Annotated in this window: 61 protein-coding genes, 2 pseudogenes and 1 riboswitch (2 of these 64 cut by a window edge); of the genes and pseudogenes, 52 read left to right on the forward strand and 11 right to left on the reverse strand. The window is 54.3% G+C overall.

Annotated elements, in window-relative coordinates:
- Positions 1-461: the 3' portion of an acetamidase/formamidase family protein gene (locus EL294_RS02285; protein WP_126464891.1), read on the forward strand. It extends 442 nt beyond the left edge of the window; the window shows 461 of its 903 coding nt (coding positions 443-903); its start codon lies off the left edge, out of view; it ends in the stop codon at positions 459-461.
- Positions 462-522: 61 nt separating this feature from the next.
- Here the strand turns inward: EL294_RS02285 and EL294_RS02290 are convergent, their stop codons facing one another.
- A complete protein-coding gene (locus tag EL294_RS02290; RefSeq protein ID WP_126464892.1) occupies positions 523-1,329 on the reverse strand; it encodes a hypothetical protein in 807 nt (268 codons plus the stop codon).
- Positions 1,330-1,376: 47 nt separating this feature from the next.
- Between EL294_RS02290 and EL294_RS02295 the strand changes: the two genes are divergently transcribed.
- The 11 genes from EL294_RS02295 (at position 1,377) to EL294_RS02345 (ending at position 10,172) form a co-directional block, all read left to right on the forward strand.
- A complete protein-coding gene (locus EL294_RS02295; RefSeq protein ID WP_126464893.1) occupies positions 1,377-2,504 on the forward strand; it encodes a cysteine desulfurase family protein in 1,128 nt (375 codons plus the stop codon).
- Between the two features lies 1 nt (position 2,505).
- On the forward strand, positions 2,506-3,693 hold the full coding sequence (thiI, locus tag EL294_RS02300; RefSeq protein ID WP_126464894.1) for a tRNA uracil 4-sulfurtransferase ThiI: 1,188 nt from the start codon (positions 2,506-2,508) through the stop codon (positions 3,691-3,693).
- Positions 3,690-4,241, forward strand: coding sequence for a LemA family protein (locus EL294_RS02305; RefSeq protein ID WP_126464895.1), 552 nt, complete (start codon positions 3,690-3,692; stop codon positions 4,239-4,241). The genes thiI and EL294_RS02305 overlap by 4 nt, the downstream gene beginning before the upstream one ends.
- A 9-nt stretch (positions 4,242-4,250) precedes the next feature.
- A complete protein-coding gene (locus EL294_RS08105; RefSeq protein WP_126464896.1) occupies positions 4,251-5,036 on the forward strand; it encodes a TPM domain-containing protein in 786 nt (261 codons plus the stop codon).
- A gap of 215 nt (positions 5,037-5,251) precedes the next feature.
- A complete protein-coding gene (locus EL294_RS02315) occupies positions 5,252-5,599 on the forward strand; it encodes an ArsR/SmtB family transcription factor (protein ID WP_126464897.1) in 348 nt (115 codons plus the stop codon).
- A gap of 155 nt (positions 5,600-5,754) precedes the next feature.
- Positions 5,755-6,858, forward strand: a complete 1,104-nt coding sequence (locus EL294_RS02320) for an FAD:protein FMN transferase (RefSeq protein ID WP_164715180.1) — start codon at positions 5,755-5,757, stop codon at positions 6,856-6,858.
- The gene (locus tag EL294_RS02325) at positions 6,848-7,348 is read left to right on the forward strand and encodes a hypothetical protein (protein ID WP_126464899.1); all 501 of its coding nucleotides are present in this window, start codon (positions 6,848-6,850) and stop codon (positions 7,346-7,348) included. Before EL294_RS02320 ends, EL294_RS02325 begins: the two co-directional genes overlap by 11 nt.
- Before the next feature lie 13 nt (positions 7,349-7,361).
- The gene (locus EL294_RS02330) at positions 7,362-7,877 is read left to right on the forward strand and encodes a phosphatidylglycerophosphatase A (protein ID WP_126464900.1); all 516 of its coding nucleotides are present in this window, start codon (positions 7,362-7,364) and stop codon (positions 7,875-7,877) included.
- On the forward strand, positions 7,870-8,361 hold the full coding sequence (locus EL294_RS02335) for a QueT transporter family protein (protein WP_126464901.1): 492 nt from the start codon (positions 7,870-7,872) through the stop codon (positions 8,359-8,361). Before EL294_RS02330 ends, EL294_RS02335 begins: the two co-directional genes overlap by 8 nt.
- Before the next feature lie 29 nt (positions 8,362-8,390).
- Positions 8,391-8,648 (forward strand): (2Fe-2S) ferredoxin domain-containing protein, encoded by a 258-nt coding sequence (locus tag EL294_RS02340; RefSeq protein WP_126464902.1) that lies wholly within the window; start codon positions 8,391-8,393, stop codon positions 8,646-8,648.
- Positions 8,649-8,660: 12 nt separating this feature from the next.
- The gene (locus EL294_RS02345; RefSeq protein ID WP_126464903.1) at positions 8,661-10,172 is read left to right on the forward strand and encodes a 4Fe-4S dicluster domain-containing protein; all 1,512 of its coding nucleotides are present in this window, start codon (positions 8,661-8,663) and stop codon (positions 10,170-10,172) included.
- Between the two features lie 45 nt (positions 10,173-10,217).
- Here EL294_RS02345 and EL294_RS02350 read toward each other — a convergent pair whose 3' ends face one another.
- Positions 10,218-11,192: a hypothetical protein gene (locus tag EL294_RS02350; protein ID WP_126464904.1), complete on the reverse strand. Its 975-nt coding sequence runs from the start codon at positions 11,190-11,192 to the stop codon at positions 10,218-10,220.
- Positions 11,193-11,386: 194 nt separating this feature from the next.
- Between EL294_RS02350 and rplM the strand changes: the two genes are divergently transcribed.
- Together rplM and rpsI are read left to right on the forward strand one after the other, a co-directional pair.
- Positions 11,387-11,815 (forward strand): 50S ribosomal protein L13, encoded by a 429-nt coding sequence (rplM, locus tag EL294_RS02355; RefSeq protein ID WP_126464905.1) that lies wholly within the window; start codon positions 11,387-11,389, stop codon positions 11,813-11,815.
- Positions 11,816-11,831: 16 nt separating this feature from the next.
- Entirely contained in the window at positions 11,832-12,221 is a 390-nt protein-coding gene (gene rpsI / locus EL294_RS02360; protein WP_126464906.1) for a 30S ribosomal protein S9, read from the forward strand.
- Between the two features lie 117 nt (positions 12,222-12,338).
- Here rpsI and EL294_RS02365 read toward each other — a convergent pair whose 3' ends face one another.
- The 3 genes from EL294_RS02365 to EL294_RS02375 form a co-directional block, all read right to left on the reverse strand.
- Positions 12,339-13,202, reverse strand: coding sequence for a hypothetical protein (locus EL294_RS02365; protein WP_126464907.1), 864 nt, complete (start codon positions 13,200-13,202; stop codon positions 12,339-12,341).
- On the reverse strand, positions 13,189-13,740 hold the full coding sequence (locus tag EL294_RS02370) for an RNA polymerase sigma factor (RefSeq protein WP_164715181.1): 552 nt from the start codon (positions 13,738-13,740) through the stop codon (positions 13,189-13,191). Before EL294_RS02370 ends, EL294_RS02365 begins: the two co-directional genes overlap by 14 nt.
- 72 nt (positions 13,741-13,812) lie before the next feature.
- Positions 13,813-14,688: a GIY-YIG nuclease family protein gene (locus EL294_RS02375; RefSeq protein WP_126464909.1), complete on the reverse strand. Its 876-nt coding sequence runs from the start codon at positions 14,686-14,688 to the stop codon at positions 13,813-13,815.
- Between the two features lie 99 nt (positions 14,689-14,787).
- Positions 14,788-14,902, forward strand: a riboswitch (FMN riboswitch).
- Between the two features lie 74 nt (positions 14,903-14,976).
- On the opposite strand from EL294_RS02375, the gene ribD reads away from it, so the two are divergent.
- The 9 genes and pseudogenes from ribD (at position 14,977) to EL294_RS02415 (ending at position 21,929) form a co-directional block, all read left to right on the forward strand.
- Positions 14,977-16,062 carry a bifunctional diaminohydroxyphosphoribosylaminopyrimidine deaminase/5-amino-6-(5-phosphoribosylamino)uracil reductase RibD gene (gene ribD, locus EL294_RS02380; protein WP_164715182.1) on the forward strand — a complete coding sequence of 362 codons (1,086 nt, stop codon included), beginning with the start codon at positions 14,977-14,979 and terminating at the stop codon, positions 16,060-16,062.
- Positions 16,044-16,682: a riboflavin synthase gene (locus EL294_RS02385; RefSeq protein WP_126464911.1), complete on the forward strand. Its 639-nt coding sequence runs from the start codon at positions 16,044-16,046 to the stop codon at positions 16,680-16,682. Before ribD ends, EL294_RS02385 begins: the two co-directional genes overlap by 19 nt.
- Positions 16,683-16,691: 9 nt before the next feature.
- Positions 16,692-17,921: a bifunctional 3,4-dihydroxy-2-butanone-4-phosphate synthase/GTP cyclohydrolase II gene (locus tag EL294_RS02390; protein ID WP_126464912.1), complete on the forward strand. Its 1,230-nt coding sequence runs from the start codon at positions 16,692-16,694 to the stop codon at positions 17,919-17,921.
- Positions 17,918-18,379 (forward strand): 6,7-dimethyl-8-ribityllumazine synthase, encoded by a 462-nt coding sequence (gene ribH, locus EL294_RS02395; protein ID WP_126464913.1) that lies wholly within the window; start codon positions 17,918-17,920, stop codon positions 18,377-18,379. Before EL294_RS02390 ends, ribH begins: the two co-directional genes overlap by 4 nt.
- Before the next feature lie 196 nt (positions 18,380-18,575).
- A complete protein-coding gene (locus EL294_RS02400; RefSeq protein WP_126464914.1) occupies positions 18,576-18,845 on the forward strand; it encodes an ACT domain-containing protein in 270 nt (89 codons plus the stop codon).
- A 13-nt stretch (positions 18,846-18,858) separates the two neighbouring features.
- Positions 18,859-20,214 carry a PFL family protein gene (locus EL294_RS02405; protein ID WP_126464915.1) on the forward strand — a complete coding sequence of 452 codons (1,356 nt, stop codon included), beginning with the start codon at positions 18,859-18,861 and terminating at the stop codon, positions 20,212-20,214.
- Positions 20,215-20,271: 57 nt separating this feature from the next.
- Positions 20,272-21,015: pseudogene (locus EL294_RS02410) on the forward strand (inorganic phosphate transporter); the annotation flags it as partial.
- Between the two features lie 56 nt (positions 21,016-21,071).
- Positions 21,072-21,293, forward strand: a complete 222-nt coding sequence (locus EL294_RS08175) for an inorganic phosphate transporter (RefSeq protein ID WP_369698084.1) — start codon at positions 21,072-21,074, stop codon at positions 21,291-21,293.
- A 9-nt stretch (positions 21,294-21,302) separates the two neighbouring features.
- Positions 21,303-21,929 carry a DUF47 domain-containing protein gene (locus EL294_RS02415; RefSeq protein ID WP_126464916.1) on the forward strand — a complete coding sequence of 209 codons (627 nt, stop codon included), beginning with the start codon at positions 21,303-21,305 and terminating at the stop codon, positions 21,927-21,929.
- Between the two features lie 23 nt (positions 21,930-21,952).
- Here the strand turns inward: EL294_RS02415 and EL294_RS02420 are convergent, their stop codons facing one another.
- A complete protein-coding gene (locus EL294_RS02420) occupies positions 21,953-23,818 on the reverse strand; it encodes an ATP-dependent helicase (protein ID WP_126464917.1) in 1,866 nt (621 codons plus the stop codon).
- 104 nt (positions 23,819-23,922) lie between these two features.
- Between EL294_RS02420 and EL294_RS02425 the strand changes: the two genes are divergently transcribed.
- From EL294_RS02425 to EL294_RS02475, 11 genes are all read left to right on the forward strand, one after another.
- Positions 23,923-24,462 (forward strand): phosphatase PAP2 family protein, encoded by a 540-nt coding sequence (locus EL294_RS02425; RefSeq protein ID WP_126464918.1) that lies wholly within the window; start codon positions 23,923-23,925, stop codon positions 24,460-24,462.
- Positions 24,463-24,486: 24 nt separating this feature from the next.
- Complete coding sequence (locus tag EL294_RS02430) at positions 24,487-25,284, forward strand: nitroreductase family protein (protein ID WP_164715183.1); 798 nt, start codon at positions 24,487-24,489, stop codon at positions 25,282-25,284.
- 110 nt (positions 25,285-25,394) lie between these two features.
- Positions 25,395-27,467, forward strand: coding sequence for a heavy metal translocating P-type ATPase (locus EL294_RS02435; RefSeq protein WP_164715184.1), 2,073 nt, complete (start codon positions 25,395-25,397; stop codon positions 27,465-27,467).
- 18 nt (positions 27,468-27,485) lie between these two features.
- Positions 27,486-28,379 (forward strand): tetratricopeptide repeat protein, encoded by an 894-nt coding sequence (locus tag EL294_RS02440; RefSeq protein WP_126464921.1) that lies wholly within the window; start codon positions 27,486-27,488, stop codon positions 28,377-28,379.
- Positions 28,376-29,128, forward strand: coding sequence for a type I methionyl aminopeptidase (map, locus tag EL294_RS02445; protein ID WP_126464922.1), 753 nt, complete (start codon positions 28,376-28,378; stop codon positions 29,126-29,128). Before EL294_RS02440 ends, map begins: the two co-directional genes overlap by 4 nt.
- 1 nt (position 29,129) lies before the next feature.
- Positions 29,130-29,735, forward strand: a complete 606-nt coding sequence (locus EL294_RS02450) for a peptidylprolyl isomerase (RefSeq protein ID WP_126464923.1) — start codon at positions 29,130-29,132, stop codon at positions 29,733-29,735.
- Between the two features lie 111 nt (positions 29,736-29,846).
- The gene (locus EL294_RS02455; protein ID WP_126464924.1) at positions 29,847-30,785 is read left to right on the forward strand and encodes a D-alanyl-D-alanine carboxypeptidase family protein; all 939 of its coding nucleotides are present in this window, start codon (positions 29,847-29,849) and stop codon (positions 30,783-30,785) included.
- A 253-nt stretch (positions 30,786-31,038) separates the two neighbouring features.
- Positions 31,039-31,716, forward strand: a complete 678-nt coding sequence (locus tag EL294_RS02460) for a ZinT/AdcA family metal-binding protein (protein WP_164715185.1) — start codon at positions 31,039-31,041, stop codon at positions 31,714-31,716.
- Positions 31,717-31,791: 75 nt separating this feature from the next.
- A complete protein-coding gene (locus tag EL294_RS02465; protein ID WP_164715186.1) occupies positions 31,792-33,111 on the forward strand; it encodes a metal ABC transporter solute-binding protein, Zn/Mn family in 1,320 nt (439 codons plus the stop codon).
- Positions 33,108-33,779, forward strand: coding sequence for a metal ABC transporter ATP-binding protein (locus EL294_RS02470; RefSeq protein WP_126464931.1), 672 nt, complete (start codon positions 33,108-33,110; stop codon positions 33,777-33,779). The genes EL294_RS02465 and EL294_RS02470 overlap by 4 nt, the downstream gene beginning before the upstream one ends.
- Entirely contained in the window at positions 33,773-34,615 is an 843-nt protein-coding gene (locus EL294_RS02475; RefSeq protein ID WP_126464933.1) for a metal ABC transporter permease, read from the forward strand. Before EL294_RS02470 ends, EL294_RS02475 begins: the two co-directional genes overlap by 7 nt.
- A gap of 71 nt (positions 34,616-34,686) precedes the next feature.
- Here the strand turns inward: EL294_RS02475 and EL294_RS02480 are convergent, their stop codons facing one another.
- The 3 genes from EL294_RS02480 to EL294_RS02490 are packed head-to-tail and all read right to left on the reverse strand — an operon-like array spanning position 34,687 to position 37,882.
- The gene (locus tag EL294_RS02480) at positions 34,687-35,565 is read right to left on the reverse strand and encodes a DMT family transporter (RefSeq protein ID WP_126464935.1); all 879 of its coding nucleotides are present in this window, start codon (positions 35,563-35,565) and stop codon (positions 34,687-34,689) included.
- A 9-nt stretch (positions 35,566-35,574) separates the two neighbouring features.
- Entirely contained in the window at positions 35,575-37,173 is a 1,599-nt protein-coding gene (locus EL294_RS02485; protein ID WP_126464937.1) for a permease-like membrane multi-spanning protein, read from the reverse strand.
- On the reverse strand, positions 37,160-37,882 hold the full coding sequence (locus tag EL294_RS02490) for an ABC transporter ATP-binding protein (protein WP_126464939.1): 723 nt from the start codon (positions 37,880-37,882) through the stop codon (positions 37,160-37,162). The genes EL294_RS02485 and EL294_RS02490 overlap by 14 nt, the downstream gene beginning before the upstream one ends.
- Before the next feature lie 165 nt (positions 37,883-38,047).
- Here EL294_RS02490 and EL294_RS02495 point away from each other — a divergent pair, with 165 nt between their 5' ends.
- The 9 genes from EL294_RS02495 to EL294_RS02535 all read left to right on the forward strand — a co-directional run bounded on the left by EL294_RS02495 (position 38,048) and on the right by EL294_RS02535 (position 46,093).
- Positions 38,048-38,626, forward strand: a complete 579-nt coding sequence (locus EL294_RS02495; RefSeq protein WP_126464941.1) for a thymidine kinase — start codon at positions 38,048-38,050, stop codon at positions 38,624-38,626.
- Positions 38,623-39,546: a carbohydrate kinase family protein gene (locus tag EL294_RS02500; protein WP_126464942.1), complete on the forward strand. Its 924-nt coding sequence runs from the start codon at positions 38,623-38,625 to the stop codon at positions 39,544-39,546. Before EL294_RS02495 ends, EL294_RS02500 begins: the two co-directional genes overlap by 4 nt.
- Positions 39,533-40,462: a pseudouridine-5'-phosphate glycosidase gene (locus EL294_RS02505; RefSeq protein WP_197721107.1), complete on the forward strand. Its 930-nt coding sequence runs from the start codon at positions 39,533-39,535 to the stop codon at positions 40,460-40,462. The genes EL294_RS02500 and EL294_RS02505 overlap by 14 nt, the downstream gene beginning before the upstream one ends.
- 176 nt (positions 40,463-40,638) lie before the next feature.
- Positions 40,639-41,178: a helix-turn-helix domain-containing protein gene (locus EL294_RS02510; protein ID WP_126464946.1), complete on the forward strand. Its 540-nt coding sequence runs from the start codon at positions 40,639-40,641 to the stop codon at positions 41,176-41,178.
- A gap of 9 nt (positions 41,179-41,187) precedes the next feature.
- Entirely contained in the window at positions 41,188-42,225 is a 1,038-nt protein-coding gene (locus tag EL294_RS02515; RefSeq protein WP_126464948.1) for an ABC transporter ATP-binding protein, read from the forward strand.
- Position 42,226: 1 nt separating this feature from the next.
- Positions 42,227-43,060 carry an ABC transporter permease gene (locus tag EL294_RS02520; protein ID WP_126464950.1) on the forward strand — a complete coding sequence of 278 codons (834 nt, stop codon included), beginning with the start codon at positions 42,227-42,229 and terminating at the stop codon, positions 43,058-43,060.
- Positions 43,050-43,829 carry an ABC transporter permease gene (locus tag EL294_RS02525; protein ID WP_126464952.1) on the forward strand — a complete coding sequence of 260 codons (780 nt, stop codon included), beginning with the start codon at positions 43,050-43,052 and terminating at the stop codon, positions 43,827-43,829. Before EL294_RS02520 ends, EL294_RS02525 begins: the two co-directional genes overlap by 11 nt.
- A gap of 1 nt (position 43,830) precedes the next feature.
- Positions 43,831-44,871 carry an ABC transporter substrate-binding protein gene (locus EL294_RS02530; protein ID WP_126464954.1) on the forward strand — a complete coding sequence of 347 codons (1,041 nt, stop codon included), beginning with the start codon at positions 43,831-43,833 and terminating at the stop codon, positions 44,869-44,871.
- A gap of 40 nt (positions 44,872-44,911) precedes the next feature.
- Positions 44,912-46,093 (forward strand): NAD(P)/FAD-dependent oxidoreductase, encoded by a 1,182-nt coding sequence (locus EL294_RS02535; protein ID WP_164715187.1) that lies wholly within the window; start codon positions 44,912-44,914, stop codon positions 46,091-46,093.
- 32 nt (positions 46,094-46,125) lie between these two features.
- On the opposite strand, the gene EL294_RS02540 is transcribed toward EL294_RS02535, so the two are convergent.
- Entirely contained in the window at positions 46,126-46,587 is a 462-nt protein-coding gene (locus EL294_RS02540) for a hypothetical protein (protein ID WP_126464958.1), read from the reverse strand.
- A gap of 219 nt (positions 46,588-46,806) precedes the next feature.
- On the opposite strand from EL294_RS02540, the gene EL294_RS02545 reads away from it, so the two are divergent.
- The 7 genes and pseudogenes from EL294_RS02545 (at position 46,807) to EL294_RS02570 (ending at position 53,963) form a co-directional block, all read left to right on the forward strand.
- Complete coding sequence (locus tag EL294_RS02545; protein ID WP_126464960.1) at positions 46,807-47,742, forward strand: hypothetical protein; 936 nt, start codon at positions 46,807-46,809, stop codon at positions 47,740-47,742.
- 110 nt (positions 47,743-47,852) lie between these two features.
- Positions 47,853-48,950, forward strand: coding sequence for a BMP family lipoprotein (locus tag EL294_RS02550; protein WP_126464962.1), 1,098 nt, complete (start codon positions 47,853-47,855; stop codon positions 48,948-48,950).
- A 104-nt stretch (positions 48,951-49,054) separates the two neighbouring features.
- A complete protein-coding gene (locus EL294_RS02555; RefSeq protein ID WP_126464964.1) occupies positions 49,055-50,584 on the forward strand; it encodes an ABC transporter ATP-binding protein in 1,530 nt (509 codons plus the stop codon).
- A 103-nt stretch (positions 50,585-50,687) separates the two neighbouring features.
- Positions 50,688-50,921, forward strand: a pseudogene (locus EL294_RS08130) (ABC transporter permease subunit); the annotation flags it as partial.
- Positions 50,922-50,994: 73 nt separating this feature from the next.
- Entirely contained in the window at positions 50,995-51,690 is a 696-nt protein-coding gene (locus EL294_RS08135) for an ABC transporter permease (RefSeq protein ID WP_331852447.1), read from the forward strand.
- Positions 51,683-52,624: an ABC transporter permease gene (locus EL294_RS02565; protein ID WP_232006495.1), complete on the forward strand. Its 942-nt coding sequence runs from the start codon at positions 51,683-51,685 to the stop codon at positions 52,622-52,624. The genes EL294_RS08135 and EL294_RS02565 overlap by 8 nt, the downstream gene beginning before the upstream one ends.
- 133 nt (positions 52,625-52,757) lie before the next feature.
- The gene (locus tag EL294_RS02570; RefSeq protein WP_232006496.1) at positions 52,758-53,963 is read left to right on the forward strand and encodes a carboxylate--amine ligase; all 1,206 of its coding nucleotides are present in this window, start codon (positions 52,758-52,760) and stop codon (positions 53,961-53,963) included.
- Here EL294_RS02570 and EL294_RS02575 read toward each other — a convergent pair.
- Complete coding sequence (locus EL294_RS02575; RefSeq protein ID WP_126464966.1) at positions 53,904-54,671, reverse strand: aspartate/glutamate racemase family protein; 768 nt, start codon at positions 54,669-54,671, stop codon at positions 53,904-53,906. The genes EL294_RS02570 and EL294_RS02575 overlap by 60 nt on opposite strands.
- A gap of 283 nt (positions 54,672-54,954) precedes the next feature.
- Between EL294_RS02575 and EL294_RS02580 the strand changes: the two genes are divergently transcribed.
- Positions 54,955-55,569, forward strand: coding sequence for a TVP38/TMEM64 family protein (locus EL294_RS02580; protein ID WP_126464968.1), 615 nt, complete (start codon positions 54,955-54,957; stop codon positions 55,567-55,569).
- Positions 55,566-55,813 carry the start of a glycosyltransferase family 4 protein gene (locus tag EL294_RS02585; protein WP_126464970.1) on the forward strand. The gene runs 754 nt beyond the window's last position, so the window shows 248 of its 1,002 coding nt (coding positions 1-248); the start codon lies at positions 55,566-55,568; its stop codon lies beyond the right edge, outside the window. Before EL294_RS02580 ends, EL294_RS02585 begins: the two co-directional genes overlap by 4 nt.

The following is a 55,813-nucleotide window of genomic DNA, read 5'->3' on the forward strand; positions in this document are numbered from 1 at the left end:
GCGGGAATATGGATTCCAACAAAATAAAAAAAGGCGCCCGGGTCTATTTGCCGGTGCGCGTGAAGGGCGGTCTGCTCGCGGTGGGCGACCTGCACGCCACGATGGGAGATGGCGAGCTTTCGGGTGCGGGTCTGGAGATCGGCGGCGAAGTCGTATTGCGCGTGCGCGTCTTAAAGGATTTTCGCCTGGACTGGCCCCTTACCGAGCTGAAAGATCGCTATTATGTGAATGTCACCGGCAAAGCCTATGACGATGCCCTATGGGAAGGCTGCCATGAAGTGGCGCGTCTGATCCGGGACGCCTACGGCTGGGATGCGACCGATATTTTGATGTATCTTTCGATGCAGGGGTCGGTAGAGGTGAACCAAGGGGTAAAACCGATACATGGCGAGATGTTTAATCTGCGGATCGGGATTCCCAAGGTCGATGCCAAGCCGCCCATTGTTCCCGAAATCTCGTAAAGTCTGTGCACGCAAAGCAAAAGAAGCACCCGATTCGGGTGCTTTTTCTGATGGGTGAGGTCTACGCGCAGTCCCTGAGATATGCGAGCAATTCGGCCATCACGTCGTAGTATATTTCGTCGTCTATGCCGAAGACCACGAAACCGGGCGGGGTGGGTACGGCGGAAGAGATTGAAAAGTCGCCCCGGAGGACGAGTGCCTTTTTCTCGGCGTCGTAGGGCATATAGCGAACGTCCGCCTCGAAGAGAAAGCGGCCGTCTTCTTCCCAGTACAGGATGTCGTCGCGCTGATAATAGCGGTCTCTGCCGCCGGGGGTTCTTCCCCGTATCTGAAAGGGAGAGAGGGAGAATGCGGTCAATTGCACCCCTTGCCGTGTCGTGCGTTTGCGGAGTGCGGTATAATAGGAGTATATGGCTTTCATGGCGAGGAGATTGTGCCGAATCTGGTCATAGAGGGCGGCGGGATCGGCAATACGGAAGCGCTCGACAAAGGCATCGCCCACGGCGACCGCCTTCGAAAACCCCGCCTTTTCGGCGAGATGCGCCATGGTATACGAAGACTCGGGTGCAAGCCCGGTGATGGCTTTGAGCATGGGATATAGGTCTAAAGCCGACCGCAAGCGGTCCCGTGCGGTAGAAGAAAAGAGGGGCGCGGCCTTTTTGATTTCGTAGTCGGCGTGATAGACGTAGAGATCTTCCGTTTTCGGGAGATTTGTAAGGATGCGGTCGAGGGGCGCGATCCAATCCTTTGCGGGATCCACCTCGATGCCGATGTTTTCGCTGCCTTCTTTGGGCAGATAGCCATACGCCACGGGGCGGCCGCCCCGCCCGTAGCGGGAACAATAGATCTGTAGGAAATGATTTGACATAGATGCCTCCTGGGGGTTAGTATACCACAGGAAAAGGAGGGCAAGAGATGATATATTTAGACAATTGTGCCACCACAAAGCCGAAGGATTCGGTGGTTCGCGCCGTAAGTCGGGCGCTGGCGGAAGATTTTTCGAACCCGTCGAGCCTGCATAGCTTCGGCTTTCGGGTCGATCGCGAAAAAGAGGCGATCCGCAAACAGATATGCGCCTATTTCGGCTGCCGAGAGGGAAAGCTCTATTTTACCTCGGGGGGCACGGAGTCCAATAATACGGCCCTCGACGCCTATGTATCCGGCGCTTCCTTAGGCGATAAGAATGTGGTGACCACCAATATCGAACACCCCTCCGTTTTGAATGTCCTGCGGAATAAGGAGATCGAGCTCCGGGAGGTGGCGGTGGATGCGAGCGGCCATATTCCCTTTGAAGTGCTCGATCGCGCGATCGACGAGAACACGATCGCCCTCAGCCTCTTTCACGTCAACAACGAATTGGGTTCAATCAATCCCGTCGAGGAATGGGTGCCAAGGCTAAAGGCCGCCCATCCCGCCTTAAAGGTGCATATCGACGGTGTGCAGGCGGTCGGCAAGCTGGCGATCGATTTCGACGCCATCGGCTGCGACAGCTATTCCTTTAGCGGCCATAAATTCCACGGACCCAAGGGGATCGGCGGCATACTGCTGCGGCGCGATATTGCCCCTCTGATCCGCGGCGGCGGGCAGGAAATGGGGTTTCGAAGCGGCACCGAAAACATTCCGGGCATTTACGGTTTGGGCGCCGCCTTTCGCGCCTTAGAAGAAGAGGGCATCCGAAAGGAGGAGGCGGAGGCGCGCGTGCGATTGCTCCGCTCGCTTTTGGAAGAAATCCCCGAGATCCGGATCAACACCACCGAACCGGCGAGCCCGTATATATTAAATGTCAGCATTCCCGATACCCGGGGCGAGGTACTGCTGCATATTTTGGAGGGACGCGAGATCTATATCTCCACCTCCTCCGCCTGCTCCAGCCACAGAACGGGGAAGAATCCCGTATTGACGGCGCTGGGCCTTACGGACCGGGAGGCGGAAGGCACCATACGAATCTGTATGAGCCGAGAGACCACAGAAGAAGAATTGCGGATCTTTGCGGCGGCACTCGCGGAGGCCGTAGACGAAGTTCGTTCGATAGTCAGGAGATAAGATGAAACGCATATTAAGTTTGAGTTTGGGTGAGGTGGTCCTGAAGGGGGCCAATCGGCGGTTTTTTATCCGCAGAATCGTACAGAATATCGAGAGCGTCCTGGAGGATATTGGGTATATTTCCATTATCCCCGAAATGGGGAAGATTCAGGTAGAGATCGATCCCGCAAGGGAAGAAGAGAGCATAGAGCGCCTGCGCCACGTCTTCGGCATCGTATATATCTCGCCTTCGGTGGCCTTCGATGCGGATTGGGAGCGCTTAAAGGCGGAGTCCGTTCGCTATGTAGAAGCGGTGCTCGAGGCGCATCCGGAGATGCAGACCTTTAAGGTTGTCACCAAGCGCAGCGACAAGTCCTTTCCCCTGAACTCCCAGGAGATCAATCGGGAACTGGGCGCCATTATATTGGATGCCTTCGAGGAGAAGCTCTCTGTCGACGTACACGCGCCGGATCTGATGCTCTATGTCGACGTCAAAAAGGAGATGTATCTCTACCACGAAAAGATCTCGACCTACGGTGGTCTGCCGTTGGGAAGCAACGGAAAGGGGCTCTTGCTCCTAAGCGGCGGCATCGATTCGCCGGTGGCGGGCTTTTTGATGGCGAAGCGCGGGGTACAGATGGACGCGCTCCACTTCCATTCCTATCCCTTTACCTCGCCGCAAGCGGAGGATAAGGTGATGCGCCTGGCAAAGATCCTCACCCGTTATACCACCAAAATGAACGTATACAGCGTAAACCTGTTGCCCATTCAAAAAGAGATCAACAAAAATTGTCCGCCGGAGCAGATGACGGTCCTTTCCCGCCGCTTTATGATGCGGATCGCCAATCGATTGGCCGAAAAACACGGCTATCTTTCCCTGACGACGGGCGAAAACCTGGGACAGGTGGCGAGCCAAACCATCCACGGCCTGGACGTCACCGACGATGTGGCAAAGCCTGTGGTATTTCGGCCGCTGATCGGCATGGATAAGGTAGATATTATTCGCTGGGCAGAGCGGATCGGCACCTACGAAACATCGATCGAACCCTTTGAGGACTGTTGTACGGTATTTCTGCCCAAGCACCCTTCCCTCCGGCCCATGGTAGAAGAAATGGAAGCATCCGAAGCACTCCTTTCCATAGAAGAGATGCTGGATGCGTCGATGGAGACACTAAAAATCACCCGAATTCGAGCAAAGGAGAAGCTATGAAAAAATGGATACCCGTGGCGGTCATACTCGTCTTGATCGCCGTACTGTTCGGCTCAACCTACAATAAATTCCAGGTCATGGACGAGAACGTAGACCAGGCGTGGGCACAGGTGGAAAACACCATGCAGCGCCGGGCGGATCTGATCCCCAATCTCGTAGAGACCGTAAAGGGATACGCAAAACACGAAGAAGACGTATTTACCAAGGTAACCGAGGCGAGAAGCGCCGTTCAGCGCGCCGAGACGCCCAAGGAATATGCGGCGGCCGATGCACAAATGAACGAAGCCATCCGCAACATCAATGTGGTGGCCGAGGCCTATCCGGAATTAAAGGCGAACGAAGGATTTCAGAACCTGCAGGCGGAATTGGCGGGTACGGAAAATCGGATCGCGGTGGAACGCAAGCGCTATAACGAAAGCGTGGGCGATTACAACCGCGCCGTAAAGCGATTCCCCACCAATCTCGTGGCGGGCATCTTGGGATTTCACGAGCGGGAGTACTTCCAACTGGCGGCGGGTGCCGATCAGGTACCGCAAGTGAAATTTTAGGAAAAGCCTATGAAAAAGCGCGTTTGGCTCTTCCTCTTACTCCTATTGCTCCCGCTTCCGATTTTTGCAGCGGGGAAGGATTTGCCGCAGCCGACGCGGGAATTTTACGTCTATGACGAAGCGGATGTCCTAAGCGATGCGGCGAAGGGAAAAATCGTCTCTACGAACGAATCGCTCGCCCGACAGACCGGCGCGCAGGTCGTCGTCTGCGTATTGGACCGCCTGCCCGACGGGGCGCCCATAGAAGACGTCGCCGTGGAACTTTTCGATGCGTGGAATATCGGATCGAAAGAGAAAGACAACGGCGTGCTCCTATTGGTGGCGATGGGGGACAAGAAGTTTCGCATCGAGACCGGTTACGGTCTGGAAGGCGCCTTGCCGGATATGAAGGCGAAAGCCATCCTAAACGATCTGACACCGTATTTTAAGGAAGGCAGATACGAAGACGGCATTCTAACCGGCTTTGGAGAGATTCTAGCGGTGATCGAGGAAGAGTATAATATTCAAATCGACGGCAGCGAAGAAGTCACCGCAACCGTCGAGCCCGTCGAGGAGGACGAGGTGGTGGACACCATCCTTCGCTGGGTGATCATTTTGATCGTCTTGTCCATCTTCCTTCGCGGTGGCGGCTCTTCCGGCGGTGGTCGCGGCAGACGACGGCGCTATCGCGGTCCCGTTTTCTTCCCCGGCGGTTACGGCGGATTTGGCGGCGGCTTCGGCGGCGGCTATGGCGGCGGAGGAAACTTCGGCGGCGGCGGTTCTTCCGGCGGCGGCGGCGCCAGCGGCGGCTGGTAAGAAAGCATCCTGCGGGATGCTTTTTTTACGCCTTGTAAATTTTATGGCAAAGATGTAAAGAATTTGTCATGAAAAATTTGAGATCTATTCTCTTTATTCCTTGCCCCACCGAACGCCATCTTATAGAATAGAATCACGATAACGACGCGCACGATTCGCACTGCCGCGCGAAAGAAAGCGGTCGGCGAACGGCAAAGAAAAGGACGGGATGCGAAATGCGGGAGAAGAAACAACAGGACATGGTCGAAATTTGTAAAGCCTTAGGCGATTTGAACCGATTAAAGATCATGCAATACTTAATCGACGGCGAGGCTTGTGCCTGTGACATACTGCCGGATTTGGACATCACTCAGCCCACCTTATCCCACCATATGAAAATCCTTTCGCGTGCGGGGCTGATCGATGACCGCAAGGAAGGAAAATGGCATTTCTATACGATCAATGCCGAGGTGATTCGCGAGTTTCAGCAATTTCTCGCCCAGGTCGCCCGTTCCAAAGTCGGGCATCGGAAATCGAGTCGATGTTTGGGACTCTGTTGTGGCGGCGCGTGGAAGGCGGAATAGATATATACCGAAAGAAAAGAACGGCCCGATCCGTTCTTTTTGGTTGCAAAGACTTCGTAAATAGGCGAGAAATCGCGGATTTCGTTTCGGGAATCAGAAAAATTTGGTAAACTGAGTAGGTATATACAACTATGGGAAAGAAAGACGGAGATGGAATGAGAAAAAAATGGACCGCTCTGCTCCTCGCCCTCGCCATGCTGATGACGGCATGCGGCGGCATAAAGCGGACGCCGGAGCGCTACGAGATTACTTTTTACGACACCTTCGACACGCTGGTTACCGCCATCGTCTATGCGGACAGCAAGGCCGAAGGCGACAAATATACCGAATTGCTCCATAAGAGATTTCAGGCGCTGCATAGAATCTATGACGGCTTTAATCGCTACGAAAATGTCAGCAATCTAAAGGCGTTAAACGATGCGGCGGGAAAGGGAAAATTCAGCGTAGAACCTGAGCTGATGGATCTCTTGTCGCTGTCGATCGAACGCTATAAAGAATACGGCGAGACCAATATCGCATTCGGCGCCGTAACGGATATTTGGAAGACGTATCGCGATCGTTATACGACGGAAAAAGGCCACGACCACGATCGAGAAAAGAACGCCGAATTGCCGCCTATGGACGCGCTACGACAGGCGGCCGCGCATACCAATATCGACGATATCGTGCTCTATCCCGAGGAGAACGCGGTGGAGATCAAGGACCCCGATCTCTCGATCGATTTGGGCGCCGTCGCCAAGGGCTATGCCACCGAAGTTGCCTGCCGAGAACTGGAAGAAGCAGGCTGTAAGGCGGCGCTGGTGAGTGCCGGCGGCAATGTAAAGCTGATCGGATCGGCGCCGGAGCCGAATCGCACCGCCTTCGGCATCGGCCTGCAGGACCCCGATGCAATCACCGAGAAGCGGCCGACGGCCCAAAATATGAAAGACGTCGTCTATGCCAATAATACCTCGGTGGTCACCAGTGGTGACTATCAGCGCTACTATACGGTGGACGGCAAGAATTACCACCACCTGATCGATCCGGACACGCTGATGCCGGCGGATCACTTCCGCGCGGTTTCGGTCATTTCCGAAGACAGCGGACTGGCGGATTTTTTGTCCACGACGGTGTTTTGTATGCCCTATGAAGAAGGCAGAAAGCTGGTGGATTCCCTAGACGGCGTCGAAGCCTATTGGATCTTAAAAGACGGCAGCATCGAATTTACCGAAAGCCTTCGAGACAAGTTGAAGAGCGAGGGGGCGAGCAATGCGAAATAACGCCGTACTTTTTATCGTCGTGCACGCGCTGAATATCTTGATGGTATCCGCATTTTTAATATTGCTCCATTTTGCGCCGCCCTTGGAGCGATTGTTTTATGGCAGTATGGTCTTTCGCCTGGCCATCGCCCTATTGCTCTTTGCGCCCTATGTGGCGGCGGGAAAGTTTTTTTCCAAAAGCCCCGTCACCGACACAATCGCCCTGTGGATCGTTCCGGCGATCCTCTGGGCGCTTCTGTTGGGGATCGCGTATTTTGGCGGGGGCGGGGAGACCTTTTTGCGCGGGCCCTTTCGTTCGCTATGGCGCCTGCCGGCGGATACGCTGATGCTGCCGCAGATCGCGGCGATTCGCCTGTTGCGCCTTGTGCCTAAGCCCGCGGTATATGCCGCATTTTGCGTCTTGCCCCAGACCGCAGCGCTATTTGTCGCAGCGGTGGATGACTTGCGGTATCAGCGGCGCAAAAGACAGAGAATTCGAGAAAAATACTAGAATAGAGGAAAGCATGTATAAATACGATATGGAAGAATTGTATCGCCTGGCGTTGGATGCCCTCGCCGAAAAAGGCGTGCGGGTGCAGGACATCGCCGAGATTGTTTATGAGTTGCAAAAAGACTATGTGCCCATTACAATAGAACTATGTGAAGAAAATGTTTTGGCGGTTTTGCGGAAGCGGGAGACGATCCACGCCGTATTGACGGCACTTGCCATCGACAAGGCGGTGGATCAAAAACTGTTCGACGAGCCGATTCGGACCATCATCGCCGAGGACGAAGGCCTCTACGGCATCGACGAAGTGATGAGTCTTTCGATCGTCAATGTCTACGGTTCTATCGGACTGACGAACTTCGGCTATTTGGACAAGAAGAAGATCGGCATTATCGACAAACTCGACAAGATGAAGGGCAAGGAAGTTACCACGTTCTCCGACGATATGGTGGCGGCCATCGCCGCGGCGGCGGCCGCTCGATTGGCGCACAGCAATCGCAACACAGAGGAGGCGGAAAATGCGCATGAATAAACGAACACAGTGGATTGCGACGACGGCAGTACTGGCCGCCGTCTATTACGGTCTGACGGTGGTATTGGCGCCGGTGTCCTACGGGCCCATTCAGTTCCGTGTGGCGGAAGTAATGAATCTCTTGGCATTTTATAATCCCGCCTTCGCGCCGGGCATCGTACTCGGCGTTCTACTGTCGAACATCACATCCCCCTTGGGTATATACGATATCTTTTTCGGTACCTTTCATACGGCCATCAGCCTGTATGTGATGGGAAAGATCCATCGGAAGTGGGTGGCGAGTTTGATGCCGGCCCTATTCTCTTGGATTATCGGTTTTGAGTTGTATCTGGTTTACGGCGGCGGAATCGCCGGTTTTCTCGGCATGAGCGCTTCTGTGGCGGCAAGTGAGCTGATTATCTGTACCCTGATCAGTCTGCCGGTCTACGAAGTCCTCGAGAGAAATCCGGGTTTTCGATCCATTGTAAGTAAGAACCCTCAGTAAGAGTCCGTTGCAATACAGAAGGAGTGTATATGAAAGTCAATGTTTGCGTAGGTGCTCGTTGCACCATGATGGGATCCAGCAATATGCTCGATGCGCTGGAAAACCTTCAAAAGCGGTATTTTGAAGAGGGAGAACTGGAAATCACCCATACCAACTGCTTGAATGTATGTAAGGAGCAAGGTACGGAGAATACGCCGGTGGTCGAAATCGACGGCGAACGCATCACCTCCGCCGCGCCCCAAGAAGTTTGTGAACGCATTTTAAAGCTTGCGGGAAAGATTGACTAATAGGAGGGAAATGTGAAAGAGAGTTATGTAAGTGTCATGAGTCTGCGCCGCCGCGTCTTTGCCGAGGTGGCCAGAATGGCTTTTACGGACAGACCCATCGAAGAGCTGGAAACTGCTGGATATCGGCTTTTTCCCGGTCAACCGGAAAACGATCGCCAGGACATATTCCGTCAACGCGCCATCGCCGAAGAGATGATTCGGCTGGCCATGGGCATGGGGTTGAGAGATTACGGCGAATACATACCCGTCACCGACGGATTCGACAAGGTGGACGTAGACACCTCGATCTTCGAGACGCCCTTGGTCGATGTGATCAAATTCGCCTGTGAAGCCTGCCCCACCCGTGCCTTTGTGGTCACCGACAACTGCCGCAGATGTATGGCGCATCCCTGTACCAATGTCTGCCCGGTCAATGCCGTCAGCATCGGCAAGCACGGCGCGATTATCGACAAAGAAAAATGCGTCCGCTGCGGCCGCTGCAAAAACGCCTGCCCCTATAACGCCATCGTCGAATACGACCGCCCCTGTGCCTCGGTATGCGGGGTGGACGCCATCGAAAGCGACGAATTGGACCGCGCCATTATCAACCACGACAAATGCGTCGGCTGCGGTCGCTGCGTGACCGAATGCCCCTGGGGCGCCATTGGCGATAAGACCATGATCTATCAGCTCGCCAAGGCATTAAAGAGCAAAAAACGCATCTACGCCATCCCCGCGCCGAGCTATATCGGCCAGTTCGGCGAATCCACCACCCCCGCACAAGTTCGCGCGGCCATGAAACAATTGGGATTCGAGGATATGGTAGAGGTCGGATTGGGAGCGGATTACACCACCCTGCACGAAGCCAAGGAATATCTGGAGCGCGTGCCCGAAAAGATTCCCTTTATGGGGACCAGCTGCTGCCACTCCTGGACGCTTTTGATCGACTACCGCTTCCCGGAACTCAAGGACTATGTATCCGACTCCGGCTCGCCCATGCGCTATACCGCAGAACACATTAAGAAGGACGATCCCGAGGCCATGGTCTGCTTCGTCGGTCCCTGTACCTCCAAAAAGGTAGAGGCCGTCTCCGGCGATGTAAAGGAATATGTCGACTTCGTCATCACCTTTGAAGAGCTGATGGGCATGTTTGTCGCCATGGATATCGAGCCCGCTGAAATGGAAGTCACCGCCGAAGAAGAAGAGTCCTCTTCCTCCGCGCGGGGTTATGCCATCGCCGGCGGCGTCGCCGCAGCGGTCAAGGAAGTGGCGGAAAAGATCGATCCGGATCGCGACATTCAAATCGAAGGCGCCAATTCCCTGAAAGAGTGCATCAAGATGCTACAAATGGCAAAAGCCGGCCGAAAAGAGGGCCACCTGCTGGAAGGTATGGCCTGCGAAGGCGGATGTATCGCCGGTATGGGCACCATTGCCGCCACCAACCGCGTGCGCAAGTCCGTACAAAGCTATATGAAAGAGTCTGAATACAAGACGCCCTTGGAAAACAAGCTCGTCGACGACAGCCTCAAGGACTTTAGCAAATAAAGCGAAAACATCCAAAAATGAGTAAGTACGAAATTCCGTACTTACTCATTTTTTTTGGGAGCGCGCCTCGCCGTTGCCCTTCGCCATCTCGCGGCGGATGCGGCCGAGTACGTCGTCTTTTGCCATCAAAGATTTCAGATTGTCCCGGTCCAAGAGAAAGATCTTTTCTCGGCGCAGCGTCGCCTTTGCTCGCGAGTCCAAGACGGCGGAGTCCATCAAGAGCACCTTCTCTTCTTTTACCGAGACGGGGAAGTGGGAGAGAATGCCTTCTAAATGTTCGGGACCGGCGATCCCCTCGAAGTCGATCTTTTTAATCTCGACGGCATACACCACGCCGTCTTTTTGCATGGAAAAATCGAAGGGGAGCGCGGGATTTTTGACGTCGGTCTCGAGGATTTCGTATCCGCATTTTGCAAACGCTACCTGGGCGAGCTTTTCGTGGGTGAGCTCCTGCTCCAAGAGCGCGAGCGTCTGTACCAAGTGGAGCGGATCGAGTTTGATAATGGCGGTACAGCCATAGGTTTCATTTTCTTTGGGGATGTGGCGCACGTCGAAGGCCATAATGCGATCGTCGATCACCGTAAAAAAACCGTGGGCGATGGCGTTTCGCATATGCCGGACCAACGCCGAGGTCTTGGTCTCGTTGTCGCCGGTGGTGAGGATGATCTTTTGGCAATTGGTGCAGATCTTTTCCATATAGTAGTCGACGATGTCGTCGTCGATGTATTCCAGCACCAGCACGTCTTCCTTTCTGAGATGCAGGGTATCGACAATCATGCTGAAGCTAAAGTCTTCGTAGAGCTTTTCTTCGATCAGAATATTCGATGCCGATTGAAACGAATTGATATTCGGCACATACCACAACAGATACTCCAGCGCCTCGGTGATCTCCGGGGCGAGGGGCAAGGGCCGGGGCCGATGTAAAAGAGAGTAGGGGCGGGCGTTGTCCGCGTCGCAGTCGTATTGAAATGTACGAAAAGACGGCAAGTGGCCGTTTCGTTTGCCTTTGGTTCGATTCATGATGCACTCGCTTTCTATGGTCTATATAGCCTTTATACCGAAACGCGGACGAATCTAACAAAAGGGCGTAGAATTGCGGTTTTATGCGGATTTTTCTTGACAAGGACCCAAAATTCAGCTACAATAATTGCTAGTGTTTTAAAGCCCCGGAAACTTTTGAACATTCGTCTCTTTGATATAGCAGGAGGTCATCCATGAAGACAACTATGGCGAAAGCCAATGAAGTAGATAGAAAATGGTACGTCATCGACGCCGAAGGCAAGGTCCTCGGTCGTCTGGCAACCGAAATCGCTAACATCCTTCGCGGCAAGAACAAGCCCATCTATACCCCGCACGTGGACACGGGAGATTTCGTAATCGTCATCAATGCGGAAAAGATTAAGATGACGGGCAACAAATGGAACGACAAGGTATACGACTACCACACCGGTTATCCGGGCGGACGTCGTGAAGTCGCTTACAGCGAAATCCGCGAAAAGCACCCCGAGCGCGTGATCGAATACGCGGTGAAGGGCATGCTTCCCAAGAGCCGCTTGGGCCGCTCCATGTTCCGCAAACTGAAGGTCTATGCGGGCAACGAGCATCCCCACGCAGCACAACAGCCGGAAGCATACGAAGTATAAGGGAAGGGTGATTTAGATGGCAGAACAATACAGAGCAACAGGTAGAAGAAAGACGTCCGTAGCCCAAGTGCGTCTCCTTTCCGGTAGCGGAAAGTTCATCGTCAACGGTCGCGACATCCAAGATTTCTTCGGATTCGAAACCTTGCGCATCGTCGCAAAATCTCCCCTGGAGATCACCGAAACCGAAGGCAACTATGATGTCATCGTCCGCGTAAAAGGCGGCGGCTATACGGGACAAGCCGGTGCCATTCGTCAAGGCATTGCAAGAGCGTTGGTCGAAGCGGACGGCGAATTGCGCCCCATCCTCAAAAAAGCGGGCTTCTTGACCCGTGACCCGAGAATGAAGGAACGTAAAAAATACGGCTTCAAAAAAGCGAGAAAGTCTCCCCAATTCTCCAAGCGTTAAGATTACAAAAAACCCGCATACATCGCGTATGCGGGTTTTGTTATGCCGAAAAACAGCGCCCCCGAAACGGTATAGAGCCGGTACGGGGGCGTTTTTTTGCTGTGCAAATCGATTTGGCTACTCGAGGGGCCGAAGGTCCCGGTAGATGGCGAGGAGCTCGCCCTTGTCGGCGTCTTTTGCCGTCACACCCAAGAGAATGCCGTCTCGTTCGGCGTAGAGGCTCGATCCCTGCACAATCACTCGAATGCCGTCGATGATGTGGGTTTCGATGGGTTCCTCGCCGCCGATTTCATAGCCGGCGCCGGGGATGTCGCGCCGCTGGTCGATATAGATCTCCTTGCCGTCTTTCGTCTTATAGTGAAAGGCGACGTAGTCGGTTTTTGTATCGTCTGTCGCGTATACGTCGGCATACTCATAGGGGTAGCGCTCTGATAAGACCAGGGGCGTAAAAGTCAGTCGATCGGCCACGGAAGGGATCGGTTCATAGACGCTGAAGTCGATGTCGTCGGTCTCTTCTTCTAAGACGAATGTCGCCTGGCCGGTTGCATCGTCGAACTCGATGTGTTCGATCTCTTTTCCCTCTCGGGTAAAGAGCGGTTCCATTTTATCGAGGACCGTCGCATCGGTAATTTCGCGGCCGTCCCGGTCGTAGAGCTTACCCTTTAAGGTTTCGGGCAGGGTTCTCTTCGACAGATGCGCGTTCGCCTTTTCCTCGTGGACGACGATACGGTTCGTGGGCGTTGCCACCTGCCGTATCGTCTCAACGATGCTTTCTCCGAAGCCCGTAAAGGGTAAGGTAAAGACCAAGAGCGCGGCGGCGGCCGCAATGGCGGGTGTTGTGCGGCGCCGCGCCCGGTTTCTTATGCGGCGGCGTACCGCTTCTTTGTCCCGTGCATCGGGCGCATAGAGGGTTTTTAATTGCGCGGTCCACTCTTCTTCCGCCCGAAAATTCGAAGACTGCAAATCTTTAGGATTCTTCATAATATGCCTCCATCTCGCGTTGAATTTTTTTCAAAAGTCGGTGCAGTAGGACGCCCACATGGTTCGGCGTCAGCGCCATCAACGCCGCAATGTCCGCGTTGGAAAGCTCTGCGGCGAATTTATAGCTCAGGAGCAGTTGATCCCGCTCGCTTTGGCGTCGAATGATCTTTCGCAAATGCTCGTGTTCTTCCGCTCGCTCGATCCGATCTTCCACCCGTTCCTCGGACGGGAGAATGTGGATCAGATTTTCCAGCGGCAGCCACTTTCTGCGAGCCTGTCTTCGATAGTAGTCGTATAGGGTGTTTCTCGCGATGGAAAAAATCCAAACCTCAAAGCGGCCTTTTGCCGCATCGTATGCGGAGAAATTCGTATATACTTTTTGAAAGATATCTGCGGTTACATCCCGCACCGATTCTCTATCCGCCAAGCGGTAGGCGACGAATCGAAAGATCCGATCGAAATACGCTTCGTAGATCTCCTCGAAATTCGCCGTCTCCTCCCAAGCGGAAACGGAATCGATTCTTTCCGTTCTTTCCAATAGGCTCACCTCCTTGGCGCCGTATCTTTCATAGAGTAAATACGCAGGTAGGGCTAAAATATTACAAAGAAATCAAAAAAAGTTTCCGCGCGTATCGCAATCCCCGTATTGCACGTAATGGGAAAAGAGAATGCGGCGGTGGTCTTCGGTGGCCGTATCGCGATAGGGATAGGCTTGCAGCGCGCCTTCTTCATAGCCGACATGGGTGAGGATGCCTTGTTTTACCACAAAGTGCCGGTTTCCCGCCGGCGTCGGTTCGCAGAGGACATGTGTATCCGAAAGAAAGGCGTCGTAGAGGAAGAGATTGCGGCCGAGGCGGCTCGCCTGGCGATGCATCACCTCCAGCGTCTCGGCCCGCTCGAAGTACAGTGCCGCGACGGATTTCTTCTGGAGCGTTCGGATCGCATCGAGAAAGGCGGAAAACGCCGCTTCGTCGGAAAAGATCGCCGCAAGCCGCGCCTCGGTCTGCGCCGCCTCCGCCGCCGTAAGCCGGAGGGGCAGGGGATGATAGGCGAGGGGGCCGTCGAAGGGAAAGAGATGGCGAAGAGACAAAAAGAATTCCCGTAGAAAGGATTCTTTTTGCACCGGGCCGAATCCGCCGGGGGCGAGGCGATACAATAAGGGCGCTCTTCGATCCGGCACAAAGCGAACGGCGCGTATCTCGCGCTTTAATATACGGTTATAGGGCGGTTGAAGGCGCTTGATCTCGCGTTCTTCGGCGAGCATGGCCTCGAGATGAGAGGGGGTGTATTCGATGCCCACGGCGTCGATCCGCGCCACCATGTGGCGGATCTTGGGGGCGTGATGGGATCCTCCGAAATATTGGCGCACGCGATGTCTCAGTTGCTTGCTTTTTCCCACATAGAGGAGCGCGCCGCGGTCGTACATTTTGTAAATGCCCGGCCTGGGCTCGATACGGGAAAGTTCCGATAATTGCAATAGTTCCATACCGTTATCCTACGCCGATTGACAGAGATACACAAGGGGGTTTACAAGAAAGGGAGTCCGTGGTATATTATTAAAAGGAAAACATTTCCTAACTGCATAGAAGTTCTTCAGGGCGAGGCGCAATTCCTCACCGGTGGTCACAGTCCACGACTCGAAAGATTGAATCGGTGTAATTCCGATACCGACGGTATAGTCCGGATGGGAGAAGAATCATAGGCAATACTTGTATTGCCCTGAATTTGCGTACCATCCGGAGCCCCGTGCTCCGGATTTTTTATGGGAGGCAATATGGACGAACGTTTTATACAGAGAACCCTGGCGCTTGCGGCGAAGGGAAGGGGACATACAAAGACCAATCCCATGGTCGGCGCGGTCCTGGTACGGGACGGGCGGATTCTCGCAGAGGGCTATCACCGCGCCTACGGGGCGGAACACGCCGAAGTGGACTGCCTACGGCGAGCCAAGGAAGATCCCGCCGGCGCCACGCTCTATGTGAATCTGGAGCCCTGTTCGCACCACGGCAAGACGCCCCCTTGTGTCGACGCCATTGTGCGGGCAAAGATCGCCCGGGTCGTCGTGGGGATGGAGGATCCGAACCCGAAGGTGGCGGGTGGCGGCATCGCCCGGCTCCGCCAAAGCGGCGTCGAGGTAACCACGGGCGTACTGGAAGCGGAATGTGCGCATCTAAACCGCGCCTTTATTACGGGCATTACAAAACATAGGCCCTACATACTCGCCAAGTACGCCGCCACCGTCGACGGGAGAATCGCCACCCGAAGCGGCGAGAGCCAATGGATCACCGGCGAAGCGGCCCGCAAAGACGGCCACCGGCTTCGCGGCGAAGTCGATGGAATTCTCGTGGGAACCCGCACGGCGCTCTTAGACGACCCGCGTCTTACCAACCGAAGCGGCGAAGGCAAACAGCCCGTCCGCATCGTCTTGGACCGAATGGGACGACTGGACGCGGGGGCAAAGCTCTTCGACGGCGAGATCGAAACGGTGGTCTACACCGCCCGCATGGACCGAAAAAAAGCGGATCGCCTTGCCGAGCAGGGCGTAGCGGTGGTCTTTACTGAAGAGCGCGACGGCGTACTCGATACCGCTTCGTTTCTCGAAGATCTCTACGACCGGGGCGTCGGTACCCTCTTGGTCGAAGGAGGCGGGACGCTCCACGGCAGCATGATCAAAGACGATTTCGTCGACGAATTCGTCCTCTATCTCGCCCCGACCTTACTGGGCGGCGGCAGAGAGGCCGTACGCGGCGAGGGCGTCGAGTTTTTGAAGGACCGCAGAGAATATGTCTTTACGGAAGTGGAGCGCTGCGGTTCGGACCTCAAGATACGCGGGGTGAGAGCTTGTTTACAGGAATCGTAGAAGAAGTCGGAACGGTTGCGCATATGCGCCGCCGGGGCGAGAAGATCGAGATCGAAGTCGCCTGCAAAACCGTCCTCGAAGACGTGGCGATCGGCGATTCGATCTGCACCGACGGCGTATGCCTCACCGTCACCGCCTTTTCGGAGGACCGCTTTCGGGCGGATATGATGACCGTGACGGCACAAAAATCGGGTCTGGACCGATTGGCACCAGGCGCCTCTGTAAATCTGGAGCGGGCGCTCCTTCCCACTACGCGCATGGGCGGGCATATTTTGCAGGGCCATGTGGATACGGTGGGCACCGTCGCGGGAATCTCGCCCCACGAAGGCGGCTATCTCCTCTCGGTGAAAGTCGATCGCGACTGGTTTCCCTATTTTGTCGCCCAGGGCTCGGTGGGGTTAAACGGCGTCAGCCTGACCGTCGCCCGCACCGACGCCGATGGGTTTACGGTATCGTTGATTCCCGAGACCCTCAGAGAGACCAATCTGGGCACATTGGAGCGGGGTTCGCCGATCACGGTGGAATTCGACATCGTCGGCAAGTATATTTTAAGAGCAAAAGAATGTCATACAAAGGGCGGGGGGATCGATATGGATTTTCTTCGCAGAAACGGATTTTAGGAGGATCGTATGTGGAGCACAGTTGAAGAAGCAGTCCGCGCACTGCAAGCGGGAAAGATGATTTTTGTATTGGATTCCGAGGACCGGGAAAACGAGGGGGATATGATCGTCGCCGCCGAGACCTGTACGACGGAACAGTTAAACTTTATGGCGACCCATGCCCGCGGACTGATTTGTATGCCCATGAGCAAAAAAGAGGCGGACCGTTTGAAGCTCGCCCCCATGGTCTATCAGAATACGGACAATCACGAGACCGCATTTACCGTATCCATCGACCACGTCGAGACCGGAAGCGGCATTAGCGCCGTAGAGCGCGCCATGACCGCGAGAAAGGCGGCGGATCCCGAAGCGGCGCCCACAGATTTTCGCCGCCCGGGGCATATGTTCCCCTTAATCGCAAAGCCTGGCGGGGTGCTGGAGCGCGAAGGCCATACCGAAGGTACGGTGGATCTTTTGCGCTTGGCGGGGCTTACCGAAATCGGACTCTGCTGTGAAATTATGGAAGACGACGGCGAAATGATGCGAAGAGACCGCATTCGGGAGATGGCGAAAGAAGCGGGCGCGCCGCTGATCCATATCGAACAGCTCAAGGAATACCGCAAGACCCACGACCCGCTGGTAGAATGCGTCGCCAAGGCGGATATGCCGACCAAACACGGCCATTTTACCGCCTACGGCTACCGCAACCGCCTAAACGGCGAGCACCACGTGGCGCTCGTTAAAGGCGAGATCTCGGAGGACGAAGAGATCTTATGCCGCGTGCACTCCGAATGCCTTACGGGCGACGCCTTCGGCTCCTTGCGCTGCGACTGCGGCGATCAGCTCGCCAAGGCGATGGAGCGGGTTTCGGAAGAAGGCCGCGGCGTCGTGCTCTATATGCGCCAGGAAGGCCGAGGGATCGGTTTGTTGAACAAACTCAAGGCCTACGCCCTTCAGGATCAGGGGATGGACACCATTGAGGCGAATCTCGCCCTGGGCTTTCCGGAAGACGCGCGGGAATACTATATCGGCGCGCAAATCCTTCGGGATCTCGGCGTCCGAAAGATCCGCCTGCTCACCAACAATCCCGATAAGGTCTACCACTTGAACCAATACGGCATGGAAATCGTAAAGCGCGAACCCATCGAGATCCATTCCCAGGCGTGCGACCACTTCTATTTGGAGACCAAGGCGAAAAAGATGCACCATTACTTGGACGAATTTAACACCGGCGAGACATCCGAGGAGGCCATGCGATGATTACGATTGAAGGAAAATTGACGGGACGGGGCAAAAAATTCGCCATCGTCGTCAGCCGTTTTAACGATTTTATTACCGGAAAGCTCCTCGACGGGGCGCTGGACTGCCTGATCCGCCACGAGGTCGAAGACGACGACATTACCCTGATCCGCGTGCCTGGGGCCTTTGAGATCCCCCTCGCCGCTCAACGCCTCGCAGAAAAGGGCGAATACGACGGCATCTTGTGTTTGGGCGCGGTGATCCGCGGCGCCACCACCCACTACGACTATGTCTGCAACGAAGTCTCCAAGGGCATCGCCAAGGTATCCTTAGACAGCGGTGTTCCCGTGGGCTTCGGGGTCGTCACCACCGAAAACATCGAGCAGGCCATCGAGCGGGCCGGCACTAAGAGCGGCAACAAGGGATACGATACGGCCATGAGCGTATTGGAAATGGTCGATTTGTTCGACCGCATTTGATTGGCGGAATTTGAAAAATATGTAATAATAGGGGAGAAAGACGAAGGTCTTTCTCCTTTTTTTTGTATTTTCAGAAAGAAAAGACGAAGGATGCACGCATTTCTTCAAAATAAGATCAAGTTTGTAATCTATACATTAAGAGTGCCAAGTTTATTTAAACTCTATGTTATAATATTGGAAGTGAGGAGGGGTTATTATGAAAGCAGTTGTCAGCGTCTTGGGACGCGATCAGATCGGCATTGTCTATCTCGTCACCGAGCAATTGCAAAAACACAAATTCAATATTTTGGACATCAGTCAAACCATTGTCGACGGCTATTTTACGATGATTCTCGTCGTGGAACACGCCGACGAAAATTTTGCCTTAGAAGAAGTCGTAGAAGAGTATCAGTCCCTCGGCGAAGAGTTGGGCTTGGATATCCGCCTGCAACACGAAGCGCTTTTCAGCAGAATGCACCGCATTTAGGGAGGGGATTTTCTTGGATCGTTCTTCTATTCTGGAAACCATACATATGCTCGACCACGAGAATTTGGATATCCGCACGGCGACGATGGGCATTTCGTTGCTGGACTGCATATCCGACGACGCGGACGAGGTATCGGAAAAGGTATACGCGAAGATTACCGCATTGGGAAAAGACCTGGTCGAGACGGCCGATGCGGTTGCCGCAAAATACGGCGTATGTGTCGTAAACAAGCGCATTTCCGTAACGCCCGCGTCTCTTTTATTGCCCGGCGGCAGCCGCGAGGACTTTGTGAAGCTCGCTAAGTCTTTGGATCGGGCCGCCATTGCCATCGGCGTCGACTTTATCGGCGGGTTTTCGGCGCTAGTGCACGGCGGTATGACCGCCGAGGAGAGAAATCTGATCGAGGCGATTCCCGAGGCCTTGTCGTCGACCGAAAAAGTCTGTGCGTCGGTGAATGTAGGCAGCTCCAAGTCGGGGCTGAATATGGACGCGGTGCGGATTATGGGCGAAAAGATTATCGAAGCGGCGAAACTTTCTTCCGCCGACGACTCTATCGCCTGTGCGAAGCTCGTGGTCTTTGCCAACGCCGTCGAGGACAATCCCTTTATGGCAGGGGCATTCCACGGGGTGGGTCTTTCGGATCACGTGCTCCATGTGGGCATTTCCGGACCGGGGGTAGTGAAATCCGCCCTGGAAAACTATCGCGCGGACCGCTTCGACGAGCTCGCCCGCGTAATCAGCGAGATGGCCTTTAAGATCACCCGCATGGGCGAATTGGTGGGAAAAGAAATCGCCGAGCGCCTCGACGTGCCCTTCGGCTCCATCGACCTATCGCTTGCCCCGACGCCGGCGGTGGGCGACAGCGTCGCGCGGATCCTCGAAGAGATCGGCATCGGCCGGGTGGGCGGCCACGGCACCACGGCGGCGCTTGCGCTTTTAAACGACGCGGTAAAAAAAGGCGGCATTAACGCCTCGGCCCATGTAGGGGGCTTAAGCGGCGCGTTTATCCCGGTCTCCGAGGACGAGGGCATGATCGATGCGGCCGCAGCGGGCGCATTGGGACTCGATAAACTCGAAGCCATGACCTGCGTCTGTTCGGTGGGTCTCGATATGATCGCGATTCCCGGCGATACGCCCGCATCGACCATTGCGGCGATCCTCGCGGACGAGGCGATGATCGGCATCATCAATCACAAAACCACGGCGGTTCGCATCATTCCCGTCTGCGGAAAGGGAGTGGGCGACGGCGCCGTATTCGGCGGCCTCCTGGGCGAGGCTCCCATCCTTCCCGTACACGAAAACGACTGTCGTCGATTTGCGGCGCGCGGCGGATTTATCCCCGCCCCGATCCACAGCTTTAAGAACTGACGTCTTTGCCGTCTGGAAAGGAAAAGAATGACAGTCTCTATTCAAGAATTTATCGCTATGATCAGCGAGGACCCGGCTATTTTTATTACCGCTTTGCTCGTCCTCGCCGTTATTTTTGTAAACGGATGGACCGATGCGCCCAACGCCATCGCCACCGCCGTATCCACGCGGTCCATCGAACCGCAAAAGGCCATTTATATGGCGACATTGTTCAATTTTCTCGGCGTATTCGTTATGACCTTTCTCAATGCGAATGTCGCCGAAACCATCTTTAATATGGTAGACTTTAACGGCAACAACAACGAGGCGGTCATCGCCCTGTGCGCCGCCTTATTCAGTATCGTCATCTGGGCGACTGCCGCCTGGTACTTCGGGATTCCCACTTCGGAATCCCACGCCCTGATCGCCGGTCTTTCCGGCTCTGCCATCGCCCTGCACGGCGGCCTTGCCGGCATCAACGGCGCAGAGTGGATCAAAAACATCTACGGCCTGGTGCTTTCGACGGTATTGGGCTTCGGCATGGGTTATATCGTGGTCGAGGCGGTAAAGCGCATCTTCTTTTATGCCGACCGACGAAAGACCAAGCGATTTTTTAAGAACGGACAGCTGATCTCGGCGGCGGCCATGGCATTTATGCACGGAGCGCAGGACGGCCAGAAGTTTATGGGGGTATTTATGCTCGCCATCAGCCTGGGGGCCGGCACCGGAAACGCCGGGCATTTTATCATTCCCTCCTGGCTGATGATTCTGACCTCGCTCGTCATCGGTTTCGGCACCAGCATCGGCGGACTTCGGATCATCAAATCCGTCGGGATGATATGGTCAAGCTGGAGACCTACGAAGGGTTCGCCGCCGATATGGGGGCGGCGATCAGCCTATTGTTCGCATCGATTACCGGGATCCCCGTCTCCACCACCCACACCAAGACCACGGCGATTATGGGCGTGGGCGCCTCCAAGCGCATTCGTAATGTCAACTGGGCAGTCGTTCGGGAGATGGGGCTGGCGTGGGTGTTGACCTTTCCTGGCTGCGGGTTGATCGGCTTTATAGTAACGTATATCTTTATCAAAATTTTCTAGGAGCATTCCATGAGAGAAAGAAAGTTCGACTATTTTCAGAAGTTTAGCGATATGACGGATCGCGCGACGGCGGCGGCCAGACTGCTCAGCGACATCTTAAACAATTACGATCACACCAAGCTGAAAGAAAAGACCGAAGCCATGAAGCGCATCGAAAACGACGCGGACCATACCATGCACTCGATTATGAATCAGCTGGCCATCGAATTTTTGCCGCCCATCGAGCGGGAAGACATTATCGAAGTGACCCAAAAGCTCGATACGGTGGTCGACAGCATCGAGGAGATCCTCTTGGGTCTGTATATGTATCGGGTGCGGGAATTGATCCCCGAATGCATAGAATTCGGCGAATTAATTCTGGAGGGCACGCTGCTATTGGAAGAGCTGGTGTTGGAATTCAGCAACTTCAAGCGCTCCAATGACGTAAAGGATCGCATTATTCACATCAACTCCCTCGAGGGCAAGGGCGATGAATTGTACTTAAATTCCATGCGCGCCCTCTTCGACTTTACCGGCACCTTCGACCCCCGCCGCATCCTGACCTGGAAGGAACTCTTGACGGTGATGGAAAACTGTATGGACAGCATAGAAGGTGCGGCGAACGAATTCGAATCCGCCATGTTAAAAAACCAATAAATACAAAAACCGGTCCCTAGCGTTTAAGACCGGTTTTTTCGTTGCCGCAATATGTCTTCTTTTGCCCAGGTAAAAAAGGGGGAGGGGCTCGCCACTTCCCGGTCGATGCGCCTGGGCCTGAGAAAATAGAGGCGATGGCGCGCCCGGGTCATGCCCACATAAAACAAGCGACGCTCTTCTTCGAGCAGGCGCTCCACTTCGTGGGGATGTGCGTCCGATGCGGCGCGGGCGGGGATTACATCTTCGTTTAAGTCGATCAGAAATACCGCATCGAATTCCAACCCCTTGGCGCCGTGCAGCGTGCTCAACACGATGCCCGGTTCCTTGGCACCGCCGCCCGAAAGCAGACGGTCCAGCGCCTGCAAGCGGGCCATAAAGGCGTCCGCATCGGCGCAGTTTTTGGCGATAAATTTCGCGTAGTAGAGAATGCGCATGGCGGCGGTTTTGGAGGAGCCAAAGGTATTGGCGTGGTTTTCCAAATACTTTTCGTATTCCAGATCCTTTTGAATAAATCGAAAGGCTTCGGCGAGGGGAAGGCCCGCGAGATACATAAAGTCGCGGCGTAGCGCTTGGAGGTCCCTCCGCATATAGTCGGGGAGCTTTCCTTCGAGCATGGTGTCGAAGACCGATACCGAAACGCCGCGGCGAGCGAGGTCCTCCACCATTTTCTTGGAAATATAGCCGCGGATTTTATAGTAAATATGCGAGAACGATTCGAGATCGCGAGGGTCTTGGGCAAAGCGCACGATCTCCAAGAGATCCTTTACGACGCGGTGGCGCAAAAATCGGATCTTGCCCTCGCGCATCGAAAAGGCGATATTCTTCCGCTCGAAGTATTCCGCACAGCCCACGGCGGAGATATGGTTGCGATAGAGCATCGCCACGTCCTTGAGGTCGTGTTTTTGAATTTCGGATGCGATAAAGGCGTATTGTCGTTTGAGATCGTCGAGCTCCACATAGCGAAGCGCGACGCCGCTTTCCCGTACGGCGTGCACGTCTTTCGAATAGCGCTTTTTATTCTGTTCGATAAAACGGGTGGAGGCGGCGATAATCGATTCCGTCGAGCGAAAATTGCGGGACAGATAGTAGATCTTCAGATTCTGATAGCGGTCCTTCAGCGACATGAGACCTTGAAAGTCGGCGCCCCGAAAGCCGTAAATCGACTGGTCGTCGTCGGCGACGACGAAGAGGTTTTTTTCCGCTCCCAAAACGGCATCGACGATGGCGAGCTGACCGCGCGATGTATCCTGGCCTTCGTCGAGCTGTACATAGTCGTAGGATCTACGAATGGCGCGCAAGAGGCCCGGATCCTTTTGAAAAATTTCGGGGCAAAGGGCGATCATATCGTCGAAGTCGATCCAGTTGCGGCTGCGCTTGAGCGATTCGTAACCTCGGTAAAATTTTGTAAAGAGGGGACTGCGCGCCTGTTTCTGATAGGCGTCGGGGTCGAGCATTTTATTTTTGACGTATCCGATTTCTCCGATCAAGGTCTCCAGCTGCTCGTCGTTGGGGCTTCGGTGCAGATACTCTCGCCATAGATCGGCGAGGATGCGCCACTTCCCGATGTTTTGCGCGGTTTCGATCAAGGTGTAGCGAATGCCCGAGCGGCGCTCGTAATTTTTCAGCACCGAAAAGCAGAAGCTGTGGATGGTGGAAAAAGACGGCGCCGGTTCCTCATAGAAGAGCTTGCGGTAGCGGAGCTGCATATCTTTGGCGGCGGCCCTTGAAAAGGTTATCGTAAGAATGCGCACCGGATCCTCACCCGCTTCGATCAGTCTCTTGGTGCGGCTTAGAAGCATCGTCGTCTTTCCGCTTCCGGGCACGGCGAGGACCAGGGCGGGACCTTTGTCGTGGGAGATCGCCTTTTTCTGTTCATCGGTCAGTTTCATAGTTCACCTCCCGTCGAGTATACCATTTCTTCGGGCAAATGTCCTTTTCAAGACTTGGGGCATGGTATATAATGAACGGAGTAGGTATGTACAGGATGGTGAAGATGAAAAACCCGTTTAAATCTTTTGATGAATACTTTATGGAACGCATCAATAAGGAATTAAAAAATCCCTACTGCGATATGTTTTTTTATTTGTATACCAATATTGCAGGTCCCAGATGTCTGGTCGCGTTTTCTCTCTTCATGCTCGCGCTCGGAAAACGTTGGATCGGGCAATCGGCCTACGAGATGGTCCTGGCATTGGTGCTGAGTACCTTGCTGGCACAAATTTTAAAACGGGCATTCAGCCGGAGTCGACCCTACTGGATTTTGAAAAACCTCAATACCTACGGGATCGACCTACGGGATTATTCTTTTCCTTCGGGACATACGACCGCGGCATTTACCGTGGCCACCACATTCTCACTGTATTTTCCGAAACTTGCCGTACTCTTTATCGCCATGGCGATACTGGTGGCGGTTTCCAGGACGTATCTCGCGGTACACTATCCCACCGATGTCTTGGCGGGCGTGATACTCGGCATCGGCGTCGCGTATGTTGTACATATTTATGTCTACGATGCCGTAGCAAATTGGTTTTAGCAAAAGGAGGAAGCGTATATGGTAATGACAAACTTCTTGCAAAAGAGAAAAACGGTTCGGGAATTCGGTCCTACGGATCTTTCCGCCACCGAAATGCAATGGGTACGAGATATTCTCGCCAAGGTGGAAAACGAAGAAGGCAGCGAGGACATCAGCTTCGCGCTGTTTGAAAACGGAGATACCATCGCAAACAGCCTGAAGGGCAAAGCCGGTTATGGCGGCGTGATGATTGCCGCGCCCTTCTATATCGCATTGAAGGTAAAGAGCCACGACAAAGAAGATTTGATCCGCACCGGCTACTATCTCGAAAAACTCAACACCGCACTGGTCGACCGCGGATTCGGCACCTGCTGGATCACCGTCACCCAAGTCGACGACGATACCAAGAAAATGCTCTTCGGCGAAGGCGGAGAATTTGTCGACTACATCGTAGGATTCGGGCACGCCGAAAACCAGGAAGTATTTGCCGAAGACGGCGTAAGCCCCCGCTATAGCGTGGACGAAATCGTATTTAAGGATCACCTCGATACGCCCGTCACTATGGAAGTATTGGAAAACTACGGCCTGTTTGAGCTGTTTACTTCCATTCGCTTTGCGCCCAGCCATGTAAACGCGCAGCCCTGGCGCTTCTTGCTCAAAGACGACGGTACGGTTACGCTGTTTATGGACAAATCCAAGGGCCAAAAGAGCTATGTGGATATCGGCGTCGTCATGTACTACTTCGAGGCGATGCTCGCGGGCACCGGCACCCACAAGCGTTGGGCACTCATAGAAGGAGCCGACATCGGCGGATTGGAACCCGTCGCAGAAATTTCCATCTGATTCCGGCGAAGGAAAAGGCGCCTGCAGGCGCTTTTTTTATTGACAAAAACCGAAAAGGAGCGTATCCTATACATGAACAATCAATCATGTGTCAGCGGAGGGAGGATTCTTTGTATACGTATCGATTGGACAATTTGGGGTGCGCGAACTGCGCCGCAAAAATCGAAGAGCGCGTCGGCGCATTGCCCGGCATTGATCGCGCGCGGCTGGATTTCACCGCAAAGCGACTCGCCGTAGAAGGTCCGGACGCTGCCGATAAAGAACAGATACAGAGAATCTGTACGGCGGTCGAATCTGACATCGTCGTCCGCGAAGAAAAAGAGATCGACGAAACGGAGAACGAAGGCGAAGACCGAGCGGCGTTTCAAAAAGAGGCGATGTGCCTTCTGGGCATACTCCTCGCCGCCGTAGCAAACACCCTACTGGTGTCGGGAACTTTGCAGACCGTCCTCTATGGGGCGCTGCTTGTCATAGCGGGCTTTCCGATTTTTCGCCAGGCGCTTCGGGGCATTCGCACCGGCGAGGTATTCGACGAAAACTTTCTGATGAGTATTGCCGCCATCGGCGCCTTTTATATCGGCGAGTACACCGAGGCATTGGGCGTATTGCTCTTTTATCGACTGGGCGAGGCGTTGCAAGATCGCGCAGTGGATCGCGCGACGGCATCGGTGGAATCTCTGTTAAAGAACGACACGACCACGGCGCATTTGATCGCCGATGAAATCATAGAGGTCGACGCCGCCACCTTGCAGCCGGGAGATACGATCCTGTTGCGTGCCGGCGATACCCTGGCGGCGGACGGAAAGATCCGCAAGGGATCGGGACATATCTCCAATCAGCATATGACCGGAGAATCCGTACCCGTCGCGGTTTCCGAAGGAGACGAGGTGCTCGCCGGTGCCATCTCATTGGACGGCGCCCTCGAGATATCGGTGCTCCGCGCGGCGGGCGAATCTACCATGGCGCGGATCGAGTCTATGGTCTCCGATGCGCGGCTCAATAAGGGCAAAACCGAACGCTGGATCACCCGATTCTCTCGCATATATACGCCGGTGGTGGTGTGTATCGCCCTCGCGGTCGCCTTGGGCGGGTCCCTCGTCTTCGGCGATTGGAATCTGTGGATCTACCGCGCCTGTGCCTTTTTGATCATCAGCTGTCCCTGTGCCTTGGTGCTTTCGGTGCCCCTTACGATGTTTGCGGGGATCGGGCGCGCCTCCCGCGAGGGGATCTTTGTAAAGGGATCGACGGCTTTAGAGGCCATTGCCGAAGCGGATGCCGTCGCCTTCGACAAGACCGGGACGCTCACCGACGGCAAGTTTTCTCTGGCACGCATCGACGCAATTTCAGGGGATAGAGACCGCATCTTATACCTCGCCGCCACGGCGGAACAGTACTCGAATCACCCCATCGCCCGGAGCATACTCGCGAATGCAAAGGCGAAGGGAACGCCGTCGGATGTCAAGGAAGTGCCGGGAAAGGGAGTTTTATGCACCATAGAGAATGCTTCCGTCGCCGTCGGCAATGAAGCGCTTATGGCGCTTGTGGGCATCGAAGATTTGCCCCCCTCTTCCGAAGAGACCTCGGTCTTCGTCGCCGAGGACAAGGCGCTTTTGGGCAGAATCGCCTTTACCGACACCATGAAAACGGGCGTCGCCGAGGCGATCCGCCATTTGAAGCGCACCCTTACCACCTATATCTTCTCCGGCGACAAACCGGCGATCGCCGAAGCGCTGGGCCGCGAATTGGGAATCGACGAGACCCGCGGCGGGTTTCTCCCCGACGAGAAGATTCGGGCGCTGGATGCAGTGCTCGCCCGGGGAAAGAAGGTCGTCTATGTGGGAGACGGGATCAACGACGCCCCGGTGCTCGCGCGAAGCGATGCGGGCATTGCCATGGGCACCGGCGGGAGCGATATGGCGATCGAAAGTGCCGACGTGGTTATTTTGGGCGACGATATCGGCAAACTTCCCTTCCTGTTTTCCCTGGCAAATCGTGCGAAGCGGGTGAGTTACGGTAATATCGCATTTGCCCTCGCCGTAAAGCTTTTGGTCGTCGTCTTGAGCATAGCGGGCATCGGTAACTTGTGGCTTGCGGTCTTTGCCGACGTCGGCGTTTCGCTGATCTGCGTGTTTATCGCCATGACGCTGTTGGCCTATAAACCTTCCGAAACGAGTGTGGTATAATATTTTCGGGAGGCGTATATGTCCGGAAAGTGGAAGAACTATCAGATTTTGGGGAGAGATTTTCTCGAGCGAGGAGACCGCAAGCGTGCCCTGAAATCTTTAGAAAAATCGATGATTTTTGCACCCGATGACAAAGCATTGGCAGAGACCTTATTTTCCGTCGCCGACCTGTATTGGCAGGCGGGAAACGAGGATCGCGCCATTGCTTTTTTCCGTGAGATTACAAAACTCGGGGATTACCCCGGGGCGCATTACGGCATGGGGGTGCTCTATAGCGAAAAAGGCGAGATTCGCCGCGCCATTTCCTGTTTTCAAAAAGCGGTGGCGTCCTATCCCTTTTACGAGAGTGCCTATTACGAAATGGCGCTCTTGTACGATCGATTGGGGTATAAAGACGTGGCGCTGGAGCTCTTTTACCAATGTGCGACGCTGGTGCCCGAAAACGGCATCGTCCGAAGCGACATCGCCTCGATCTACGAAGAGCGGGGCGCATACAAGAAGGCGTTGGGCTATGCCAAACGGGCGGTGGAGCTCTCGCCGACTTACGCCCGGGGCTATTACAATCTCGGCGTCATTTACCAAAAGACGGGGAGAGATAAGAAGGCGATGACGGCGTATCGCGACGCGCTGGATTTGGACCCGGACTACGCCCCGACGTATTTGAATATGTCGGCGATCTTTCTGAAAAACGAGCGGCCGACAGACGCCGTATATATTTTGACGCGGGGGATACGCAGAAACTTACACAGCGTCAATCTCTACTACAACCGCGCCTGTAGCTTTATGCGCCTGGGCAAGCGAACCACCGCCCTGGCCGATCTGAAGCGCGCCATCGCCATCGACGGCGACGCGCGCATGTGGGCGTCGAGAGATGAAGATTTACAAGACATCGTCCGGGAGGTGGACAGTTGATAATCATAAAGACCGAACACGAAATCGAAAAAATGCAGAAGGCGGCGGATCTCTTGATCGCCGTACACAAGGCGCTTCGGGAAAAAATCGTACCCGGCGTCACCACCATGGAACTCGACCGCTTCGTCGAAAAATTTATCACAGATCGCGGCGGCCATCCCGAACAAAAGGGCTATCAGGGCTATCCGTATAGCATTTGCGCGTCGGTAAACGACGAAATCTGCCACGGCTTTCCCACGGACACGCCGCTTCGGGAAGGGGATTTGCTCACCGTAGATATGGTGGTCAATATCGGCGGCTATTTGGCGGATTCCGCGTGGAGCTATGCAGTGGGCGAAGTCTCGGAAGAGACGAAGAAGCTAATGGATGTCACCAAAGAATGCCTGTATCGGGGCATCGAGAAAGTACGTCCCGGCGCCCGATTGGGAGACATCGGCAACGCCATTCAGAGCCACGCCGAGGCCAACGGGTTTTCGGTGGTACGCGATTTCGTCGGCCACGGCATCGGAAAAAATATGCACGAAGATCCCCAAGTGCTCCACTACGGCAAGCCCGACCGCGGCCTGCGCTTGCAGGAAGGCATGGTTTTTACCATAGAGCCCATGATCAACGCGGGGGATTGGCCCATCCGCATGGACAAAAACGGTTGGACCGCGAGGACTAAAGACGGTTCTCTGTCCTGCCAGTACGAACATACCCTGGCGGTGACTCGAGACGGGGTCGTCGTCCTGACCGAACAAGGAGAATAATATGCTCAAACAAATCGAAGCGCCCCGCGCGGGCGATCTCATGGCGCGCCTTACGACCGATAAGGGCGATATCGAGATTCGCCTCTTTCCCGAAGCGGCCCCCAAAGCGGTGGAAAACTTTACGGAACTGATCCGAAGAGGCTATTACGATGGCGTGATCTTTCACCGCGTCATCCCCGATTTTATGATTCAGGGGGGAGATCCCACCGGAAGCGGCCGCGGCGGCGAAAGCATTTGGGGCGATTCGTTTGAGGACGAGTTCGACCCCGCCTATCGCAATCTGACCGGGGCGCTCAGCATGGCGAATGCCGGGCCCGATACCAACGGCAGCCAATTCTTTATCGTACACGGCCAAAAGCTGGGCGAAGACATCCTCTCTCAAATGCGCGACGCGGGGGACGCCTACGGCTATACCCAAGACGTCATCGACGCCTACGAGAAAAAGGGCGGCGCCTTCTGGCTCGACGGCAAACACACCGTATTCGGCCAGATCTATGCCGGCGCCGACGTGGTGGATGCCATCGCCCGCGCGCCCAGAAACTCCATGGATCGCCCCGAGGAAGACATCGCCATTCGAAGTGCGGCGGTCTATACCTTCGAAGGATAATCTCAAAAGCGCTGCGGCGCTTTTTTTGTGCGAATTTTGATCTGTCCGTAATATTTCTTCTGGCTGCGCGTATTTACCGAAGAGACGCCGAGGAGAAGAAAGGACAGATACATGGAATATACAGACCAACAGATAAAAAGAGATAGCGGCGAAAAAATGCCGCCGCGGAAAACGACGCGACTGCTTCCGGTGGCGCTCCTTCTGTTTCTGCTCATGCAAGCATGGCTGATCGTCGGATTCGGCGCATTGGACTGGCTCGACGGATTGGGGCCCCTTCACTGCAAATATGTCTACGTGTGGGACCGGGCGGAGAAAGTGGCGATATACGATCGCAAAAGCGATGTGCGCGTCTCGCCCGCTTCCTTGACGAAGATGATAACCGTCTACACCGCCCTGGATATGGGGATCGACAAGGATGCTGTGGTGCAGGTGGACCGGGCGGTGTACGACGATATGTTTGTAAAAAACGCCAGCATGGCGGGGTTTGCCCCCGGCGAAGCCTTACACGCCCGCGATCTCCTCTACGGCGCGCTCCTCGCATCGGGCGGCGAGGCGACGGGGAGTTTGGCGAAATATATCTGCAACGACGAGAGCGCCTTCTGCGCGGAGATGAACCGTCGAATCGCCGATTTCGGGATTCGAAACACGCATTTTACCAATGTCGGCGGTTTCGACGAAGCGGGGCAATATTCCACAGCAAAGGACATGGCGATGTTCCTCGATAAGGCGCTGGTCAACGGCGACTTTCGGACGATCTTTACCAAAAAACGCTATCTTTCTTTTTCCACGGCGGATCACCCCAAGGGCGTCGCCTTCGAATCCACCGTACTCGGCAAAGACCGGCGGTGGAAGAAAGAGTGCGGCACCCTATTGGGCGGCAAGAGCGGCACCACCATCGACGCCGGAGAATGTTGGGCGAGTTTGTGTGAAAAAGGCGGCAAGGAGTATATCGTCGTCGTCATGGGCGCGCCGTTAAAGGACGTGTCGAACAAGACCGATCGACCGCTCGAGGACACGATGAAAATTATGGCGTCCATAGACCTTAAGTAGCAGAGAAAAACCGCCGAATCCGCATCCCGTGGGATGCGGATTTTTGTGTGCCAAAAAACGAATCCTCTTAAATTTCACGCCACGGCCTTGACAAAAGTACGGGGAAAATATATACTACCAATAACCATTATCATTACATAGATACATGGGAACGCTATTGCAATCTCGGGGAAAGCGCGAAATATGTGGCGCATTTCTCCGCCGACCATTTGTAGAGCAAATCGCCGAAGGAAAAACACGAAAGGAGAGCGGAATGAAAAAGTTCGCATGGATTTTAAGTTTAGTATTGTGCATGGGCCTCTTCAGCGGCTGCGGAAACAAGGCATCAGACGACGGGGGCAATTCGAATACATCGGCGGCTGTCGAGGAAAAAGAGAAGGCACCCGCCGAGACGGCGAAACCGGAGAATGAAGAGGAAGTAGAGGCGGTATCGCTCTCGGATTGGGAATCGCTGCACCCCGAATGGAAGAGCATCACCGCTTTTTACAAGGAAAGCTATGTATCGAAAGCCGCCGACAAGCTGGGCAAAAAAGAAGATAAAAGCGGGCCGGATCTCTTAGAAGAACACGCGGCAGGCGCCCACAGCGAAATCGCGAGCATCACATTTTCCGGCGATACGTTGACATTGAAAGACGATGCCGACCGAGAATTGGCAAAGAGCAAATACCGCTACATAAAGACCCTCGGAAAGGGCGTCGAACACGGCGAGTTTGCCGTCTTTGAAGCGGAAGAAGAGGTGCCCGAACAATTTAAATACTTGGCATTGATGGAGCCCCACGGCGGCGAAGGAGACATCACCCACTTCCACGCGCGCTACGCCAAGGCGATCGATGCCCCGGAATTGGAAGACGGAGATTGGTGGCCCGTGTTTGTAGATCCCGATTCCACACAAGATCAGGTCATCCACGAAATCCTGGGCGAAGAGGAATAAATGTATACCAAACGAAACCGGCCCGAGAAGCATCTTGGGCCTTCGCCTTGTGCCGATGCAAAAAGAAAGAGGCGCATGCGAAAACCATGGCTTCTGCTGATTGTGCTAAGCGCTTTGTGCACCGGACTTTTCGGCTGTGGTCGCATACAAGAGGAAGAGACGACCGATAAGCCCGTGGTCTACGCATCGTTTTTTCCCATTTACGATTTGGTACGGCAGGTGGCGGGAGATACGGTGGAGCTGAAGTCGTTTATGCCGTCCTCTGCCGATCCGCATCTGTGGGAGCCTTCGGCAAAGGATTTGCGGGCGCTTTCCCGCGCGGATATATTGTTTATCAACGGCGCCAATATGGAGCCGTGGGAAGACAAAATACGCGAGAGTCTTCCTGACGTACGCGTGGTCAATCTAGCGGCCAAGGTCGATCTCATCTCTTATAAAGGCGCCGCCGATTTGGGAGATTTTCAGTATATGGCGAGGATGCGAGGCAAAGCAAAAGAGCGATATAAATTCGAGTTCGGTCATACCCACGAAGACGCCATGCGGGTCTGTTTTTTGAAAGGCGATAAACGAACAGACGAAGAAAAACGGATTGAAAAGGCAAAAAAATACATGATGGATCCGGGAGAACGCGTGGCCCAAGAAGAGACCATTCCCGTCGAAGCCGGGAAGGTCTACGCCCTGGAGATGGGGCACCAAAGCGGGAGAGTCTATTTTACTTTGCCGACAGACGGGGACTGGTATGTGATCTCGGACCGGATTTCTGAGGATATCCTGTCCTATGAAATTCAAAAAGGCGATCAAAAGATGCCGGTAGAAGACATCGTGACCCATTCGACTTCTATGAAAGATAAGATTACCTACGACCCCCACGCATGGCTGTCGGTCCCCAATGGAAAGGCCTATCTGACGACCATACGGGACAATCTGATCGAGCTGTATCCGGAACACAAAAAAGCATACGAAAAGGCGGCCTTTCGGGCACAGGACGCCTTGGCTGCGCTCCACGCACGCTATGTGGAAAAGTTCAAAACCATAAAAAAGTCCGATCGAGAATTCGTGGTTACCCATTACGCGTGGGAATACCTCGCCCAGGACTACGGCCTCAAGCAGTTTCCCCTGCAAAATCTGGTTTCTCAGGAATCGCCGGGTCTCGAGACCATTAAGCGGGCGATTCGATATGCCCGAGAACAGAAGATTCGGACGATTTTTTACGAAGACTATATGCCGCCGAAGGTCGCAGAAATTATAACCGAAGAGGTGGACGGCGAGGCCGTGCCCCTTCGGAGCATGGAGTACGTAAAGGGCGCAGATAATGAAGCGCCGGGCGCCTACACGAGGATTATGGAAGAAAATCTCGAGGCGCTGTACCGATCGATGGAAGGAGGGCGATCGTGAGCCTAATCGAAATGCAAGGTGTGTCTTTCGCCTATGCCGACGAAGACATTATCAAAGACGCCGATTTTCGGGCAAAAAGCGGAGAGATTGTCGCGATATGCGGCGAAAACGGATCCGGAAAGAGCACATTTCTCAAACTCCTCCTGGGAGAGCTGCGTCCCCGAAAGGGGCGCGTCTGTATCGAGGGCATAGAAAGTGCAAAGATCCGCGACTTTCGCAATATCGGCTATGTGCCCCAAGTACAGAACTTTAACGACATCGGATTTCCCGTCAGCGTGCGGGAGCTGGTCGCTCTGAATTTGTATCACAGTTTCGGGTGGTTAAAGACGATCAAACGAGAACAATATGTGCGAGCGGAGGAGACATTGCAAGAACTCGGGATGGCGCGCTATCGGCACACGCCGTTTTCTGCCCTTTCGGGCGGTTTTAAGCAGCGCGCGATGATTGCCCGCGCTTTGATTAACGACCCGTCGGTGTTGATTCTCGACGAGCCGACGGCGGGGGTGGACAAGGAGAGCAAGGAAAGTTTTCTCGAATTGATAAATACCATGGGCCGCACAAAGCAGAAGACGGTCTTGATCGTCACCCACGAAATGGAATTGATCAAAAGAGCGCTGCGCCCCGACATCATCTATGCGATGGAAGAAGGGAGACTCGTGCGATGCTAGAATTTCAATTTATGCGCCACGCCTTACTGGCGGGATGTATGCTGTCGATTATGATCCCCATGATCGGCGTCGTCATGGTCAGTAGAAAGACCAGCATGATCGGCGATTCCCTGTCTCACACCTCCCTCGCGGGAGTGGCGCTGGGCTTGATCTCGGGCATCAGTCCGGTGCTCGGGGCCATATGCGTTTGTCTCCTATCTGCCTTTGCCATCGAGTATATTCGACACCGCCTGCCCGCCCACGGCGATATGGCGACGGCGGTGATTACGAGTATCGGACTTGGGGCCGCCGCGATTCTATCGCGGTTTGCGCCGGGCGGCAACAATTTCGACAGCTACCTCTTCGGCAGCATCGCTTCTGTCACGGCGGGAGATGTGTTGCAGGTGGCGGTGGTCTTTGCGGTTACGGTATTTTTCAGCATCGTCCTATACGGCGGCTTGGTAAATATCGCGATCGACGAGAATCTGGCGCGTTTGGCGGGCGTACACGTGCCCGTTGTAAACGGCATGCTTACGGCATTGAGTGCGATCGTCATCGCCTTAAGTTGTAAAATCGTCGGCGCTTTGATGATCTCCTCGATCCTGATCTTGCCGGTGGCGACGGCGCTGATCGTCGGGAAAAGCTATCGACAGGTGTATCGCAATTCTGTGTTGTTGGGCGTATTTTATACCATGAGCGGGATTCTCTTTTCCTATTATTTCGACGTCCCCACCGGCGGAGTGATCGTGGTGCTTGCGGTGGCAGGGATGCTCCTCGTGGCCGCCGGAAAAAAGTGGCGCTCGCGGGGATCCGCCCGGGAAGAAAAAGAAAACCATATACGACGCATATCCCTATAACCAAAAAGACGGCGGCAAGTGAGACAATCCAACTTGCCGCCGTCTTTTTGGTTTCCAAGGGCGAAATGTATTTACGATGCCGCGCGATTGCGCGGTTTTCGATTTTCCATCCAAATGGGGAGAAACAGACCGAGGAGTATGCAGACGATGCCCACGATTTTATATGGCGTGAGTACTTCGCCCAAGAGGGTGATGCCCATAATCGTCGCACACAGGGGGTTAAAGGCACAGAACATCCCCGCCCTTTGGGTCGAGACGTATTTTTGCGCCACGGGCTGTAAGGTAAAGCCGAAGCCCGTGCATACCACGGCCAAAACGACAATCACCCACCATTCCACCCCGGTGCGGGGCAGATGGGGCGTCTCGAAGAGGAAGGTCGCCGCGGTCGAGTAGACAAAGATCCAAAAGACCTGCAAAAATCCCAGCTGGAAGGTGTCGTCGGTGGCGGCATATTTTGCCGTCATAATAATGACCGCGGCATAGCACAAGGCGGAGCAGAGGGCATAGATCTCGCCGATGGAAAGATTTATCCCGCCGTCACGGCCGGTCAGAAAGGCGACCCCCACCAGCGTAATGGCGACGCCCACCAAGGACCAGCGATCCGGAAAGGTGCGCGACAGCACCGCGAGAATCAAGGGCACAAGGACGATGGAGGTGTTTTCTAAAAACGCCACCGTCGACGCCTCCGCAGAGAGCAGCCCCTTAAACTCGAAGGCCATCACGCCGAAGAACAGAATGCCGAGTACGAAGCCGTGGCGAAAAGTGCTGCGCGTCATGGGAAAGAGCTGCTTAAAAAAGAAGATCGCCAAGAGCGCCGTCGCCAGGAAAAATCGGGTCGAGAGGAGATTAAAGGTTTCCATACTCTCCATACCGAGCTTAATAAAGTAATAGCTGCTCGCTCGGGCGATGATCACCGCGGCGAGGAGGATCGATGCGTTTCGTTCTTTCATCGGTGCCTCCTATTGTTCGTAGATGCGGATATCCCGCAGCAAGAGAAAGGGAATGACATCGGCGAGGACGAGGATCGCGGTCAAAATGCCGGCATAGAGCAGGGGAAAGGCGCCCATAATCTCGACGCCCAAAAAGATCATCACAAAGGTCACAAAGAGGGAGCCGAAGAACGAGAAGAAACTCTGCTTGGAGTTTTTGGCGAGTTCCTGGGGGTTCTCCCAATTGTAATTCGCGAACTTCCAGTCGAAGAACAGGCCGAAGCCGTTGGAGAGGCAGGCATAGGCCAAGGGCGCGAGGAGCAAAAAGGGCCAGTAGGCGGCCGCGGGCTGAAGCGCGATGATTACCAGGACGATGCTCAACAGCAAAGAGGGGAGGGAGAGCACGAGTCCCGCCGCGAGTTTTGTCAAAAAGATCTCTCGCCCCGAGAGGGGGAGGGCGTAGGTGTTATAGGCATTCTTGCCTTCCAGGGAAAAGAAGAAGGTCGATATATTCATCATGCCGCCGAAGCCCATCGCCGCAAGGAAGATAAAGGCGTCTCTGGGGAGAAGGGATTGCGATTCGATAAAATAGAGGAAGGCCTCTCTGAGTGAGGGCACGAAGAGGAGGAGCGAGAGGATGATGGGCACCAATATGCCGAAGAAGGTATTCATGGCGACCGCTGTATTGCTCCAGTAGAGAGAGATTTCCTTTCGCAAGAGGGCGGATCGTTTCGAGCGAGGGGAAAAGGCGTCTTCGCCGATGACTTTTGTCGCGCCCTTTTTCTCCAATCGCTCGGCGATTTCGAAGAAGTGTTTTCCCATATAGGTCAGGAACAGATAAAAGATCCCGATCGCGAGCAGCGCATAGGGAATAAACACCCATATATGGGCCGACAACATATAAGAAAACAGGTGGAAGGGACCGGGCAGATTGTTGTAGAAGGCGGAAAATTCCGCGATATGGCGAAATTCCTGGGCGATCTCGTAGTAATAGAGGATCATAAAGGTGGCGAAGATGGCCACGGCGATCAGGGATTTCACAAACTTCGGCATTTCGCGGCCCGACGAAATGCGGGAAAACGCGATGCGAAGAAATCCGCCGACGGCTTCTCCGAGGATCGTGGTTAAGAGAAACGACAAGAGCAACAGGAACACTTTGAAGAGAGATTCGGTGGCGAGATAGCATAGGACCAGGGACCCCACCGAAAAGGCGAGGATCATGGGGACTTCCGTCATCCAGGAACCGCTAAATTTCGCGAGAATAAAGCTCTCTTTGGGGATGGGAAGCGCCCAGAGGGTGTTCTCATCAAAGGAATGGAAGAAGAGGTCCCGAAACTGGAAGAAGGTCCCGAGCGCCATTAACACAAACAAGAGCAAGAGGACCAGATCCACGACCGAAAGCATTTCTGCGGCACTGAGGATCTCGGAAAACGGCAGATCCTTTTGCGCATCGGAAAGCGTCGCCGTACGTCCCGCCACGATGAACATGGGGAAGAATCCGCCCAAAAACAGCATGCCCCAAAGGGAAAAGAGATAGATAAAGATGCCGAAGATTTTACTCTTGCCCGCCTGAAATTTGGAAAATATGCGCTTGCGTTCCAGACGCGATAGGATTTTAAGCAATTCCATCGGCCTGCATCCTTTCTACAAAGAGGTCTTCTAGGCTGCCCTTGGCGAGGATTTCTTCGGTGGGGCCGAAATAGATCAGATGCCCGTCTTTGATGATGGCGACTTTGTTGCAGAGTTTTTCCGCCACCTCAAGTACGTGGGTGGAAAAGAGTATGGTGGTATCTTTTTCTTGCGCCATCTTCTTAAAATTCTCCCGCACCGAACGGGTGGCGAGGGGGTCGAGCCCCACAAAGGGTTCGTCGAGTACGATGAGGCGCGGATCGTGGATCAATGCGCCGATCAACGCGAGCTTCTGTTGCATGCCGTGGCTGTAATTGCTGATGGCTTCGCCCAAGCGGTCGTGGATGGAAAATTCCGCGGCATAGCGTTCGATCCGCTCTTTCCGCGTCTCGAAATCCAGTTGGAAGATGTCGGCGATAAAATTCAAATAGTCGATCCCCCGCATAAAGGAATAGAGTTCGGGATTGTCCGGCACATAGCTGATCAGCGCTTTTGCCGCCACCGGATCGGTTTCGATGTCGTGCCCGCCGATGGCAATCGTCCCCGCATCGAAGGGGATCAGCCCCAAAGCGGATTTGATCGTGGTGGTCTTACCGGCGCCGTTTGCCCCGATAAACGCACAGATGTCGCCCGGCTCCAGGGAAAAGTTGATGTCGTACAGCACCTGTTTGTTCCCGTAGAATTTTGAGAGATTTTGAATGTTTAGCATAGGACCTCCTCTTATATTTATACTCTTACCTTAACAATATAACATAACAGTATAACAGGATCATAACAGGATCGGAAAATGGAAATCTATATCGTAAGAAGGGAGATGGGATTATTAAAATTCGAAGCGAGGAGTGTGGTATAATTTTTCCCCGAGGAGGAAACAATGCATCAGTATAGAGGAAGATTGATCCTACACACCGGAAGTATGTTTTCCGGCAAGACTTCGAGTTTGGAAAAGGAGATTAAGCGATTTCGCATCGCCGGCTATGAGACCGTGGTCTTAAAGCCTACGATGGATACCCGATTTATTCGATCGGCGATTACCAGTCACGACGACACCTCCACCGAGGCATTGGTGGTAGAGGATATCGACGGGGTGGTAGAGGCGGTCTACGATCGCCAGGCGGATGTAGTGGCGATCGATGAGATCCAGTTCTTGGGCGGCGATACGGCGGAGATTCTCGCCGCCTTCGACCGGTTGCTGGACGAGGGCAAGACCATCGTCTGTGCGGGGCTCGATATGGACTACGAGGGGCGCCCCTTTGAGATCGTAAAAGAATTGATGGCGGTCTGCGATTATGTGGAAAAGCACCACGCCGTCTGCGCCCACTGCGGCGCCGATGCGTGGATTTCGCACCGCACCAGCAAAGAGTCGGGTCGCGTGGTGATCGGCGCCACCGAAAAATACGAACCCCTGTGCCGGCCCTGTTATAAGCGACTCAAGAATCGAGGAGAGCGGTGAGCGCGCCCTATGCGTTCGTATTCGGCGGCTGCAATCTGGACATCAGCGGCCGATCCGCCGAGCCCCTCGCCGAAGGCGATTCCAATCCCGGGCGGGTACAGATCGGGCCCGGCGGCGTGGGGCGAAATATCGCCTCGAATATGGCCGCCATGGGCGTAGAGGTCAAGCTGATGACCGCGCTCGGAGACGACGCCGCAAAAGAGATGATCTTAAGTTCTCTGCCTCCGAATGTGGACGCAAAAGGCGCCTATATCGCCCCCGGGGAACGGACCGGCACCTATCTCGTCTTGTTGGACGAGGAGGGCGAAATGGTCTATGCCGTAAACGACATGGCGGTTCTTCGCCATCTTACGCCCGATCGGATCTTAGAGAGGCGCAGCGAGGCGGAAGGCGCCCGGGCGGTGGTACTCGACGGCAACCTGCCCCGAGAAAGCATCGAGACGATCCTTTCCTGGGAGATTTTTGCCGTCGTCGACGGGGTGAGTGCGATCAAGGTAAAAAAGTTTCGCGACGTGCTGGATCGCATCGACATCCTCAAGTGCAATGTAGCGGAGGCGCGGGCCCTCGCCGGAACGACAGAGGATGCGGATATTTTCGACTGCGGCCACAGATTGGTCGAACGCGGCGTTACCTATGCCGTAATTACCGCGGGGGCGGCGGGGGCGTATCTCTTTTCGAAAGAAAAGCCCCTTCACTTTTCGTCCAATCCCATGAAAATACGGGGTGCCACCGGGGCGGGCGATGCCTTTTGCGCGGGGCTAGCGGCGGGTCTGATTGCCGGAGACGACATCGTGCAGGCCGCGCGGGGCGCCGTCGCCTGTGCCCGCATGGTGCTTATGCGTGACGAAAGCGAACTGATCGACTTCCGCCGAGACGCGTGGGAGCGAGAAAAAGAGGAGGTTTATTATGAAACAATTTGATCTGAAGGCATATATGGACATCGCGCCGGAAGTGGCGCGGGCCCTCGAGGAAGACAAGCCGGTCGTGGCGCTGGAATCGACCATTATTTCGCACGGGATGCCCTATCCCCAAAATCTCGAGACGGCAAAGCGCTGTGAAGAGATTTTGCGCGAGGCAGGGGTCACCCCCGCCACCACCGCGATCATCGGCGGGCGCATCAAGGTCGGCCTCAGTGAAGAAGAGCTGGCGTTTATGGCGACGGCAAAGGATGTCGTCAAGAGCTCTACCCGCGACTATGCCCATATCGTCGCTGCAAAGGCAAACGGCGCCACCACTGTCGCCACCTCGATCCTTACGGCGAAACTCGCGGGCATTCCGATCCTCGTCACCGGCGGCATCGGCGGCGTGCACAGGGGCGGAGCGGATTCCATGGACATCTCCCGAGATCTGGAAGAGATCGCGGACACCGACATCGCCGTGGTCTGCGCCGGCTGTAAGTCGATCCTCGACATCGGCCTCACCCTCGAATATTTAGAAACCAAGGGCGTGCCCGTCGTCGGCTATCAGACCGAAGCCATGCCCGCCTTTTACACGAGAGAGAGCGGACATGCGGTAGACTTCCGCTACGACAGCGCCGAGGAAATCGCCGCGCTGATGCACACCCAGTGGGGACTCGGCCTTTCCGGCGGCATTCTGGTGGCCAATCCCATTCCCGAGGCCGATGCTATGGATGCGGATCGGATCGAAGAGGCGATTCAAACCGCCGTCGCCGATGCCGAAGATGCGGGCATCCACGGTAAACAGATTACGCCGTTTTTGCTGTCTCGGGTATTGGAAGCCACCGAAGGGGACAGTCTCGCGTCCAATATCGCGCTGGTATACAACAATACCCGCCTGGGCGCCGCCATCGCCAAGGCATATGCCGCGCAGGCATAAACGACTTCGTTGTCAGAGAATTTATATCGATTTTATAAAGAGGACATTGCCGTCCTCTTTTTTTGTTTCCGTTAAATTCCCGCAAAGTCTTCGAATTGCCGTTGACCCGGGGGGGTTGGTTTCGTATAATGGTATCCGTTGTTTAGTAAATTAACCTTAAAGTTTAGTGGTGATCCATGAAATTCGGAAAGAAAATACGCAATTTGCGGCTAAAACAGAATCTGACGCAGAAAGAACTGGCGGAGCGCAGCGAGCTGACAAAGGGCTTTATCTCTCAGGTGGAGCGGGACCTTACCAGCCCGTCGGTGGCGACTTTTCTCGATATTTGCGAGGCCCTCGGCATCACGCCGGAGGAGTTCTTTCGTGAAAAGGGCGAAGAAAAAGTCGTCTTTACGCCCGACGACGCCTTTGAAGCGAGAAGCGAAGAAGACGGCTATTCGATCGACTATATCGTCCCCAATGCGCAGAAAAACGCCATGGAACCGACCCTTTGGCAAATTGAGCCCGAAGGGAGAAGTCGCGTACTCTCGCCCTTCGAAGGCGAAAGCTTCGCCTATATCCTCGAGGGCAAACTCTACTTCTTTTACGGAGAGGAACGACACGAGGTCAAAAAGGGCGATACGATCTATGCGTCGGGCAATGCCGCCTGTTATTTTGTGAATCGCGGCAAGCGGATAGCGCGCATTTTGTGGGTTGCGGATCCCCCGAGTTTTTAGGAGGTGGACATGGAAAAAATTATTACGCTCAAGGACATTCGAAAGACCTTTGACGAAACGGAAGTACTGAAGGGCATCGATCTGGAGATCGCAGATGGCGAGTTCGTCACCCTGTTGGGTCCCAGCGGCTGCGGAAAGACGACGACCCTTCGGATTATCGCCGGCTTTGAAACCATGGATGAAGGCACGCTGTTGTTTCGCGGGAAGGATATGACCGCCCTGAAGCCCTACGAGCGGCCGGTAAATACGGTGTTTCAAAAATACGCGCTCTTTCCCCATCTGAATGTCTTCGACAATGTCGCCTTCGGCTTAAAACTCAAGGGCACGCCCCAAAAAGAGATCGAGACGCGGGTGCGGGAAATGCTCGCCCTCGTCAATCTGCCCGGCACCGAAAGTCGAAAGATCGACTCCCTTTCCGGCGGGCAGCAGCAGCGTATCGCCATCGCCCGGGCCCTGGTCAACGACCCCGAGATCCTTCTTCTCGACGAACCGTTGGGCGCCTTGGACCTAAAGCTCAGAAAGCAGATGCAGTTTGAACTCAAGAGGATCCAAGAGCGCGTGGGCATTACCTTTATCTACGTCACCCACGACCAGGAAGAGGCACTGAGCATGAGCGATCGGGTGGTGGTCATGAAGGACGGAGAGATCCTGCAGATCGCCACGCCCATCGACATCTATAACGAGCCGCAAAACGCCTTCGTCGCGAACTTTATCGGCGAGAGCAATATTATCCCCGGCATTTTCGTAAAAGACCGCTTGATCTCTTTTTACGGGCGGGAATTCGCCTGTGTGGATACGGGCTTTCTGCCGTCGGAGCCGGTGCAGATCGTCATCCGGCCCGAGGATGTGGAGCTCTCTTATACGGACGAGGATGTGTTGAAGGGTAAGGTACTTTCTACGGTTTTTAAGGGCGTGCATTACGAAATGATTCTCGATGTGGAAGGCCAGCGATGGATGGTGCAGTCCACCCTTTCCAAGGAACCCGGCGACGAGGTGGGGATCTATATCGAACCGGACAACTTCCACGTGATGAAGGCGGAGTCCTGATATGAAGCGATTCTCGATTCCCTATATTTTTTGGGCGGTATTGTTTATTCTCCTTCCCATCGCGCTGATCGTCTATATGAGCTTTAACGGCATCAGCACCATGAATATGGGTGAATACCGCTTTTCGACGGAACAGTACGCGCGGTTTTTGCAGCCCATCTATCTCCGGATTCTGTGGCGTTCCATCGTGCTCGCGGCGGTATCGACCGTCGTCTGCCTGCTTTTGGGCTATCCCGCCGCCTATTTTATCTCCCGGCTCAAGCAAAAGGACGCCTCGATGATGATTCTGCTCTTTGTGATTCCCATGTGGATGAACTTTCTCTTGCGGACCTATGCCTGGATTACCCTATTGGGCAGAAACGGCGTCTTAAACCGCATGATGGGGCTGTTGGGTCTCGGGCCCTTCGAAATGATGTATAACGAAGGGGCGATTTTGATGGGTATGATCTATAACTTTATCCCCTTTATGGTGCTCCCCATCTATTCCGTACTGACGAAGATGGACAAGTCGCTCTTGGAGGCGGCGCAGGACTTGGGGGCTTCTCCCTGGCACGCCTTTCGCAAGGTGACGCTACCGCTCTCTCTTTCCGGCATCTACAGCGGGATTTTGATGTGCTTTATCCCGGCGCTTTCGACCTTTGTCATTTCGGCGCTCTTGGGGGGCAATAAGTACTATTTGGTGGGCAATATCATCGAACAGCAGTTCCGCTTTACGGGCAACTGGGCCTTCGGCTCGACGATTTCCGTGGTGCTGATGCTGATTTTGTTCACGATGCTCTTCTTTTCCCGCAAGTTCGGGATCGACGACGGAAAGGGCGTGAAACATGGGAAATAAACTTCGAAAACTGTATTTGGGCCTGATGCTCGCCTTTTTGTATCTGCCGATTGCGGTGTTGATCGTGTTCAGTTTTAACGACACCAAACTCCGCGGGGTGTGGGCGGGCTTTACCACCCACTGGTACACGGATCTCTTTTCCGATCCCATTATTTTAAACAGCTTTTACAATACGATCCTCGTGGCGGCGGTGGCGACGGTGGTTTCTACCGTCTTGGGTACCGTATCCGCCATCGGCATCCGCGCTTTAAGGCGCAGACAGCAGAGCCTCGTCTTAAACGTGAACTATCTGCCGGTCTTAAACCCCGACATCGTAACGGCGGTGGCGCTGATGAGTTTGTTCGGCTTTCTCGCCTTGGAGCAGGGGCTTGTAACCATGACGCTTTCGCATATCGTCTTTTGTACGCCCTATGTGATCCTATCGGTGCTGCCCAAATTGGACCAGCTGGATCAAAACACCGTCGAGGCGGCCTTCGATTTGGGGGCCAAGCCCATCGAGGCGCTCCGCTATGTGGTGATTCCGCAGATCAAACCCGGCATCGCCTCCGGCGCACTGATGGCCTTTACGCTTTCGGTGGACGATTTTATCATCTCGTTTTTTACCACCGGACAAGGGGTCTCGAATCTTTCCATTGCGCTGTATTCCATGGCGAAGACGGGGATCAACCCGTCGATGAACGCCATCTCTACCATTCTCTTTGTGACGATCTTTATCCTGCTGTTGATTTTGAACAAGCGGGATATCGATCTGATCCACTTCGAGGTGTAATATGAAAAAACAGTTTTGGATCCTCATTTTGATATTCGCCCTCGCCCTAACGGGTTGCGCCGATCAAAAGGACGAGGGACAGACCGTATCGGTCTACAACTGGGGCGAGTATGTGGATATGGATACCATCGCCCAGTTCGAAGAAGAGACGGGCATCAAGGTGATCTACGACACCTTTGCCTCCAACGAAGACCTGTACGTCAAGATCAAAAAATCCAACGAACCCTATGACGTGATCGTGCCCTCCGAGTATATGATCGAGCGCATGATTCGAGAAGATATGCTGATGCCGCTGGACTATTCTTTGATCCCGAATATCAAAAAGTTCGACAAGCGCTTTTTGGATATGGAATACGACCCGAACAACAAGTATTCGGTGCCCTATTACTGGGGGACGCTGGGGATCGTCGTCAACGAGAAATACGTAGATGAGCAGATCGACTCGTGGAACAGCCTGTGGGATCCCAAGTATAAAAACCAGATCATTATGTATAATTCCCAGCGCGATTCCATCGCCGTGGCGCTTAAAAAGCTGGGATATAGCATGAACAGCCGCTCCATCGACGAGCTCGAGGCGGCGGGGCAAGCGTTGATCGAGCAAAAGCCTTTGGTCTATGCCTATCTTGCCGACGAAGGTCGAGATGTGATGAGCCAGGGCGATGCCTCTCTTTCGGTGATGTATTCTGGCGATGCGCTGATGATGATGGAAGAAAATGAAGATTTAAATTATGTAATACCGAAAGAGGGTACGAATATATGGTATGATTCTTTTGTAGTTCCAAAGAATGCAAAGAATCCCGAAGCGGCGATGCGCTTTATTAATTTTATGTCCCGACCGGATATTGCGGCGAAAAACGCCGAGTTCAACGTCGGATATGCAACGCCGATCCCCGAGGCCATAGAAATGCTTCCAGACGAGATCAAAAACGATCCCGTCGCCTATCCGGATCCCGATACCCTCCCTCCCTTGGAAGTGTACCGCGATCTGGGCAGCTTTGTCGAAGAATACGACCGAATCTGGACGGAAGTGACGGCGCGGTAGGATCACGAAAAACCATTTATTCTGAAGGAGGATGTTAGTTGTGGCTTATGAGTATGTAATTGTCGGATGCGGTATCGCCGGTGTAACGGCCGCCAAGGAAATCCGAAAAAACGACGACACGGGCACCATCTTGTTGTTGGGCGATGAGAACCGAGACGGGTATTACAGAATCAAGCTGACCGAACTCTTGGGCGAGAAGGATCCGACCTTTCCCGATCTGAACAAAGAGGGATGGGCGAAACAGTTGGGGATCGACGAATTCATCGGCGAAAAGGTCGAAAAGATCGACTTCGAATCCAAGACCCTGACCCTAAAGAGCGGAAAGACCGTTCGCGGCAACAAAATCCTTTTGGCAAACGGCAGCCATGCCAGTGCGCCCCCGTTTGAAAATAAGGACATCCCCGGCGTCTTTACCTTAAGAAGTTACGACGACTTGCTGGGCATTCAGAAATATTTAAAAGGCAAACAGCGCGTCGGGGTCATCGGCGGCGGCCTGTTGGGCCTCGAAGCGGCGCGCAGCCTGAAGGAATTGGGCAAAGAAGTGGCGATTATCCACCACTCCGATTACGTATTGAGCCGGCAGCTGGACCGCGAACTGGGCCTAATGCTCAACGAAGAGCTGAAGGACCAGGGGTATATGGTCTATACCGACAAAAACACCTCTCGGTTTTTAGGCGACGACCATCTGGAAGGCATCGAATTCGAGGACGGAAGCGTGCTCGATCTGGACTTCGTGCTCCTTTCCACCGGGGTTAAGCCCAATATCCAATTGTTCGAAGGCACGGGCCTCGCAATCGACCGTGGCGTCGTCGTCGACCATAGCTTAAAGACCAATATCGACGGCGTGTATGCCGCGGGGGATGTGGCACAGGTAGACGGCAAAGTGATGGGAATCTGGCCCGCCTCGATGTCTATGGGGAGAGTCGCCGGCGCCAATATGGCGGGCGGCGCGCTTCGCTACGACAATCCCATGCTCTTTACCCGGTTGGATATGGGGGACATTCAGATCTTCAGCGCCGGCGAGGTCGGCGAGGGCGATGTCTATTTCTACGACGACGGTGACATTCACCATCGCCTCTACGCCAAAGACGGCATGATCACCGGCGTCATCCTCTACGGCGAGACCAAAAATATGATGAAATTCAAGAAAATGGTCGAAGAAAAGGCGCCCGTCGACGAAGCCATATCGGCGGCCTATCCCTTTACCGAAAAGAAAGCATAAAAAATTCCCGAACCATCGAGTTCGGGAATTTTTTATTTGTCCGGCGCTTGCAGGGCGATCTTCAGTTGCAGACGCGTGCCGATGGCGAGATAGACGAAGACGTAAAATAGACTGTAAAAAAATTGCCACTGTAATCCTTCGTCCTTGTATCGCCAGATCGCCAGGGGGATAAACAAAAAGGGGCAGACCGCAAAGGCGATGGCGATGATTTTGTTTACCTTGGGCAAGACGACGGTGGGGTGCTTTTTATGTATGTTAAAGGGCTTTTTGCCGGCGTCGATGGCGTTGATCTCTTTCTTAAAAAAGGGAATGCCGACGGCGAGTACGACCATAATCACCGCAATGCGCGCCAAGGCGGCGGATTCGACGAAATTGCCGGATGCATCGTACAGGGGAAGGAAGGGATGTGCGACGGCCATAATGCCCAGGGCGAACATCCCGATATAATCCAGTTTTTTTAAGATCTGTAAGAGTTTTGTTTTTTCGATTTCCATAGTTACCTCCGAAATCAGTATAGCACAGGGGCGGCTTCTATGAAAAGGTTTCACCAATTTTCCATCCCACGGCGTAGACTTTATGGTATGATAAATTAAAATCGTGTAGAAATTAGGGGGATGATCATGCAGAAACAGATAAAAAACGGAATTATTTTTGTTGTTTTTTTAGTACTATGTTTTCTACTGACTCTAACGCCCTTCATATCGGAAGCCGCTTTGTTTCCCGTCAAAGAGACGAAAGACTTACCCTTCCACGGATTGATTTTCGAAAATCCCGCCCGGGTGGATCATTTGAAGATCGCCCGCAGACCGGAAGGGGGACGAGACGGCCGCTATCGCTATGACGTGCGTTTTCGCTATCGGGGCGACGCTTCCAGTCTGCGCGTATTGGGCGCGCTTTCTGACAATGTGTACCTGCCGGAGGGCGTGGAACCGTCGCACAGCAAGGTGCGGCTCAAGGGCGGCTACGACAAGGTGAGTGGTGCGGTCTATGAGTCTTTAAACATTCGCGATCTGGTCGCAAAGGAGGACTTTACGCTCCAACCGGACGCCGAAATGCGCATTCCCCTGGATGAAAAGGTAGGGGATTATGCCTTCAGCGTGTCGAATCTGCCGGGGACACTGTCGCTCTCTTCGAAAAGACCGGTGGCGACCGTAGGCGTATTTATCACCAACGGCAAGGTCGACGACTTTTCCGATGTCGCAAAGGACGACGACAAGGACGTCAAGCCCGTCACCGGTTCCAAGACCCGTTCGGGCATCTATATCAACAGCTTGGAGAGGATCTATCCCGCGGCGATGAACCGCGTCCGCTTTTGGAATACGGCTTCGAAGGTCGTGGCGGCGGTCGCCGTCATCGCCGTCGGCGCGGTGATTTTTCTCGACCGCAAAAAGCTGTATCCTGTGATTCCGTTTTCGATGCTCGCATTTGTATTTGCGCTTCCCCGGGCGATGGGAAAAGCACCAGGAAATCTCGGCGCCTTTTTGCTCCTTCCGCTTGCGGCGGGCATCGGCTATTTGCTCTTTAAGCTGATGACGCGGCGGGAACTCAGGCTTTCGGGGCTGGATCTGCGGCAGGGATTGGGATTTTTCCTCCTCGCCTTCTGCCTTTCGGTCTTTGTCTTTGTGGTGCCCAGGGGCATTTACTTCTGAAATCACAGGGCCCGAAGGGGGTATAGAAAAACACCCGGAAAACCTTACCGAATTGTATTTTTATCTATTCCATATTATAATAAATGCAGATCAAATAAAGGGGGAACCAAATGAAGAAAAAATCGCTGTTTCTGGCCATGATCATGCTCTTTACATTTGTACTGGCGGCATGCGGCGGCGCAGAGAAAGCGGCCGATAACGGCAATGAAGGTACGAATGCAAATAAGACGGAAGCCGAAGGCAAGACCGACGGCGACGTAAAGGGTATGAAGATCGGCTTTGTCACCGACGAAGGCGGCATCAACGACCAATCCTTTAACCAAGGCGTATGGGAAGGCTTGCAAAAGGCAAACGCCGACTTCGGATTCGACGTATCCTACCAAGAATCCAAGGAGGCGGGCGACTACGCACCCAATATCGAAACCCTGTTGGATGCCGGCAACGAAGTCATCGTAGCGGCTGGCTTCAACTTGGGCGATGCGATGTTGGAAGCGGCGGAAAATAACCCCGACGTTAACTTTGTCATCGTCGACTATACCTACGAAGACGGTCCGGACAACCTGACCGGTCTCGAATTTAAGGCGGAAGAACCTTCCTTCCTCGTCGGCTATATCGCGGGGCTTACCAGCGAAACCAACAAAGTCGGCTTTGTTGGCGGACAAGAATCCACGTTGATTCAAACCTTTGAATACGGCTACAAAGCGGGCGTGGACCAAGCGGCCAAGGAAAAGGGCCAAGAGATCCAGTTCGTCAGCCAATACGTCGGCAACTTCTCCGATGCGGCCAAAGGCAAGAGCATCGCGACCAATATGTATCAACAGGGCGCCGACGTGGTATTCCACGCTTCCGGCGGTGCGGGCGACGGCGTAATCGAAGCCGCCAAGGACCAAGACAAATGGGCCATCGGCGTAGACCGCGACCAAAACGACATCGCACCGGACAATGTACTCACCTCCGCTATGAAGCGCGCAGACAGCGCCGTCTATAAGGTGCTCGAAGGCCTTTCCAAGGGCGAAGACTTCCCCGGCGGCGAAAACCTCAGCTTCGGCTTGAAGGACGGCGATACGGTCGACATCGCACCCACCAGCGACAAGAATGTAAAACCGGAAATCCTCGCCAAGATCGACGCCTTAAAGGAAAAGATCGTATCCGGCGAAATCAAGGTGCCGAGCTCCAAGGAAGAATACGAAACATTTGAAGCAAAATAAATTTGATCTCGCGGGAGAGGCGAAATGCCTCTCCTTTTTGTTTGCGCCTTTAGAAAAGCGGGGGGATAGTGTATAATAAAACGAGTATATTAAGGGGGATAACGATGGTTGAAAGACAAAATGCGCCCGCCGTGGAGATGCGTGGAATCACCAAGAAATTCGGTGACTTCGTGGCGAACGACACGATCGATCTCGTCGTCGAAAAAGGGGAGATCCACGCACTCTTAGGTGAAAACGGCGCGGGCAAGAGTACGCTGATGAACGTACTCTACGGTTTATATGCGCCCACGGAAGGCGCGATTCGGATCCACGGAAAGCCCGTGGATTTTCGCGGTCCCAAGGACGCCATCGAGGCGGGTTTGGGGATGGTGCACCAGCACTTTATGCTGTTCGAGCCCTTTACCGTGGTAGAAAATATTATTTTGGGAGAAGAACCCACAAAAGGCGTCGTGCTGGACAAAGAAGAAGCGCGTAGACGCGTGATGGAGCTTTCCGATCGTTACGGCCTCAAGATCGACCCGGACGATCGCATCGAAAACATTTCGGTGGGTATGCAGCAGCGGGTCGAGATCCTAAAAGCGCTTTATCGCGATGCGGACATATTGATCTTCGACGAACCCACGGCGGTACTTACGCCCCAGGAGATCGAGGAGCTGATTAAAATCCTGCGTTCCCTCGCCGAAGAAGGAAAAAGCATTATCATCATCACCCACAAATTGGGCGAGATCAAAGCGTTGGCGGAGCGTTGCACGATCATTCGTCGGGGCAAGTGGATCGACACGGTGGATGTGGCGTCGACCTCCGAAGAAGCACTGGCAGAAAAGATGGTCGGCCGCGAGATCGCCTTTTCGGTCTATAAAAAGCCCATGCAGTTGGGCGAGGAGTTCCTCAAGGTGGAAGGCCTTCGCGTCAAGGATTTTCGCGGCGTGGAAAAACTCCGCGGCTTGAATCTCGAAGTCCGAAAGGGCGAGATCTTCGGCATCGCGGGCGTCGACGGCAACGGCCAATCGGAGTTGTTGGAGGCGCTTACGGGTTTACGACCCATTGAGGGCGGAAAGATTTTCATCGGCGGCAAGGATATGACGCAAAAGTCACCCAAGGAGATCCGCGATGCGGGCATGAACAACATTCCCGAAGACAGAAACAAGCGGGGCCTGGTGCAGGAATTTAGCGTGGCGGAAAATATGATCCTTCACCGCTTCCACGAGATGCCCTATGCCAAGGGCGGCATCTTGCAGGATGAAGCCATCCGTACCCATGCACAAGGGCTGATGGAATCGTACGACATTCGGCCGCGGCGCAGCGATTATCTGGCGGGAGAACTTTCCGGCGGGAATCAGCAAAAGGTCATCTTGGCGCGCGAGATCGACGACGATCCCGAAATCCTGATCGCAGCGCAGCCGACGCGGGGTCTCGACGTGGGCGCAATCGAATACATTCACAAATTCCTGGTGGAACAACGGGACCGCGGCAAGGCGGTGCTGTTGGTGAGCTTCGAATTGGAGGAAGTCATGAGTCTTTCCGATCGCATCGGAATTTTATATGAGGGACAGATCACCAAGATCTTCCGAGACGGGGAGGCCGACGAAAAGGAATTGGGCTACTATATGGCGGGAGGTAAAGACCATGAATAAGCGTATGCTCTACTACACGCTGATGTCCGTCGCCCTGGGCCTTTTGGTGGGAGCGATTATCTTGCTTGCCGTGGACGTAAACCCCATAGAAGCGTATAAGGTCATGATTTTGGGCGCCTTCGGCCGTCCCAAGTATCTGTCTTGGACCATCGTCGAGGCGGTGCCGATCATCCTTACGGGGATCGCCGTCGCCTTCGCCTTTCGCACCGGCATCTTTAATATCGGGGCGGAAGGACAGTTTATCGTCGGGAGTTTGGGCGCCATTATGGTGGGCGCGGCGGTCGAGATGCCGCCGGTGATCCACGCCGTCGTCGCCATACTCGCAGGGGTCGCCTTCGGCGCGCTTTGGGGCGCGATTGTCGGCATCTGCAAGGCAAAGCGGGGCGTCAACGAGGTCAACTCCCTCGATTATGTTGAACTGGATCGCCTTCTACCTGAGCAACTATATGCTCACCAAGGCATTTCTCAGAAAGCCCGACAGCAACTATTCCTTCGACATTCACCCGTCGGCGGGGATTCGCATTTTGGGCGAGTGGAAGCGCTCCGGCGCCGGGCGCGCCTTTTTGCGCGAACACGAAATCCTCAAGGACATCTTGAACCCGCCGGTTCACTGGGGCATTTTGCTCGCCATCGTCGTCGCCATTGCAGTGTGGTTTATTTTAAAGAAAACCAGCTTGGGCTACGAATTGAAGGCGGTGGGCTACAATAAATTTGCCGCGGAATATGGCGGCATCAATATCTCTAAGAACGTCATGATTTCCATGGCCGTTTCCGGCGCCATCGCCGGGCTCGCCGGCGCCGTGCAGGTGCTCGGCGTACAGGGCAATATCGGCCTGTTGGCGGCACAACAGGGCTACGGATTTAACGGCATCGCGGTCAGTTTGATCGCCGCTAATCATCCCATCGCCTGTATTCCTGCGGGCATTCTCTTTGCCGCCCTCAGTTACGGCGGCGGGAAGCTAAATTCCGCCATGAAGACGCCTTCGGAGATTATCAATATCGTCATCGGCATTATCGTGTTGTTTATCGCCATGCCGCGCTTTATGGACTGGATCCGCAACAAATTTGCCGCGAAGAAACAAGGGGGAGGGGAAACCATTGAATAACACAATACTGTTAAGCATCGCCGGGGTGCTGGGCATCACCTTGCTCTACGCCGCTCCCTTGATTTATGCGGCCATGGGCGGCATCGTCAGCGAAAACACCGGCGTCGTCAATATCGGACTCGAAGGCATGATGACCATCGGCGCCCTGGTGGGCGCAACGGTCGGATTTTATCTGGGAAACCCCTGGCTCGCCTTTATCGCCGGCGGATTGGGGGGCATGGCCATTGCGCTCCTACACGGCGTGGCGACGATCCACTTCGGCGCCGACCACGTGGTGAGCGGTACCGCCATCAACTTGCTGGGGCCGGGCCTTTCGATTTTCCTCGCCCGCCTGTTTTTCGACGGGGCGGCGATGACTCAACCCATCCCCCTCGGCAACAAGATGCCCCGGGTATTTTCCGGCGTCTTTAAGGGCGGCACCGTGGGCAATATTATCTTTAACCAATATATCACCGTATATATCGCCATCGCCTTGGTCGCCGTGGTTTACTTCGTCCTCTACAAGACCAAATTGGGACTGCGCCTTCGGGCGGTGGGCGAACACCCGCACGCCGCCGAGACCCTGGGTGTCGATGTGTATAAGATGAAATACATCGGCGTATTGACCTCGGGATTTTTGGCGGGCCTGGGCGGTGCGAGCCTGAGTCTCGCCGTGGTGGCGAACTTCCGCGAGACCCTCATTTCGGGCCAAGGCTTTATCGCCCTTGCGGCGGTCATTTTCGGCGGCTGGAAGCCTCACACCACGCTGCTCGCGTGCCTCCTTTTCGGGGCGGCGGAAGGCCTGGTGGTCTATCTGGGTTCGACCTCCCTTTCGGTGGCGCCGGACCTCTTGAATATGCTCCCGTATGTCATCACCATGGTCGCCATGATCGCCTTCGTAGGCGAGGCACGTGGACCGTCGGCAAACGGGTTGCCCTACAAGCGAAACAAATAAATGGTTGATGTGCAGACAAATGCGTCTGCGCATCTTTTTTTTTGCTCTCCTTTGCGATATCCTAGAATAGGAATAATTGTCGATTCAAAACGATCGGCAGCCGTCAAATACATATAAAAAGTACGGAGGAAAGATGAATCGCAATCGATTGGAAAATGTTATGCTCGTCATACTGGGCACAGACATCAACGCATACGGCATCGCCCGCAGCTGTCATTCTCATTACGAAAAGACCTCTCATGCCTTCGGCTACAAGGCGCTCGTCGAGACGGCAAACAGCCGCATTGTAACGCCGCATATCGTCGAGGGTTTTTATCGCGACGAGGTATTTACCCGCACGCTCCTCGACTTCGCCGCGGCGCATCCCGACAAGGAGAAAGTGCTCGTGCCCTGTTCGGATCTCTATGCGGAGCTGATGAGCCGCAATGCCGAAGTCTTACAAGGCGCCTATCGCTTTCGCATCGTAGAGGAGGCGCTGCGCCGAAAACTGGAAGATAAAATCGACTTTTACCATATGTGTGAAACCTACGGGCTCGAATATCCCGATACCCATGTATTGGATGCGGAATACGCGGATTTTGATTTTGAGGGCTTGGAGTATCCCATTGCAGTAAAGCCCAATGACAGCATTGGGTATGCCATGATCGATTTTCCCCATAAAAAAAAGGCCTACACCATACATACGCCGCAGGCGGCGCGGACGGTGATGGCACAGATCTACGGCGCCGGTTATAAGGGAGCCATGATCCTCCAGGACTTTATCCCGGGGGATCAAAGTGAAATGGCAGTGCTCAACACCTATTCCGACGGCGAGGGACGCGTGCGCATGATGTGCTACGGCAAATGCCTCTTAGACGAGGTGCTGCCCTTAAATATCGGCAACTACAATGCCCTCGTTACCGAAGACAATCCGGAAGTCTACGACCGGTATCAAAAGTTTTTGGAGGCGATCGGCTATAAAGGCTACGGCAATTTCGATTTAAAGCGAGACCCCCGCGATGGGAGATTTAAGGTTTTCGAAATGAACCTGCGACCGGGTCGTTCCAGCTTTTATATGGAAGCCGGCGGGCTCAATTATATCAGCTATCTCTTAAACGATGTGCTCGACGGCGGCTTAGAAGGTTGTCACCGCCATACAGCGCGAGGGCTGTGGCTCTATGTCGATCCCTATGTATTAAAAAAATACGCCTCTCCCGGAGACCGGGCGTATGCAAAAGAATTGTTAAAGGACGGCTATGCATTTACCCAGTGGTATGAGAACGATCGCTCGCCGGCGAGGCTACTTCAATACTGGCGCCGCCGCCTCTCTACCGTTAAATACTACCGTATCTACGGTTAGGGGATCGGGCCTTTTGGACTTGCCCGAAAGATCGATGCTCTTTTCGGCGAGGGTCGTAAGCGAATCGACGCAGAAGCGGGGATCGACGATGCCCGCACGATATAAGATAGAAAGCTCCGTACAGCCCAATAGAATGCTGTCGGCGCCTTTTTGTCGAAAGTAGGAAACCACCTCGGCGACTGAATCGGGGCGACACTTGCCCGTCGCCTTTAAGTTGGTATAGATGATCTCCATCACCTTTTGCTGCATTGTTTGATCGGGGAGGACATACGCGATCCCTCGACGCGACAGGGCATCTTGATACAGACCCGAGCGGAGATTGCCCGTGGTGGCCATAATGCCTGTGGTTTCGGCGGCGCGTTCTGCCACGGCATCGGCGGCGGTCTCGATCAAATTGACAATGGGCACCGATACGGAAGCGGCGAGCGCATCGTAAAAGCAGTGGGCGCTGTTACAAAGCAATACGATGGCATCCGCCCCGGCCTTTTCCAGAATTTTTACATCGCGCAAAAGATATGGCAGGGGACTTTCCTCGCTTTCGCCCAGTATGTATGCGGTGCGATCGGGGGTCGAAGCGGTAGAGGTAATCACCATATCGGGATAGTCCTGGTCGCAGTGGGCATCGGTAAGCGAGAGGACGATCGTCTGAAACTGCGCGGTCACCAGCGGGCCGAGGCCGCTCAGTACGCCGATGGTATGTTGGGACATAAGATACACTTCCTTTCATAGATATTTTTCATACTATCGCAGATAGAAAGCATATGCAAGAAGATTGGCCCTTGAAAGCCGAAAACAGCGCGATACCCGGTGGCATCGGCCGATCACGACGGCCTTGCAATAGGCGGGAAAAAGAGAATCGCTTCGTTTTGCCGAATCTTAGAGATTATGACGCCGCCATGTTTGGAATTTTACCCGGATTGTACACGACGGGAGCGGTATTTCAGGTAAAATAGAAGGGAACATAGGATCGTGGCGTCGAAACGAGGTTTTCATGATAAAGAATTGGATTCGAAATCCCCATGTAAAAAAATCGATCAATATAGCGAGCTGGGTGGCGACGGGTCTGTTTTTGTTGTGGATGTGGAGAGCGGGCCTTTTGACCGACGAAAACAAGATCCGCGCGGCGCTCGAGGCATCGGGTGCATTCGCCCCATTGGTCTTTATCGCGATTCAGGCGATACAGGTCGTCATCCCCATCCTGCCCGGGGCGGTGGGCTGCGTCTTCGGCGTGGTCTTCTTCGGCTCGCTAAAGGGATTCTTATACAATTACATCGGCATCTGCCTAGGCTCCATCGCGGCGTTTTACCTCTCCCGGCGCTACGGTTCGGCGTTCGCCAGACAGATGGCGGGGGGAAAGACCTTCGAAAAGTATTTGCACTATCTCGACGATACCTCGCGATTCGAGAAGGTCCTCGCCTTTCTCATCTTCTTTCCGTTTGCGCCCGACGACATCCTCTGCTATGTGGCGGGCTTAAGTCGCATTCGCTTCGAACGGTTTACGACGATAATTCTGTTGGGTAAACCCTTTGCCATCTGGTCCTACACCATGGGCATGGTTTATCTCATCAATGTGGCAACAAAGGTGGCGGGAAAGATCATACTATGAAAGTCTATATTTACTCGCAGTTTCAAAAGTGGATCGCAACCAGCGGCATCGGCCGGGCGGGTATTCACCAAAAGTGGTGCCTTACCCTGGCGGGCGCTCGGGTGGTAGACAATTACAAGGACGCGGACGTGGTGCATATCAACACGATTTTTCCCGGTACGCCCTTTATGGCACATCGGGCGAGAAAAGCCGGAAAGAAAGTGGTCCTCCACGCCCATTCCACCGAAGAAGATTTCCGCAATTC

This window comes from Aedoeadaptatus ivorii, assembly GCF_900638585.1.
In the GTDB taxonomy this organism is placed as follows: domain Bacteria; phylum Bacillota; class Clostridia; order Tissierellales; family Peptoniphilaceae; genus Aedoeadaptatus; species Aedoeadaptatus ivorii.

What these genes read in the sequence shown, in the direction of transcription:
- EL294_RS02290 (WP_126464892.1), bottom strand. Translation starts at nt 1,329, where the DNA reads ATGTCAAATCATTTCCTACAGATCTATTGTTCCCGCTACGGGCGGGGC.
- EL294_RS02295 (WP_126464893.1), top strand. Translation starts at nt 1,377, where the DNA reads ATGATATATTTAGACAATTGTGCCACCACAAAGCCGAAGGATTCGGTG.
- thiI (WP_126464894.1), top strand. Translation starts at nt 2,506, where the DNA reads ATGAAACGCATATTAAGTTTGAGTTTGGGTGAGGTGGTCCTGAAGGGG.
- EL294_RS02305 (WP_126464895.1), top strand. Translation starts at nt 3,690, where the DNA reads ATGAAAAAATGGATACCCGTGGCGGTCATACTCGTCTTGATCGCCGTA.
- EL294_RS08105 (WP_126464896.1), top strand. Translation starts at nt 4,251, where the DNA reads ATGAAAAAGCGCGTTTGGCTCTTCCTCTTACTCCTATTGCTCCCGCTT.
- EL294_RS02315 (WP_126464897.1), top strand. Translation starts at nt 5,252, where the DNA reads ATGCGGGAGAAGAAACAACAGGACATGGTCGAAATTTGTAAAGCCTTA.
- EL294_RS02320 (WP_164715180.1), top strand. Translation starts at nt 5,755, where the DNA reads ATGAGAAAAAAATGGACCGCTCTGCTCCTCGCCCTCGCCATGCTGATG.
- EL294_RS02325 (WP_126464899.1), top strand. Translation starts at nt 6,848, where the DNA reads ATGCGAAATAACGCCGTACTTTTTATCGTCGTGCACGCGCTGAATATC.
- EL294_RS02330 (WP_126464900.1), top strand. Translation starts at nt 7,362, where the DNA reads ATGTATAAATACGATATGGAAGAATTGTATCGCCTGGCGTTGGATGCC.
- EL294_RS02335 (WP_126464901.1), top strand. Translation starts at nt 7,870, where the DNA reads ATGAATAAACGAACACAGTGGATTGCGACGACGGCAGTACTGGCCGCC.
- EL294_RS02340 (WP_126464902.1), top strand. Translation starts at nt 8,391, where the DNA reads ATGAAAGTCAATGTTTGCGTAGGTGCTCGTTGCACCATGATGGGATCC.
- EL294_RS02350 (WP_126464904.1), bottom strand. Translation starts at nt 11,192, where the DNA reads ATGAATCGAACCAAAGGCAAACGAAACGGCCACTTGCCGTCTTTTCGT.
- rplM (WP_126464905.1), top strand. Translation starts at nt 11,387, where the DNA reads ATGAAGACAACTATGGCGAAAGCCAATGAAGTAGATAGAAAATGGTAC.
- rpsI (WP_126464906.1), top strand. Translation starts at nt 11,832, where the DNA reads ATGGCAGAACAATACAGAGCAACAGGTAGAAGAAAGACGTCCGTAGCC.
- EL294_RS02365 (WP_126464907.1), bottom strand. Translation starts at nt 13,202, where the DNA reads ATGAAGAATCCTAAAGATTTGCAGTCTTCGAATTTTCGGGCGGAAGAA.
- EL294_RS02375 (WP_126464909.1), bottom strand. Translation starts at nt 14,688, where the DNA reads ATGGAACTATTGCAATTATCGGAACTTTCCCGTATCGAGCCCAGGCCG.
- ribD (WP_164715182.1), top strand. Translation starts at nt 14,977, where the DNA reads ATGGACGAACGTTTTATACAGAGAACCCTGGCGCTTGCGGCGAAGGGA.
- EL294_RS02390 (WP_126464912.1), top strand. Translation starts at nt 16,692, where the DNA reads ATGTGGAGCACAGTTGAAGAAGCAGTCCGCGCACTGCAAGCGGGAAAG.
- ribH (WP_126464913.1), top strand. Translation starts at nt 17,918, where the DNA reads ATGATTACGATTGAAGGAAAATTGACGGGACGGGGCAAAAAATTCGCC.
- EL294_RS02400 (WP_126464914.1), top strand. Translation starts at nt 18,576, where the DNA reads ATGAAAGCAGTTGTCAGCGTCTTGGGACGCGATCAGATCGGCATTGTC.
- EL294_RS08175 (WP_369698084.1), top strand. Translation starts at nt 21,072, where the DNA reads ATGGGGGCGGCGATCAGCCTATTGTTCGCATCGATTACCGGGATCCCC.
- EL294_RS02415 (WP_126464916.1), top strand. Translation starts at nt 21,303, where the DNA reads ATGAGAGAAAGAAAGTTCGACTATTTTCAGAAGTTTAGCGATATGACG.
- EL294_RS02420 (WP_126464917.1), bottom strand. Translation starts at nt 23,818, where the DNA reads ATGAAACTGACCGATGAACAGAAAAAGGCGATCTCCCACGACAAAGGT.
- EL294_RS02425 (WP_126464918.1), top strand. Translation starts at nt 23,923, where the DNA reads ATGAAAAACCCGTTTAAATCTTTTGATGAATACTTTATGGAACGCATC.
- EL294_RS02430 (WP_164715183.1), top strand. Translation starts at nt 24,487, where the DNA reads ATGACAAACTTCTTGCAAAAGAGAAAAACGGTTCGGGAATTCGGTCCT.
- EL294_RS02440 (WP_126464921.1), top strand. Translation starts at nt 27,486, where the DNA reads ATGTCCGGAAAGTGGAAGAACTATCAGATTTTGGGGAGAGATTTTCTC.
- EL294_RS02450 (WP_126464923.1), top strand. Translation starts at nt 29,130, where the DNA reads ATGCTCAAACAAATCGAAGCGCCCCGCGCGGGCGATCTCATGGCGCGC.
- EL294_RS02455 (WP_126464924.1), top strand. Translation starts at nt 29,847, where the DNA reads ATGGAATATACAGACCAACAGATAAAAAGAGATAGCGGCGAAAAAATG.
- EL294_RS02460 (WP_164715185.1), top strand. Translation starts at nt 31,039, where the DNA reads ATGAAAAAGTTCGCATGGATTTTAAGTTTAGTATTGTGCATGGGCCTC.
- EL294_RS02465 (WP_164715186.1), top strand. Translation starts at nt 31,792, where the DNA reads ATGCGAAAACCATGGCTTCTGCTGATTGTGCTAAGCGCTTTGTGCACC.
- EL294_RS02475 (WP_126464933.1), top strand. Translation starts at nt 33,773, where the DNA reads ATGCTAGAATTTCAATTTATGCGCCACGCCTTACTGGCGGGATGTATG.
- EL294_RS02480 (WP_126464935.1), bottom strand. Translation starts at nt 35,565, where the DNA reads ATGAAAGAACGAAACGCATCGATCCTCCTCGCCGCGGTGATCATCGCC.
- EL294_RS02485 (WP_126464937.1), bottom strand. Translation starts at nt 37,173, where the DNA reads ATGGAATTGCTTAAAATCCTATCGCGTCTGGAACGCAAGCGCATATTT.
- EL294_RS02490 (WP_126464939.1), bottom strand. Translation starts at nt 37,882, where the DNA reads ATGCTAAACATTCAAAATCTCTCAAAATTCTACGGGAACAAACAGGTG.
- EL294_RS02495 (WP_126464941.1), top strand. Translation starts at nt 38,048, where the DNA reads ATGCATCAGTATAGAGGAAGATTGATCCTACACACCGGAAGTATGTTT.
- EL294_RS02505 (WP_197721107.1), top strand. Translation starts at nt 39,533, where the DNA reads ATGAAACAATTTGATCTGAAGGCATATATGGACATCGCGCCGGAAGTG.
- EL294_RS02510 (WP_126464946.1), top strand. Translation starts at nt 40,639, where the DNA reads ATGAAATTCGGAAAGAAAATACGCAATTTGCGGCTAAAACAGAATCTG.
- EL294_RS02515 (WP_126464948.1), top strand. Translation starts at nt 41,188, where the DNA reads ATGGAAAAAATTATTACGCTCAAGGACATTCGAAAGACCTTTGACGAA.
- EL294_RS02520 (WP_126464950.1), top strand. Translation starts at nt 42,227, where the DNA reads ATGAAGCGATTCTCGATTCCCTATATTTTTTGGGCGGTATTGTTTATT.
- EL294_RS02525 (WP_126464952.1), top strand. Translation starts at nt 43,050, where the DNA reads ATGGGAAATAAACTTCGAAAACTGTATTTGGGCCTGATGCTCGCCTTT.
- EL294_RS02530 (WP_126464954.1), top strand. Translation starts at nt 43,831, where the DNA reads ATGAAAAAACAGTTTTGGATCCTCATTTTGATATTCGCCCTCGCCCTA.
- EL294_RS02540 (WP_126464958.1), bottom strand. Translation starts at nt 46,587, where the DNA reads ATGGAAATCGAAAAAACAAAACTCTTACAGATCTTAAAAAAACTGGAT.
- EL294_RS02550 (WP_126464962.1), top strand. Translation starts at nt 47,853, where the DNA reads ATGAAGAAAAAATCGCTGTTTCTGGCCATGATCATGCTCTTTACATTT.
- EL294_RS02555 (WP_126464964.1), top strand. Translation starts at nt 49,055, where the DNA reads ATGGTTGAAAGACAAAATGCGCCCGCCGTGGAGATGCGTGGAATCACC.
- EL294_RS08135 (WP_331852447.1), top strand. Translation starts at nt 50,995, where the DNA reads ATGTTGAACTGGATCGCCTTCTACCTGAGCAACTATATGCTCACCAAG.
- EL294_RS02570 (WP_232006496.1), top strand. Translation starts at nt 52,758, where the DNA reads ATGAATCGCAATCGATTGGAAAATGTTATGCTCGTCATACTGGGCACA.
- EL294_RS02575 (WP_126464966.1), bottom strand. Translation starts at nt 54,671, where the DNA reads ATGTCCCAACATACCATCGGCGTACTGAGCGGCCTCGGCCCGCTGGTG.
- EL294_RS02580 (WP_126464968.1), top strand. Translation starts at nt 54,955, where the DNA reads ATGATAAAGAATTGGATTCGAAATCCCCATGTAAAAAAATCGATCAAT.